43 protein-coding genes (1 of these 43 running past the window's edge) are annotated in these 57,671 nt (G+C 45.6%); 20 read left to right on the top strand and 23 right to left on the bottom strand.

The window, feature by feature from the left end; genetic code table 11:
• Positions 1-1,070: the final stretch of a glycosyl hydrolase 2 galactose-binding domain-containing protein gene (locus NG821_RS05400; protein ID WP_252760636.1), read on the top strand. The gene continues 2,503 nt to the left of window position 1, outside the view; the window shows 1,070 of its 3,573 coding nt (coding positions 2,504-3,573); the start codon falls outside the window, past its left edge; the stop codon is at positions 1,068-1,070.
• A 404-nt stretch (positions 1,071-1,474) separates the two neighbouring features.
• On the opposite strand, the gene NG821_RS05395 is transcribed toward NG821_RS05400, so the two are convergent.
• The 3 genes from NG821_RS05395 to dapF form a co-directional block, all read right to left on the bottom strand.
• Positions 1,475-3,661 (bottom strand): glutamine synthetase III family protein, encoded by a 2,187-nt coding sequence (locus tag NG821_RS05395; protein ID WP_252760635.1) that lies wholly within the window; start codon positions 3,659-3,661, stop codon positions 1,475-1,477.
• A 428-nt stretch (positions 3,662-4,089) separates the two neighbouring features.
• Entirely contained in the window at positions 4,090-5,340 is a 1,251-nt protein-coding gene (locus tag NG821_RS05390; RefSeq protein WP_252760634.1) for an LL-diaminopimelate aminotransferase, read from the bottom strand.
• A gap of 57 nt (positions 5,341-5,397) precedes the next feature.
• The gene (gene dapF, locus NG821_RS05385; RefSeq protein WP_252760633.1) at positions 5,398-6,243 is read right to left on the bottom strand and encodes a diaminopimelate epimerase; all 846 of its coding nucleotides are present in this window, start codon (positions 6,241-6,243) and stop codon (positions 5,398-5,400) included.
• A gap of 355 nt (positions 6,244-6,598) precedes the next feature.
• Here dapF and NG821_RS05380 point away from each other — a divergent pair, with 355 nt between their 5' ends.
• The 3 genes from NG821_RS05380 (at position 6,599) to asnB (ending at position 10,251) form a co-directional block, all read left to right on the top strand.
• Positions 6,599-6,955, top strand: a complete 357-nt coding sequence (locus tag NG821_RS05380) for a P-II family nitrogen regulator (RefSeq protein ID WP_252760632.1) — start codon at positions 6,599-6,601, stop codon at positions 6,953-6,955.
• Between the two features lie 71 nt (positions 6,956-7,026).
• Complete coding sequence (locus NG821_RS05375) at positions 7,027-8,310, top strand: ammonium transporter (protein WP_252760643.1); 1,284 nt, start codon at positions 7,027-7,029, stop codon at positions 8,308-8,310.
• 246 nt (positions 8,311-8,556) lie between these two features.
• Positions 8,557-10,251, top strand: a complete 1,695-nt coding sequence (gene asnB, locus NG821_RS05370; protein ID WP_252760631.1) for an asparagine synthase B — start codon at positions 8,557-8,559, stop codon at positions 10,249-10,251.
• A gap of 168 nt (positions 10,252-10,419) precedes the next feature.
• Here asnB and NG821_RS05365 read toward each other — a convergent pair whose 3' ends face one another.
• The 10 genes from NG821_RS05365 to tsaB all read right to left on the bottom strand — a co-directional run bounded on the left by NG821_RS05365 (position 10,420) and on the right by tsaB (position 26,464).
• On the bottom strand, positions 10,420-10,926 hold the full coding sequence (locus NG821_RS05365) for an HD domain-containing protein (protein WP_252760630.1): 507 nt from the start codon (positions 10,924-10,926) through the stop codon (positions 10,420-10,422).
• Between the two features lie 208 nt (positions 10,927-11,134).
• Complete coding sequence (locus NG821_RS05360) at positions 11,135-13,363, bottom strand: inorganic phosphate transporter (RefSeq protein WP_317233077.1); 2,229 nt, start codon at positions 13,361-13,363, stop codon at positions 11,135-11,137.
• 542 nt (positions 13,364-13,905) lie between these two features.
• Positions 13,906-15,252: a glutamate synthase subunit beta gene (locus tag NG821_RS05355; RefSeq protein ID WP_252760629.1), complete on the bottom strand. Its 1,347-nt coding sequence runs from the start codon at positions 15,250-15,252 to the stop codon at positions 13,906-13,908.
• A 66-nt stretch (positions 15,253-15,318) separates the two neighbouring features.
• Positions 15,319-19,806 (bottom strand): glutamate synthase large subunit, encoded by a 4,488-nt coding sequence (gltB, locus tag NG821_RS05350; protein ID WP_252760628.1) that lies wholly within the window; start codon positions 19,804-19,806, stop codon positions 15,319-15,321.
• A 472-nt stretch (positions 19,807-20,278) separates the two neighbouring features.
• Complete coding sequence (gene rseP, locus NG821_RS05345; protein ID WP_252760627.1) at positions 20,279-21,658, bottom strand: RIP metalloprotease RseP; 1,380 nt, start codon at positions 21,656-21,658, stop codon at positions 20,279-20,281.
• Between the two features lie 213 nt (positions 21,659-21,871).
• Complete coding sequence (locus NG821_RS05340) at positions 21,872-23,038, bottom strand: 1-deoxy-D-xylulose-5-phosphate reductoisomerase (RefSeq protein WP_252760626.1); 1,167 nt, start codon at positions 23,036-23,038, stop codon at positions 21,872-21,874.
• Between the two features lie 98 nt (positions 23,039-23,136).
• On the bottom strand, positions 23,137-23,658 hold the full coding sequence (rimM, locus tag NG821_RS05335) for a ribosome maturation factor RimM (RefSeq protein WP_252760641.1): 522 nt from the start codon (positions 23,656-23,658) through the stop codon (positions 23,137-23,139).
• 36 nt (positions 23,659-23,694) lie between these two features.
• Complete coding sequence (gene murA / locus NG821_RS05330) at positions 23,695-25,005, bottom strand: UDP-N-acetylglucosamine 1-carboxyvinyltransferase (RefSeq protein WP_252760625.1); 1,311 nt, start codon at positions 25,003-25,005, stop codon at positions 23,695-23,697.
• Positions 25,006-25,009: 4 nt separating this feature from the next.
• Positions 25,010-25,633: a DUF4290 domain-containing protein gene (locus NG821_RS05325; protein WP_252760624.1), complete on the bottom strand. Its 624-nt coding sequence runs from the start codon at positions 25,631-25,633 to the stop codon at positions 25,010-25,012.
• Between the two features lie 138 nt (positions 25,634-25,771).
• Positions 25,772-26,464, bottom strand: a complete 693-nt coding sequence (gene tsaB / locus NG821_RS05320) for a tRNA (adenosine(37)-N6)-threonylcarbamoyltransferase complex dimerization subunit type 1 TsaB (protein ID WP_252760623.1) — start codon at positions 26,462-26,464, stop codon at positions 25,772-25,774.
• Positions 26,465-26,552: 88 nt separating this feature from the next.
• Here tsaB and NG821_RS05315 point away from each other — a divergent pair, with 88 nt between their 5' ends.
• The 12 genes from NG821_RS05315 to NG821_RS05260 all read left to right on the top strand — a co-directional run bounded on the left by NG821_RS05315 (position 26,553) and on the right by NG821_RS05260 (position 39,847).
• Positions 26,553-27,428 carry a YicC/YloC family endoribonuclease gene (locus NG821_RS05315; protein ID WP_252760622.1) on the top strand — a complete coding sequence of 292 codons (876 nt, stop codon included), beginning with the start codon at positions 26,553-26,555 and terminating at the stop codon, positions 27,426-27,428.
• 183 nt (positions 27,429-27,611) lie between these two features.
• On the top strand, positions 27,612-28,196 hold the full coding sequence (gene gmk / locus NG821_RS05310; protein ID WP_252760621.1) for a guanylate kinase: 585 nt from the start codon (positions 27,612-27,614) through the stop codon (positions 28,194-28,196).
• A gap of 171 nt (positions 28,197-28,367) precedes the next feature.
• Positions 28,368-28,955: a nicotinate (nicotinamide) nucleotide adenylyltransferase gene (gene nadD / locus NG821_RS05305; RefSeq protein ID WP_252760620.1), complete on the top strand. Its 588-nt coding sequence runs from the start codon at positions 28,368-28,370 to the stop codon at positions 28,953-28,955.
• 205 nt (positions 28,956-29,160) lie between these two features.
• Complete coding sequence (locus NG821_RS05300; RefSeq protein ID WP_252760619.1) at positions 29,161-31,053, top strand: sulfatase-like hydrolase/transferase; 1,893 nt, start codon at positions 29,161-29,163, stop codon at positions 31,051-31,053.
• Positions 31,054-31,187: 134 nt separating this feature from the next.
• Positions 31,188-32,255, top strand: a complete 1,068-nt coding sequence (locus tag NG821_RS05295) for an acyltransferase family protein (RefSeq protein ID WP_252760640.1) — start codon at positions 31,188-31,190, stop codon at positions 32,253-32,255.
• A gap of 129 nt (positions 32,256-32,384) precedes the next feature.
• The gene (locus NG821_RS05290; protein ID WP_252760618.1) at positions 32,385-33,395 is read left to right on the top strand and encodes an acyltransferase family protein; all 1,011 of its coding nucleotides are present in this window, start codon (positions 32,385-32,387) and stop codon (positions 33,393-33,395) included.
• Positions 33,392-34,273, top strand: a complete 882-nt coding sequence (locus NG821_RS05285; protein WP_252760617.1) for a decaprenyl-phosphate phosphoribosyltransferase — start codon at positions 33,392-33,394, stop codon at positions 34,271-34,273. Before NG821_RS05290 ends, NG821_RS05285 begins: the two co-directional genes overlap by 4 nt.
• A gap of 35 nt (positions 34,274-34,308) precedes the next feature.
• Positions 34,309-34,905: an HAD family hydrolase gene (locus NG821_RS05280; RefSeq protein WP_252760616.1), complete on the top strand. Its 597-nt coding sequence runs from the start codon at positions 34,309-34,311 to the stop codon at positions 34,903-34,905.
• An 8-nt stretch (positions 34,906-34,913) separates the two neighbouring features.
• Positions 34,914-35,342: a GtrA family protein gene (locus NG821_RS05275; protein ID WP_252760615.1), complete on the top strand. Its 429-nt coding sequence runs from the start codon at positions 34,914-34,916 to the stop codon at positions 35,340-35,342.
• Between the two features lie 106 nt (positions 35,343-35,448).
• Positions 35,449-36,894 (top strand): DUF6080 domain-containing protein, encoded by a 1,446-nt coding sequence (locus tag NG821_RS05270; RefSeq protein WP_252760614.1) that lies wholly within the window; start codon positions 35,449-35,451, stop codon positions 36,892-36,894.
• A gap of 63 nt (positions 36,895-36,957) precedes the next feature.
• Entirely contained in the window at positions 36,958-38,400 is a 1,443-nt protein-coding gene (locus NG821_RS05265) for a DUF6080 domain-containing protein (protein ID WP_252760613.1), read from the top strand.
• A gap of 94 nt (positions 38,401-38,494) precedes the next feature.
• The gene (locus NG821_RS05260) at positions 38,495-39,847 is read left to right on the top strand and encodes a DUF6080 domain-containing protein (protein WP_252760639.1); all 1,353 of its coding nucleotides are present in this window, start codon (positions 38,495-38,497) and stop codon (positions 39,845-39,847) included.
• A gap of 384 nt (positions 39,848-40,231) precedes the next feature.
• Here NG821_RS05260 and NG821_RS05255 read toward each other — a convergent pair whose 3' ends face one another.
• Positions 40,232-41,674, bottom strand: a complete 1,443-nt coding sequence (locus tag NG821_RS05255; protein ID WP_262921862.1) for a lipopolysaccharide biosynthesis protein — start codon at positions 41,672-41,674, stop codon at positions 40,232-40,234.
• Between the two features lie 146 nt (positions 41,675-41,820).
• Here NG821_RS05255 and NG821_RS05250 point away from each other — a divergent pair, with 146 nt between their 5' ends.
• The 4 genes from NG821_RS05250 (at position 41,821) to NG821_RS05235 (ending at position 45,711) form a co-directional block, all read left to right on the top strand.
• Positions 41,821-42,882 (top strand): glycosyltransferase family 4 protein, encoded by a 1,062-nt coding sequence (locus NG821_RS05250; RefSeq protein ID WP_252760611.1) that lies wholly within the window; start codon positions 41,821-41,823, stop codon positions 42,880-42,882.
• A gap of 175 nt (positions 42,883-43,057) precedes the next feature.
• The gene (locus tag NG821_RS05245; RefSeq protein WP_252760610.1) at positions 43,058-43,891 is read left to right on the top strand and encodes a LicD family protein; all 834 of its coding nucleotides are present in this window, start codon (positions 43,058-43,060) and stop codon (positions 43,889-43,891) included.
• A gap of 17 nt (positions 43,892-43,908) precedes the next feature.
• Positions 43,909-44,631, top strand: a complete 723-nt coding sequence (locus NG821_RS05240; protein WP_252760609.1) for an IspD/TarI family cytidylyltransferase — start codon at positions 43,909-43,911, stop codon at positions 44,629-44,631.
• A gap of 33 nt (positions 44,632-44,664) precedes the next feature.
• Positions 44,665-45,711, top strand: coding sequence for an NAD-dependent epimerase/dehydratase family protein (locus tag NG821_RS05235; protein ID WP_252760608.1), 1,047 nt, complete (start codon positions 44,665-44,667; stop codon positions 45,709-45,711).
• Positions 45,712-45,741: 30 nt separating this feature from the next.
• On the opposite strand, the gene NG821_RS05230 is transcribed toward NG821_RS05235, so the two are convergent.
• From NG821_RS05230 to nifH, 9 genes are all read right to left on the bottom strand, one after another.
• Entirely contained in the window at positions 45,742-46,374 is a 633-nt protein-coding gene (locus tag NG821_RS05230) for a hypothetical protein (protein ID WP_252760607.1), read from the bottom strand.
• Positions 46,371-47,936: a sigma-54 interaction domain-containing protein gene (locus NG821_RS05225; protein WP_252760606.1), complete on the bottom strand. Its 1,566-nt coding sequence runs from the start codon at positions 47,934-47,936 to the stop codon at positions 46,371-46,373. Before NG821_RS05225 ends, NG821_RS05230 begins: the two co-directional genes overlap by 4 nt.
• 106 nt (positions 47,937-48,042) lie before the next feature.
• A complete protein-coding gene (locus NG821_RS05220) occupies positions 48,043-49,176 on the bottom strand; it encodes a homocitrate synthase/isopropylmalate synthase family protein (protein WP_252760605.1) in 1,134 nt (377 codons plus the stop codon).
• Between the two features lie 63 nt (positions 49,177-49,239).
• The gene (locus NG821_RS05215) at positions 49,240-50,505 is read right to left on the bottom strand and encodes a radical SAM protein (protein ID WP_252760604.1); all 1,266 of its coding nucleotides are present in this window, start codon (positions 50,503-50,505) and stop codon (positions 49,240-49,242) included.
• 20 nt (positions 50,506-50,525) lie between these two features.
• Positions 50,526-51,959 (bottom strand): nitrogenase component 1, encoded by a 1,434-nt coding sequence (locus tag NG821_RS05210; protein ID WP_252760603.1) that lies wholly within the window; start codon positions 51,957-51,959, stop codon positions 50,526-50,528.
• Positions 51,960-51,986: 27 nt separating this feature from the next.
• Positions 51,987-53,324, bottom strand: a complete 1,338-nt coding sequence (gene nifE, locus NG821_RS05205) for a nitrogenase iron-molybdenum cofactor biosynthesis protein NifE (protein ID WP_252760602.1) — start codon at positions 53,322-53,324, stop codon at positions 51,987-51,989.
• A 55-nt stretch (positions 53,325-53,379) separates the two neighbouring features.
• The gene (locus tag NG821_RS05200) at positions 53,380-54,762 is read right to left on the bottom strand and encodes a nitrogenase component 1 (RefSeq protein ID WP_252760601.1); all 1,383 of its coding nucleotides are present in this window, start codon (positions 54,760-54,762) and stop codon (positions 53,380-53,382) included.
• 80 nt (positions 54,763-54,842) lie between these two features.
• Complete coding sequence (locus NG821_RS05195) at positions 54,843-56,495, bottom strand: nitrogenase component I subunit alpha (protein ID WP_252760600.1); 1,653 nt, start codon at positions 56,493-56,495, stop codon at positions 54,843-54,845.
• Positions 56,496-56,558: 63 nt separating this feature from the next.
• A complete protein-coding gene (gene nifH, locus NG821_RS05190; RefSeq protein ID WP_252760599.1) occupies positions 56,559-57,383 on the bottom strand; it encodes a nitrogenase iron protein in 825 nt (274 codons plus the stop codon).
• Positions 57,384-57,671 lie beyond the last annotated feature (288 nt).

Here is a 57,671-nt window from a genome sequence, read left to right as displayed (position 1 = left end):
CTCAATTGGGCTATATCCCCAGTTCTGCAGATTATGGCGTTGGCGGTCATGGCCCTTATGGGGTAAAGCCAACTTCTTTCTATTTCTCTAATTTGAATAATAAACTCCATTCTGAAAAGGGGATGCCGAATGTGATGTCTTACGAGAGTTTGTGCCGGACTTTGGAGCCTGAGTCCCTTTGGCCTCAGAATGTAGCTTGGGGTGAACATGATTATACTATCCATGGTGCACAGAACGGCCAGTCGTTCAACGATATACTTGCACAGCATTTCGGAGCTGCCAAAGATGCAAAGCAGTTTACTGAGCAGGCTCAGTGGCTGAATTATGACGGTTATCGGGCTATGTATGAGAGTGCAGAAGTGAATCGATTGGGACTCCTGATCTGGATGAGTCATCCTTGTTGGCCGACGATGGTCTGGCAGACTTATGATTATTTCTTTGAACCGACAGCAGCCTATTTTGGTGTCAAGAAGGCTTGCGAACCATTGCACGTCCAGTTCAATCCGGCTAAAAAGTCCGTTGAGGTGGTCAATGTGTCCAAAGGTCCTCAGAGAAATCTGACGGTGAAGGCTCAGATTCTGGACATGTATGGAAAGAAAATCAGCGAGAAAGTCGTCCCTGTAACTATCGGGGAGGATGAAACAAAAGAGGCGTTGTCACTCGATCTTCCTGACAAAGACGTCTATTATATCCGATTGACACTCTTGAAAAAGAAACAACTGATTTCTGAGAATTTTTATGTTGAAGGAAGGGATGAGAATAATTGGAGGGCTCTGAATACACTGCCGAAAGTGAATGTGAAATACAAAGAGGTGTTTCGGAAAGAGGGAGACGAATGTAGGGGCATTGTGACAATTTGGAATCCGAATACAACTCCCGCCTTGATGTTGAGACTGAACCTCTTGAGATCCGGAGGACAGCAGATCCTTCCGGTCATTTATAGCGATAACTATTTTCATTTGATGCCGGGTGAGCGTCGGACCATAAATATCAGTTATAAATTGGCTGATGGCATGGGGGATGAGCCTCATGTGGATGTCACCGGTTTTAATCTTTCCGGCGAGCAATGAAATAAAGGAGCTTTAAGTCTTTTATGACTATTTCCCGGTTGATGGTGTGAAATCCACAGTCTGCCGGGATTTTTGTTTTGCATGTGCTCGATGAAATAAACCGGTTTAAGAATACAAATATTGTTTCTGTGGATTAAGGAATAAGTCAATTGCAACCTGCGCTTTACTTTGAAATCCTCTCTATGTTTTGGGTAGACGGTCAGGCAGATTGGTACTTGTTGTCGTAGTAAATGTGAATCAGTTGTCAAGTAGCTCTATATAAAACGGAACCTCATTCCGCACAATATCAAAACAGGCAGATAAAAATCACTTTTACAGCATATAAAAACGGGGCTACGTCTCCCGACACAGCCCCGCCGCAAACTTTAACAACCCATAGAAATAGATGGGCCATTATCTGAGTATTATCTAATAAAGAGTAACTCTCTGTATTTAGGCAAAGTCCAAAGTTCATCACTTACGAGAAGTTCCAGATGATCAATCTGATATCTGATTTCTTCCATCTTAGGAGCGACTGTATCGTGATAAGCAACGGCCTTTGTACGAGGATCTTCGATCTTATTGGCTACCTTACGGGCATTGATCAGTTCTTCAACACCTGTCTCAATCTTCTGATTCCGTTCTGCAATCTCCTTGATGAGTTTGACGTTCCTGGAAGTCAGTTCCTTGCCTTCTTCACGACCGAAGATTTCAATCATACTTTGTACATTTCTGGCTAACTGGCTCTGGTAATGAGTCGTAACGGGGAGAATATGATTCATCGCAAGATCACCCATGACACGGGCTTCAATCTGGATCTTCTTCGTATAAGTCTCCCACTTAACTTCATTGCGGGCAGTCAGTTCGTTCTGGCTCAACACTTTCTGACCTTCGAACATATGGATACTGTCAGCATCCAAATAGCGGTCAAAGCATACCGGGCAAGATGACTCAGAGTCCAAACCGCGCTTTTTAGCCTCGGCGATCCATTCGTCACTATAACCGTTACCTTCAAAGTGAATTGGCGTAGATGTCTTGATGTCCTCACGGATGACGTCGATGAGGGCAGATGTCTTTTCTTCACCTTTGCTGATGAGTGCGTCTACACGACTCTTGAAATTCGTCAATGCTTCAGCAACGGCTGTATTGAGCACGATCATAGCTGAGGCACAGTTAGCTTCTGAACCCACAGCTCTGAATTCAAAGCGGTTACCGGTAAAGGCGAAAGGAGATGTACGGTTACGGTCAGTGTTATCCTTTAAGATCTCAGGGATCTCAGGGATATCCAATATGACGCCCTCTTTGCCTTCTAACTTGAATAGATCTTTCTTGTCAGATTTCTCAATGTGATTCAGAAGATCACTCAACTGTTTGCCGACGAATGCGGAAATAATTGCTGGAGGTGCTTCGTTGGCGCCCAGACGATGCGCGTTGGTGGCACTCATGATAGAGGCCTTCAGCAGACCATTGTGCTTGTAAACACCCATCAAGGTTTCTACGATGAAGACAACGAAACGGAGATTCTCCATAGGTGTCTTTCCCGGTTTATAAAGTAAGATGCCAGTGTCTGTACTCAGACTCCAGTTGTTGTGCTTACCGCTTCCGTTGATGCCGTCAAAAGGTTTTTCATGAAGGAGAACCTGAAAACCGTGTTTGCGGGCAACCTTCTTCATGAGTGACATCAGCAGCATATTGTGGTCTACAGCCAGATTGCACTCTTCGAAGATAGGTGCCAATTCAAACTGGTTTGGAGCTACTTCATTATGGCGGGTCTTACAAGGGATGCCAAGTTCCAGGGCTTGTATCTCCAGATCTTTCATGAAAGACTGCACTCTCTCGGGGATACTTCCGAAATAGTGGTCATCCATCTGTTGGTTCTTGGCCGAGTTATGCCCCATGAGCGTTCTGCCTGTCATAATCAGGTCAGGACGAGCAGCAAAAAGGTCAGAGTCGACCAGAAAATATTCTTGTTCCCATCCCAAATTGGCATGGCATTGTTTGACGTCAGAACCGAAATACTGGCAGACATTCGTTGCTGCTACATTGACGGCATGCAACGCACGGAGCAAAGGAGCTTTATAGTCCAATGCCTCACCGGTATAGGAAATGAAGATGGTCGGGATGCAGAGTGTGTCATCCATGATGAATACAGGAGACGTCGGATCCCATGCGGAATAACCACGGGCTTCGAATGTGTTGCGGATTCCGCCAGAAGGGAAACTGGATGCGTCGGGTTCTTGCTGGACCAGGAGTTTGCCAGAAAACTCTTCGATCATGCCACCCTTGCCATCGTGTTCGATAAAGGCATCATGCTTCTCGGCTGTACCTTCAGTCAAAGGCTGAAACCAGTGCGTGTAGTGAGTCACACCATTTTCGATAGCCCATTGTTTCATTCCAGTGGCAACAGCATCTGCAATAGAACGGTCGAGATGAGTCCCATTGTCGATGACATCAGTAAGTTTTGTGAATACGTCGGCTGGAAGATACTTATACATCTTAGCACGATTGAAGACATACTTGCCGAAATATTCTGAAGGTCTTTCGGCTGGAGCTTTCACTTCCAGAGGCTTTTTGCGTGATGCCTCTGCGACTGCGTCAAATCTTAAGTTCATCTTTCTAAGCATTTTGTGGTCCTTCCGTCCTTTTTACAGGTGGATGGGGTGTCCTGTTATTAATTGTTCTCTCTTATATAGAGTCTTTGTAATCTTTATGAATGTATTGTATATTTGCCGGATTTATGCCGATTGTATCAATACTTTAAGACTGAAAGGTAAAACCTGATATGATGTTATCCTTCTCATTTTCTTGTATAGTCTTGGCTCTCGCCGTGACCCGTAATGAAAAGTCAGGGAAAGGAGATGCATTTTGCTGTTCTCCGACAGATAACAGTTTCTGTAAAGTCGTCTTGTTCTGAATGATAACAGATTGGGAGTAGGCCTATCACTAGGCTTTTTACGTTCGCCTGTGGCGAAATTGCCTGTCTCCAACTGAGGGTCATCGAACTATTGTTAATCTCTCCAGTCCCTTTTTATAGTCATTGTTATTTATTGCATTTCCCAAGTTTCATGCAGTCTGATATTCTCTGCATGGCTTCTTCTACATCTTCGCGTTCTCCGAAGGACGTCAGACGAATGTATCCTTCCCCGCTAGGACCAAAACCTACACCCGGTGTACATACGACAGAGGCACCGAAAAGGAGTTGGTCAAAGAATTTCCATCCCGGGGTGTTGTCTGGTGTCTTGACCCAGAGGTAAGGAGCATTAACTCCACCATAGACAGTAAATCCCAATTGGGTCAGAGCTTCGCGCATGATGCGTGCATTCTCCAGATAATAGTCGATCGTCTCACGGGTCTGCCTTTTCCCTTCCTTTGTATAGATAGCTTCGGCAGCACGCTGACTGATATAACTTGTTCCGTTGAATTTCGTACTTTGGCGGCGCATCCATATCTGGTTGAGAGCCACGCGTTGCTTGCCGTCTTCTGTAGTCGTTGTGACCTCTTTAGGAACGACTGTATAGCCACAGCGGACACCGGTAAAACCGGCGGTCTTGGAATAACTGTGGAATTCTACGGCACATTTCTTTGCCCCACGTATTTCGTAAATGGAGTGGGGAACATCCTCTTCCCTGATAAATGCTTCATAAGCTGCATCATAGAGAATCAGAGAGTCATTCTTCAGGGCGTAGTCCACCCACATCTTCAGTTCTTCTTTCTTCAGGACCGTGCCTGTAGGGTTATTCGGATAACACAAATACACCATGTCGACGCGGTGATCCGGAATCTGAGGGATAAAATTGTTCTCTTGTGTACAAGGCATGTAAGTGATGTCACTCCAACTGCCGTTTCTCAGTTCTCCGGCTCTGCCTGCCATGACATTTGAATCAATGTAGACAGGATAGATAGGGTCTGTAACCCCGATCGTATTGTCCCGTTGCAGGATATCCTGAAAGTTTCCAGTATCGCTTTTCGCACCGTCGTTAATGAATATCTCACTTGGATCTATATGAATACCACGGAGCGCAAAGTCATTCTTTGCTACTGCCTCTCGGAGAAAGTCATAACCTCTTTCCGGTCCGTAACCTCTAAAAGTCTCTTTATGAGCCATTTCTTCAACGGCTTTATGCATGGCTTCAATCACAGCTGGGCAGAGCGGACGGGTTACGTCTCCGATTCCCAAACTGATGACCCGCTGTTTCGGGTGTGATACCTTGTAGGCGTTGACTTTCTTTGCTATGTCCGCGAATAAATAATTTCCTGGTAATTTTAAAAAGTTTTCGTTTACTAATGCCATAATCGATTCCTCTTGTTGTTATAGTTTGCTGTATATTTCTATTTCTTTTCTTTGAAGTTATAAGGGGATATCTCCCTCAAAGACAAATTCTGCAGGTCCGGTCAGATAGATATGGTTGCTCTTCTTGTCCCATTCTATCTCCAAAGTCCCTCCATCCATGACAATCTTTTTCTTTTCAGTATTGCCGGAAGTAGAGATGGCTGCTACGGCTGTGGCACAAGCCCCTGTTCCGCAAGCTTGGGTGACGCCGCTGCCTCTTTCCCATACCCGTGTACGGTATTGATTCAGTCCCGTTTTCTGTGCAAATTCTATATTGCATCTTTGTGGGAATGCCTCATTCCTTTCAAGTTGGCTGCCGTATTTGACAATATCTAGTTTGGAAAGATCATCGACGAACAACACATAATGCGGATTGCCCATTGAGACAAATACACCTTTCACACCCTTCAACGCACCTTCCAACTCAGGGTGATGACCTGTGAATTGTTCAGGTACCTCTGTTTGGGGCTCACCCATATCTACGGTAACATATTCAACCTTCTCCGGTTTTTCCTTTGAGAGATGGAGTTGCAGGATTTTGATACCCGATTTTGTCAAGAGTCGGATGGAAGTCTTTGTCGTCATCCCCTTTTCAAAAAGGTATTTCCCGACACATCGGCTTCCGTTTCCGCACATCATCGCTTCAGAACCGTCTGCATTGAAGATCCTCATGGAAAAGTCAGCGCCTGTCTCTGCCTCAGGTTTACCGATCAGGATCAAGCCATCGCTGCCTATCCCTGTGTGGTAAGAACTCCACTTGATTGCCTCTGCAACGGGGTCTGGAATCTTATATAATAAGGTATTAATATAGATGTAATCATTGCCCGCACCTTGCATCTTGGTGAAATGAATGGTTTGTGACATTATGTTATCTTTTTTCTTGTTTTTGGTAAAAATCGTTTATATCTCACTGCAAATATATAACGTTTAGTTCGAATATGAAACATAATAAGCACAAAAATGATTAAAATTTTTACGATATTTCCATTTGGTAGATATTCTAGCATATTTGTTACAATCTGTAGTATAATATCCCGTATTATGTAACAGTATGAAATAGTATACAAAATAAAATATCAAAAAGAATACTTTATGCTCTACTTTATGACAAAAAGATATAACTTTGCAGAAATAATAATCGTTATGTTTCGAAATGGCTGTTTATTTGACCATGAATAAATAAGGTAATTGCAATAAAATTTGAAAAGAGAGGTACGATATGAAGAAGATTGAGGCAATCATCCGGAAGACAAGATTTGAGGATGTGAGAGAAGCTTTACTTGCTGCAGACATTGAGTGGTTTTCCTACTATGATGTCCGCGGTGAAGGGAAAATGAGACAGGCTCGTATTTTCCGGGGAGTTTGTTACAAGACAAGTTGTATTGAACGCACGTTGGTGAATGTAGTGGTTCGTGATAAGAATGTTGAAAAGACGATTGATGCCATTGAGAAAGCTGCTTATACTGGTGAGATCGGCGATGGTCGGATCTTTGTCATTCCTGTGGAAGACGCCATCAGGATCAGAACCCATGAGCGGGGGAATATTGCCCTTTATAATGCAGAACAAGAAAAGTAGTTGGTAATAGATTAAAAAGGATAAACAATATGAAACAGTTTAAAAAGAAAATAGAAGCTTTGACTGTATTGATGTTTACTATGCCAATGACGATTTTTGCTCAAGGTGCAACACCTGCGATTAATAGTGGCAATACGGCATGGCTGACAATGGCGACAGTATTGGTGATGTTTATGACCATTCCGGGACTGGCTTTGTTTTATGGTGGATTAGTTCGTCAGAAAAATGTCCTGAGTATCCTCATGCAATGCCTGATGTGTACGGCAGTCGTCAGTCTTTTATGGGTATTTTTCGGTTATAGTTTTGTCTTTGGCAAAAGTTTGAGCGGTACTCTGCCAGGATTCTTCATAGGAGGATTTGACAAATTGTTCTTACATGGTGTCACGACTTCTTCAGTCGTCACTCCGGCTAATGTCCCGGAGATAAGTTTTGTCCTGTTCCAGTGTATGTTCGCTGTTATCACGCCCGCCTTGATCATCGGCGCCTTTGCTGAGCGGATAAGGTTTTCCGGATTTTTGCTCTTTACGATCTTATGGTCGATCTTCGCCTATTACCCAATGGCACATTTTGTCTGGGGCGGTGGCTGGATGCAGCAACTGGGTGTCATCGATTTCGCAGGTGGCACAGTCGTTCATATCAATGCAGGTATTTCTGCCCTTATGATGGCTTTGTTATTAGGCAAACGCAGGGATTATCGCCCCGGCAAACCTATTCCGGGACATAGTGTCCCCTTCGTATTCATCGGCGCTGCCTGTCTTTGGCTGGGTTGGTTCGGATTCAATGCTGGCAGTGGTTTGACTGCTGACGGGTTGGATGCCAATGCTTTCCTGGTGACACATGTCGCCACTTGTGTTGCAGCACTGACATGGATGACCATTGACTGGATATTCAATCGCAAGCCGACGACAGTAGGTGTATGTACAGGTGCGGTCGCAGGACTTGTAGCCATTACTCCGGCTTCAGGATCAGTAGGACTACTGGGAGCTTGTGCCATCGGCCTCGCCACAGGCATCGTCTGCTTCTTTATGGTGGCAGTGGTCAAGACGAAATTTAAATACGATGATTCACTGGATGCTTTCGGCGTTCATGGTATCGGAGGTATTGTAGGATCTATACTTACCGGTGTCTTTGCTACCAAGGCAGTGACAGGAGGCGTTGACGGTGCACTCTATGGGAACTGGCATCAGTTAGGGGTGCAGTTGGCCGCCACATTGTTCTCAATCGTTTATAGTGCCGTGATTACATTTATCTTATTCAAGATCGTGGATAAACTTGTCGGAATCAGAGTTGCCCCACGTGAGGAAGAGGAGGGTGTCGATATTTATGAACATGGAGAATCTGCTTATAATTATTGATCTCCGGATGCCTTTGAGGAAAATAACTTATATGTTTTTGATGCCAAATTGATAGGCCGTTCCGTCGAGGATGGTGAGTCCTCGATGGAAGGCCCTTGTTACTCATTCCGATCGTAAGAAAATATATCGGTCCATTGAAAATTGAAAGACGTCAAGCATTTCTCTTGGAATCCGGAAATGATCCGGAGACCCTTTTTAATTTGAAAAAGTCAGCAAACTTTAATAACATAAATAGATTTATAATATATGTGTGGAATAGTATCCATCTTCAATATTAAGGAACAAACTCCAGAACTCCGTCAGAAAGCTCTGACTATGAGTCGTAAGATTCGTCATCGCGGACCGGACTGGAGTGGCATTTATTGTGGGAAGTCTGCTATTCTGACTCATGAACGACTCAGTATTGTCGATCCTGAATCAGGAAAGCAACCTTTGTTCTCACCTGATAAGAAGCAGATCCTTTCCGTCAATGGAGAGATCTACAACCATCAGGCTATCCGCAAAGAGTTCGCAGGCGTATATCAGTTTCAGACCGGCAGTGATTGTGAGGTTATCCTCGCTCTCTACCGTGAACTGAAAAAGTCGGGAATTACGGAGAAAGGCATAGAAAAACTGCTGGAGAAACTCAGTGGAATTTTTGCCTTTGCTTTATATGATGCCGAGGATGACAGTTTTCTGATCGCCCGTGATCCTATTGGCGTCATTCCACTTTACATCGGATATGACAAAGACGGGAAAGTGTATACTGCCAGTGAATTGAAAGCTTTGGAAGGGGAGTGTGACCATTATGAACCCTTTCTTCCTGGGCATTATTATTGGAGCAAGAACCCGGGCATGAAGCGCTATTATGTCAGAGACTGGTTCAGTTATGATGCCGTAAAGGACAATGACTCCAGTGTAAAGGCCATTCACGATTCTTTGGAGGGAGCCGTCAAGCATCAGTTGATGAGCGATGTCCCTTATGGGGTATTGCTCAGCGGCGGACTGGACTCCTCGATCATAGCAGCAGTAGCAGAGAAGTTTGTCGGTCATCGTGTAGAGGACAACGGCAATTCCGTAGCATGGTGGCCCCGTCTGCACTCTTTTGCCATTGGGCTGAAAGGTGCACCAGATCTGGCTAAGGCAAAACTTGTCGCCGACTATATCGGTACTGTGCACCATGAGATCAACTATACCATTCAGGAAGGGTTGGATGCCATCAGGGACGTCATCTACTTTATCGAAAGTTATGATGTGACGACCGTCCGTGCCTCTACCCCGATGTATCTGTTGGCACGCGTGATTAAGTCGATGGGCATCAAGATGGTTCTCTCCGGTGAGGGAGCTGACGAGATTTTCGGAGGCTACCTCTATTTCCATAAGGCACCGAGTCCACAGGCTTTTCATGAAGAAACAGTCCGCAAACTCGCCAAACTTTATCAGTATGACTGTTTGAGAGCCAACAAGAGTTTGGCAGCTTGGGGTGTAGAAGGCAGAGTACCTTTCCTGGATAAAGAGTTTTTGGATGTCGCCATGCGAACGAACCCCAAAGCCAAGATGTGTCCGGGGAAGACAATAGAAAAGAAAATCGTCCGTGAGGCTTTTGCGGACATGTTGCCCGAGGAAGTTGCGTGGAGACAGAAGGAACAGTTTTCTGACGGTGTAGGATATTCTTGGATAGATACTTTGAAGCAAGTTACGGCCTCTGCGGTCAGCGATGACCAGATGAAGCATGCTGCAGAGCGTTTCCCCATCAATCCGCCACGCAATAAAGAAGAATACTATTACAGAAGTATTTTTGCAGAGCATTTCCCATCAGACAGTGCCGCACGTTCTGTGCCTTCCGTTCCGAGTGTCGCTTGCTCTACAGCTGAAGCCTTAGCCTGGGATGCCCGTTTCAAGAAGGTCAATGAACCCAGTGGACGAGCTATTGCCGATATTCATGAAGATCAGCAAAAATGATGTGTATCGTTTCCTAGTTATAGATAAATATTCGACAATAACCTTTTGTAATAACATATATATCCCCGTATGGTTGAAGGCTTTGCGGGACCTAAGAAGATAATCAATCTATCTTTCAATATTCTAATAAGTAGCGCTCGCGCCGTCGGTAGACGTCGCGGCGTTTTTTTATTTCCTTTTTGCCTCGAATTGCTTTTCCAGAAACCGTATGCCAGTTTTTGTCTTGAATATCTTTTCCTTTATGCTTTCAGCGGCAGAGATACCGAGTTGGTCCTCCAGAATGTTCACTAGAAAATCCGCTTCCACGAGGATCTGGTAGTCGATGCCCGTGATATGATTATAGGTGTGGTGATGTCCGATCAGGAACATGACCCGGTTGATTTGTTCAGGCGTATAGCCTCCGATTTCGTTCAGGAGTTTTTGAGCTTCTGCAGGACCTTCTTTCTCTTGGAACTTGCCATTGCTGCTGCCGTATTTCTTCTCTGCCATGTGGATGCCGATGTCATGGACGATAGCGGCAGTCTCGAGGACAAACTGGGTCTCTGCATCGATTCCCTCTAGTGTCCCGATAGCTGCAGCAAAGTTGTGGACTTTCATGAAATGTTGGATGCGAACAGGATCTCCTTGATCGTAGTCGATCATTGCCGCAATGAGTTGAGCATGTTGTAAATTCATTGGTGATAGGGTTAAATTTTTCAATTGGTAACGCCTTCTGAAGGCTTATAGACTCATTGCAAAATTATAAAATCTTTTCTTTATACCCTAGGGTTACTGATAATTTATCTTTCTTTTTCGTTAATTAATAAAACATTGACAGATAGAGTTCGTCTCAATCATTTGTCGGATGTTCCCTCTTGTCTTGACCGGTATGGGACAGAACGGGTCAGTTTTCCATGAATCTCTTGGCAGCCCTGAGTTGGTGTCGCATCACACTCAGGAATTCCTGACTCTCCTGCAGGATGTTGAGATAGAGCAGATTGATCTGCATCTGACTGGTATCACCCTCCTGTATCCGTTTGAGGTGTTTCTTGCGGAGGATGGCAAGTTCATCCTTACATTCGTCAGCTTCAGCCAGTATCTCCCGGTAATTATGATAATGCCCTTCAGAAATCTCGGCCTCCGTATTTTTCATCAAGTCATTGATATGCTGCAGCATCGGCAGAAATTCCTGGACATAATTGGCCGGTAGCGGACTGAAACTGTTGTCCACATGCTCCTTGATCGGATCGAGCATCCGTCTCAGGCTATAGAGGAATTGCTGGTTAGCGTTGGCTCCCAAGTGGAGCCAGGTGTTCCGCTCAATGGCAATATCCTGCGGGCTCCTCTTCAGTCCAAGCATCTCCTGGCGTCTGTATTTCTTCAAATTGTTCTGTTCGCTCTTCAACTCTTTATCCGCATGCTGAAGACCTTTCATATCTTCATTTGCCAGTCCGTTCATGATCTGATTATACTCTTTCAGCGCAAAGCGGTTCTCGTGACTTTGGGTCCGGCTGACATGTTTCTTTAAGATATCCCAGACCAGCTCCGGATCCCTGACACGCATCATCAGTCTGAAAGAATCCTCATCCTGGTTCTGCGTTTTCTCCTTGCTGACAGGTTTGCGGTTGGAACGGATGATTTGGAAAACGATAAGAACCACGAAAAGGAGTTGTACAGGAAAGCCCCCGAAATACATCAGCAGACATACCAGACCCGTTATGATGAAGGCGGCGCCTGCGGTAATGAACCAGCCCCCGATGACACTCAGGACACCCGTCACACGGAAAACTGCCGTATCACGACTCCACGCCCGGTCTGCGAGAGAAGTGCCCATAGCAACCATAAAAGCAATATAGGTGGTCGAAAGCGGCAATTTGCAGTTGGTCCCGATCGTGATCAATACGGCGCTCAAGACCAGATTGACCGATGCCCTGACGAGATCAAAGGCAGCCTTGTCATCTGATAGGATGATATTGTCTTTGTCAAAGCGGGAACTGATCCAATTCTTCAGTGGGGTAGGAACAAACCGGTTGAGAGTATTCCCCGTGTTCTGCGTGAAGCGGACCAGGGCCCGGGCAGTTTTGGAACTGCCGAACATCTCATCCCCTTCATCCTGCCTGGATAAATCGACGGAAGTCTGGATGACCTTCTGTACTCTCTGCGACCTGCCCATAGCAATGAGCATGATGATGCCGGCGATGAGCAGATAGAGTGGCGGTGTCTTGACATTGGGCGTCAGGGTGTTCATCATAAAATCCGATGGAGTTATGTTGTGGGCATTGTTCATGAAGTCCTGATAGGAACTTAATCCTGCAAGGGGAACGCCGATAAAGTTGACGAGATCATTCCTCGTGAAAGCCAGTGCCAGCGCAAAAGTCCCAAAGAGCACGATCAACTTGAAAATATTGACGTGCAGCAGATGGAGAAGTTCTATGACGATTGTAGATACGACGAAGGTAACGGGAAGCAACCACAGCGTATGGGCTTCTATAAAATTACCAGATGATTCAGAACAATAGGGACTTGTTCTCAGACCTTTGAAGAAGATGAAATAGGCGAGGACGGTAAACGCGAGACCGCCGAAAACGGCGATGATATATTTGAGATGTTTCTTATAACTGAAAGTAAATAAAATTCGTGCCACCCACATGACGATTAGACCGAGAACGAAGGCAATCACCACAGAGACGAACAGCGCGATGATGATATTCAATGCTTTGCCGGAATTGAGCAGGGTATTATAAGACAGAGAACTGTCGGAGATTACCTTAATGGTCGACAGAGCAAAAGTCCCTCCGAGCAAGTCAAACACGATGGAAACTGTCGTAGAGGTAGGCAATCCCAATGAGTTGAAGGCATCCAAAGCTATGACATCTGTTACCATGACGGCAAGAAAGATGATCATCACATCCTTAAAAGAGAATTGAGCCGGCATCATGATCCCGTTCCTGGCGATATCTATCATTCCCGATGACAACATAGCCCCTACTATTACGCCACATGAGGCAACGATCATCATCGTCCTAAACTTCACTGCCCTGGCCCCGATAGACGGCTGCAGAAAGTTGACCGCATCATTGCTTACACCGACTGAAAGATCGAATAGAGCAAGGCATAATAGAAATATGATCATGCACAAATAAATGATACTCATCATTCCGTTATTTTAAGTGCAAAGATAAGTCACGGATGTTACGGGATGTTTAAATGTAAGTTACAATCTGATTACGGAAGATTTTTTAATGATTTTGTTGAAGCCTTTCTAAAGATGTAAAGGCGCGACATCGTGGGGATAGAGCAAACGGTTATTAGTGAAAGTTGTCCTTTTCCCAATACTTCTGACACCTCAGCGAAAAGGCGCCGAAAGCCTTTCTCGAAAAACGATTTTATCTTTCGAGAAAGAGAGCGCTGACTTTCTCGAAACAAGGGCCTGCCTTTCTCGAATGGTAGAACCTCCCTTTCTCGAAGGGTAGATTAGACCTTTCCGAACCCCCTGAATCGGTTGTAGATTTATACTTGAAGAAAAATTGGTGAGGGCGTTTCCTGAAAATAAAAAAGCCATTGGCACACCCTCATGGGGTTGTCAATGGCCTTTTCTCTATCTGATTGATGCAGCCTTTTTTGACAGCAACAATCCGTCTCTATTTGAGTTTTTATGCAAAAGTCATATTCTGCTTACTTCTTCTGCAGAAATGCGTCTACTTTCTCCGCTGCTTCACGGCCACTGGCCATAGCCCGTACGACCAATGACGCACCGCTGGCAGCATCACCTGCAACAAACACATTCTTTGCAAAATCAGGTTGCTGTGGCCGGAGGAATCCCATTGCCAGCAGGACCATTTGCGCCTTGATGATCTCAGGTTCGCCTGCAGGTTTCATTAGTGGGCGTCCTCCCTCAGGATTAGGCACCCATGTGATGGGTTGGACCTTAACACCCGTCAGTTTGCCGTTCTTGCCGAGGAATTCCAAAGTGTTGATGTTCCATCGCCGTGTACAGCCTTCTTCATGACTTGAAGTGACCTTCAATGTTCTCGGCCAATTCGGCCAAGGATTCTTGGGATCTTCAGGACCTACAGGCGGTTTGGGCATGATCTCTATTTGCGTCACGCTCTTGGCACCTTGCCTGTGAACGGTTCCGATACAATCCGATCCGGTATCGCCGCCGCCGATGACAAGCACGTCTTTTCCTTTTCCTGTAATGCGTTCTTCTTTGCTGAATTCCTGTCCGGCAAGGACACGGTTCTGCTGGGACAGCAATTGCAGTGCCAAATAGATGCCGTCCAGGTCTCTGCCCGGTACTTTCATGTCACGTGCGACCGGTGTTCCCGTTGCGATGACGTACGCATCATAATTCCCGGGGAGTTTAGTCGTGTCTATTTTCTGATTGTATTTGAATACGATCCCTTCCTTCTCAAGAATCTTGATCCTGCGGTCAATGATCTCCTTGTTCAGTTTGAAATTCGGAATGCCGAAGCGCAGCAGCCCGCCATTGTTTTCACGAGCTTCGAGTACGGTCACCTGATAACCGGCCTGATTCAATCGCGTTGCAGCGGATAAACCTGCAGGTCCTGCGCCTATGACACACACCTTCATCCCATTGCGTTCAGGGATATTGGGCTGGACGAAATTCTCTTCGAAAGCATGCTCTACGATGGCACACTCGTTTTCCCTGTTCGTGGTCGGCTCATGAAGCATGAGGTTCAATACACACGCCTTTTCGCATAGGCCCGGACAAATGCGTCCTGTAAACTCAGGAAAGTCATTGGTGGAGGTCAGGATCTTATAAGCCAACTGCCAGTCACCTTTATAGACAGCGTCATTCCATTCCGGAATCTTATTGTCCAAAGGGCAGGACCAATTGCAAAAAGGGACACCACAGTCCATGCATCGGGATGCCTGTAACTGGCGGTCATTGCTGTTCAAAGTCTGTTCCACTTCCCCGAAATCATGTATTCGGTCGTGAACTGGTCTGTAACCGGCTTCTTTTCTCGGTATAGTTAAAAATACTTTTGGATTTCCCATTTTCTTTTCCTTTCATTCCCTGCCTGCCAGTTTGCCTTGAAGGTTCCTGACAGGCGTGGGGCGAATTTAATAATCACGTTGCATATCTGCAATCTTCTGTTGCAGTTTTCTGACTTGTTCTTCCTGCAGTACCCTCTTGTATTCGATAGGTACTACCTGGATGAATTCTTCCACATAGTGGTTCCAGTCATCCACCATCATACGGGCAAGTTTGGAACCCGTATAGAGATAATGCTGTCGGATGAGTTCATGCAGTTCTTTTCTGTAACTGGTCTCCTCTACGAGATTGATTTCGACCATATCCATATTGCAGAAGTAGTCGAAATTGTGCTTCTTGTCCCATACGTATGCGACACCGCCACTCATACCTGCTGCAAAGTTGCGGCCGGTGGTCCCCAGTACGACGACTCTTCCTCCTGTCATATACTCGCAGCAGTGGTCACCTGCGCCTTCTATGACAGCAATGGCACCGGAATTGCGTACGGCGAAGCGTTCGCCCACCTGACCATTGATATAGAGTTCTCCGCTTGTGGCTCCGTAGAGTCCTGTGTTACCTGCGATGACATTGTCCTCAGCATTGTAGTTGGAGCGGATAGGAGGAGCGATGGATATTCTTCCGCCACTCAAGCCTTTGCCGAAGTAATCGTTGGTCTCACCTTCCAGTTTGAAGTCAACGCCTTTGACCAGAAAGGCGCCGAAACTCTGTCCTGCAGACCCTTTGAATTTGACATTGATGGTATCTTCAGGGAGTCCTTCTGCTCCGTATTTCTTCGTGATGACGCCACTGAGCATGGTGCCAACGGCACGGTCTGTATTGCGGATCGTGAAGTCCAGATTGACTTCTTCCTGATGATCGATAGCCTTTTGAGAGCCGTTGATCAACTGGTGATCGAGGATATTGCTCAAGTCGTTATCCTGTTTCTTCGTGCAGTATAGACTGGAGTCTCCCTTTTCCTTAAAGAGCATTCTACTGAAGTCGAGTGTCTCATATTTAGGATTAGTCACCTTCTTTTGTGACAAGAACTCGGTATGTCCGACAATTTCATTTAATGTCTTGTATCCCATTTCAGCCAGATACTCCCGCACCTGTTGGGCCAGGAACGTGAAATAGTTGATGACGTAATGGTAGTCGCCGCGGAAATGCGCACGCAGTTTGGGATCCTGGGTAGCGACACCCATCGGGCATGTGTTCTTGTTGCATTTCCTCATCATGACACAGCCCAGAGTGATCAGGGGTGCCGTTCCGAAACTGAATTCCTCTGCACCCAGCAAAGCCATGACGATGATGTCCCGTCCGGTCTTCAACTGACCGTCGACTTGCAGGCGCACCAAAGAGCGGAGACCGTTCTTGACCAATGTCTGTTGGGTCTCAGACAGTCCTATCTCGGGAGAGATGCCTGCCCAGCGTCTGCTGGACGCAGGTGTGGCACCCGTACCACCTTCGGCACCGGAGATCGCCACAAGGTCAGCCTTGGCCTTTACAACTCCTGCGGCGATTGTGCCTACACCGCTTTCTGCTGCGAGTTTGACACTGATGATAGCATTTGGATTGACATTCTTCAGGTCGAAGATCAACTGTTTCAGGTCTTCAATCGAATAGATGTCGTGGTGTGGGGGAGGAGAGATCAGGGAAATGCCGGGAATGGAGTGGCGCGTCCGGGCGATCACTTCATCCACCTTAAAACCGGGCAATTGTCCGCCTTCTCCAGGTTTTGCACCCTGTGCTATCTTGATTTGGATTTCTTCTGCATTGATCAGATATTCTGTTGTCACACCGAAACGACCACTGGCAACCTGCTTGGTCTTGTTCGACAAACTGATACCGTCTATCGTATTGTGGAAGCGGTAACTGTCTTCTCCGCCTTCACCCGTATTGCTCCGCGTTCCCAAGGAGTTCATTGCCAATGTCAGCGATTCGTGGGCTTCCTTGGAAAGTGCTCCGAAACTCATAGCTGCGGTGACGAAATGCTTGACGATCTGCTCTACAGGCTCTACTTCATCGATTGGAATAGGTTTGCGGTTGCTCTTGACTTCCAGAAAGTCGCGCAGGAATATTGGCTTAGGTTTCTGATCGACTAGATTCTCGAATTTCTTGAACAACTGATAGTCTCCTGTACGCGTCGCAAGTTGTAACGTTGCAATCGTTTCCGGATTCCAGGCATGCAGGATACCGTCTTTGCGATAATGCTGCTCTCCGAGATTCGGAAGGAAATCGTATTTCTCTTTCTTGTCGAAAGCTTTGTCGTGCATGGCGATGGCGTCTTTGGCGATTTGCTTGAGGCCGATGCCGCCGATCGTACTGATGTCTGTCCCGAAATAGGCCTTGAGCAGGTTCTCGGACAGCCCGATGGCTTCGAAGATCTGTGCACCGCGGTAACTCCTGATAGTGGAGATGCCCATTTTTGCCATGATCTTCAACAGGCCCTTCTTGACAGCCTCGATATAGTTGCTTTCAGCTGTAGCATAGTTTTCCTGGATCTTCCCCCGTTTGACGAGGTCGTAGAGGATAGCATAAGTCAAGTAAGGACATAGAGCCGATGCTCCATAACCCAGTAGTAAGGCGGCATGAGTAACCTCTCGGATCTCAGCACTCTCCACAATCAAAGCCGTCTGCACACGTTTGCCCACCTCTATCAGATAGTGGTGTACAGCACTGGTGGCGAGCAGCGATGGGATGGCAACATGTTCCTCATCGACATTGCGGTCGCTGAGGATGATATAATTGTATCCGTCGTCAACGCTCTTTTCTGCTTTCTGACACAAGTCTTCCAAGGCTTCATGGAGACCTTCTTCACCCTTGGAGCGCTCGAAGAGAATCGGGAGTTTGATGGTCTTGAATCCTTTGTATCTGATATTGCACAGAAGGTCGAGTTGTCCGTTCGTCAAAATAGGATAAGGCAATCTGACCATCTTGCAGTTGGAAGCGTCCGGATTCAATATGCCCCTTCCGACCCTGCCGATATATTCCGTCAGACTCATGACGAGTTTTTCGCGGATAGGATCGATTGCCGGGTTGGTCACTTGGGCGAATTGCTGCCTGAAATAGTTGAAGAAAGTCTGAGGTTTGTCAGACAAGACTGCCAGAGGGGTATCATTTCCCATTGAACTGGTAGGTTCCTTGGCTTGTGTAGCCATCGGGATGATGGTATCGTTGACATCCTCGGCACCAAAGCCGAATTCAACTTCTTTTCTGATCAGGTTGTCGATATTGTTAGGAACCTTACGCCCGCTGTGTATGTTTTCTAATTGTATCCGGTTCTCTTTCAGCCATTCCCGATAGGGGTGTTCAGCGGCTAATTGTTCCTTGATTTCATCATCATAGTAGATCTTGCCCTCTTTCGTATCTACCAAAAGTATCTTACCCGGTTTCAGGCGGCCTTTCTTGACGACCTCACTCGCCTCGAAATCCATGACACCCACTTCAGAGGCGACAACCATCGTGTCATTCTTAGTGATGACATAGCGTGCAGGTCTGAGGCCGTTACGGTCCAGCATGCCTCCTGCATAACGGCCGTCACTGAACATCAGTGCTGCCGGGCCGTCCCACGGCTCCATCAGGATGGAGTAGTACTCATAGAAAGCCTTGAGTTCGTCAGAGATAGGGTTCTTGTCATTAAAACTCTCAGGTATGAGCACTGCCATTGCATGGGGCAATGACAATCCGCTCATGACGAAGAATTCCAATGCATTGTCCAAACTGGCGGAATCACTCATTCCGGGTTGCAGGATAGGGGATATGTTCTTGATATTTCCGAGTGCCTTGGAAGAAAGGACAGATTCACGGGCTTTCATCCAACTCCTGTTGCCTCGGATGGTGTTGATCTCACCATTGTGACAGAGAAAGCGGAAAGGTTGTGCCAGACTCCATGTCGGGAAGGTATTCGTGCTGAACCGACTGTGTACAAGTGCTAGACCACTGGTAAAGTAGTTGTTGGTCAGGTCAGGATAGTACTGGCGCAATTGGAGGCTGGAGAGCATCCCCTTGTAAACAATGGTCTTGCTCGATAAGGAACAGATATAAAAGTCTTTATCAGGTACGCGTTGCTCGATCTTTTTCCTGACCGTGTAGAGCATGCGTTCGAAAGAATCGAGTTTGTCATCTGTCACGCCTGTGATGAAAACCTGTTTGATGTCAGGTTCACTGGCAGATGCAGCCTCGCCAAGACAGTCTGAGTTGGTGGGGACATTTCTCAGATGCATCAGCGAGAGACCTTCACGTTCGATTTCCTCGATCATAATGGCGAGGATCTCTTGTTGGCGTTTTTCATCTTTGGGCAAAAAAACTAATCCTGTGCCATATTTGCCTTTTTCTGGAACAGGAATACCTTGAAGCAGAATGAACTCATGAGGGATCTGGAGCAGTATGCCGGCACCATCTCCGGTCTTTCCATCTGCTCCTTCAGCACCACGATGGCGAAGATTTTCCAAAACCTTCAGGGCATTGTCGACGAGTTCATGACTTTTGTTTCCATGGATATTTACTACCATGCCGACACCACAAGCATCATGCTCATTGGCGGCATCATACAATCCATCTCTCTTTACTTGTTGCATATAATTCGGGTTTTGCTGATTTCTCTATCAAATGGGATACAAAAGTACAAATAAACTTTCAGATTGCAATATGAAATTGATAAAATATGCGGGATTTCTTTGAATATTTCTCATTCTGCATCAGAAATTAATAAATATAAGCATTTTTGTCATAAAAATCCTTTAGGATTGCTTTAGAATCTCTTCTCTATTCTGAACTGTTTTTCGATGATGAAAATAGAGATGGAGTTGAATGGAATAAGGTCGACCTTCTGATGGGTGATATTGGATCTTATGTCAGAAATGAACGAGGATGGAGTTGAATGGAAGAAGGTCGACCTTTCTGATGGTGTCTCGGCTATCTGATACTCTTTAGGGTTTGAATATAAAAAGAGAAAGGATCCCCCGTGATAGAGGATCCTTTCTCTTTGTCAATTATGGTATTCCGTGAAGTATTTCCCGATGCTTGTCTCCGTGTTTGACAGATGTGCCGCTACATGACGCCCAGCCATCGCAGGACATCATTCAGATTCGCGACTACCAGTAGCAACAGTAGAATACCTATTCCGACCGCTTCTGCCCTGACGAGGAATTTCTCACTCGGTTTTCGATGTGTGATGATCTCATAGAGCAGGAATAAGACGTGCCCGCCATCCAATGCGGGGATAGGCAGAATGTTCATGAATGCCAGGATGATACTGAGGAAAGCGGTCATTTTCCAGAACATATACCAGTCCCAGGTAGGTGGAAACAGACTGCCGATGGCACCGAAACCGCCTAAACTCTTTACGCCGTCACTGGAGAATATGTATTTCATGTCTCCGACATAACCTTTCAGCACATCCCAACCGTACTTGACTCCTGCAGGGAAACTGGCGAGGAAGCCATAACTGGTGTGGGTCTTCTTATATTGGTTGATGGTGGGCGTAGCGAAGACGACGCCCAGTTTTGCATCTCCCGTAAGTGTCACCTTCGTCGTATCTACTTTCGCACTGCCGGCATGGCGGAACACGATGGGGATCGTCAGGATGTTGACACTGTCCTGATGGGTCATGCCCTTATTGACATCCTGTGACTTTGCTTTCAGTATGTCAGTGACGTCAAAAGTAGTTTCTACCTTCTTACCGTTGACAGCCAGGATGATGTCCCCTTTCCTCATACCGATCTTTGCTGCCGGGACACCCTTCGCTACGCTGTCGATCTTGGCAGGATAGTAGGGACGGACGAACTGTGGGGATGTCTTGAGCATTTCCAACATGTTCATGCCGCCGGGAAGTTTGATCGTCACCTTACGGCCTTTGCGCAGGACATCACAGGTCTTCGCCTTGCTGAGGTTTCTGTACAGGTCGGCATTGAAGTCCTTGAAGGTTCCCCGGTCTGTACCTAGAAGAATGTCGTGGTCCTGGAAACCGTAAGATTTGGCTTCCTGATTAAACTGGAAACCGTATGTCATGTCCTTTGCTGCGATATAGGTATCTCCCCAATGGAACATGATCATTGAGTAGATGAATAGTGCCAATATGAAATTGACGAATACGCCTGCCACCATGATGATGAGGCGCTGCCAGGCCGGTTTGCTCCGAAATTCCCAAGGTTGGGCAGGTTTATGTAACTGCTCCGTATCGAAACTCTCATCGACCATACCGGCTATTTCGGTGTATCCTCCCAGAGGAAGCCAGCCTATTCCATAAGTCGTCTCGCTGTTCTTCGGCTTAAACTCGAAAAGATGAAACCAAGGATCAAAGAAAAGATAGAATTTCAGTACTCTTACCCCAAAAATCTTGGCAGCTGTGAAGTGACCGAGTTCGTGAAGCAGTACCAGGAGAGAGATTGACAATATGAACTGGAGCAATCTGATCAAAAATACTTCCATTGTTGTTTAAGAATTTACTTGTTATTGTTCCTTTTAAAAGGATATCAGTTGATGTCCTCCCAAAATTTTCGTAATACTATTATATTGCTGAGAACGTCCCTCTTGGCTGTTGTAGACTGTGGAGACGGATTCTTCTTTTCTTCTGTCTTATAGGTGAAAGTGGTATGAATGACAGTCATTTGACTGTATGATATCCTTGATTCCCTTTTCTGATTAGGAAAGACCCGCCATGATTTCTGTCGCGATCTGACGTGATTCCGCATCGGTACTCATATAGATGTCGTAGTCAGGATGACTGTCGAAGGTCGCTTTCTGCATGGTCTTCTCAATGATGTCTGCCATTCCCATAAAAGAGCATTTTCCTTGACGGAAACCGGCATTCGCAATCTCGTTGGCAGCGTTGAGGATGCAGGGCATGTTTCCTCCCTTTCGGATAGCATCGAAAGCCAGTGCCAGGCATTTGAACTTCTTCACGTCCGGGGCGAAGAATTCGAGTTTGCCGACTTGTATCAGGTCAAGCCGCTTTCCGTTGAGGGGCAATCGGTCAGGATAAGAGAAGGCATATTGGATAGGCAGTCTCATGTCAGGGACGCCCAGTTGGGCTTTGACCGCACCGTCTACAAATTGCACGGCGCTATGTACGATACTTTGCGGGTGGACGAGAACCTGTATTTTGGTGGCAGGTACCCCGAACAGCCATTTCGCCTCCATCACTTCAAACCCTTTGTTGATAAGCGAAGCGGAGTCTATCGTGATCTTCGGTCCCATATTCCATGTCGGGTGGTTCAGTGCCTGCGCTGCCGTAACGTGCTGGAGTTGCTCATAAGAGAACAATCTGAATGGTCCTCCTGAACAGGTTAAGAGGATTTTCTCAATCTGATTGTCACCTTCACCTACGATACTTTGGAAAATGGCGGAATGCTCGCTGTCTACCGGCAGGATAGGAGCGTGGTACTCTTTTGCCAGATTACAGATGAGTTCTCCTGCAACGACAAGGGTCTCTTTATTTGCCAGACATATCTTCTTGTGCGCTTTAATGGCATGGATAGTAGGGGTGAGGCCAGCAAAACCGGTCATGGCTGCTAATACCATATCTATCGGACCTGCTTCCACAATTTCATCCAGAGCCTTCTTCCCAGCATATACTTTGATATCCGGATGATCTGCAAGCATTTGCTTGAGTTGGGCATAATAACTTTCATCGGCTATCACGACAGCAGCGGGGTTGAACAAGCGGGCCTGTTGGGCCAGTTTCTCAACGGAGCGGTTGGCAGTAAGGCAATACACTTCATACCGGTCATCGTGTTGCCGGATGACGTCTAGTGCCTGGGTGCCGATACTGCCTGTGGAACCGAGAATGCATATTTGTTGTTTCTTCATTTCTGTAGGATATTATGAATAAGCGGACTAAGTCTTTCGAACGGATGGGGTGTATTCTCTTTGGGCTAAGAGTGCCGTTTCTCGCGGCGATCCAAGACCTAAAGGTCCAATAGTCCGTCGGGCAGGTTCATCTCAATGATATGCCCCTCTGTATTTATATTGTTGATCAAATTTTCAGATGCAGGGATAAGTATAGAGTTGCCTTCTGCTGTCTCTACCTGGAAAAGCAGATTTGCCGTGGAGTCATCGATGCCTTTGATGGTTCCAATGACTTTCCCGCTTTGGGCGTCAGTCAGTTGATAATTCACCAACTCTGCTCCTAAACGCGGACCATCCGTTTCTTCCGCTAGAGACTTAGGGAAAAAGACCTCACAACCTGTCAGTTCGCAGGCTTGGTCTACGGTATCGATGTCCTCGAATTTAACGTAAGCGGTGCCTTCATTCTGAAACCGGTAACTCTCCAAGTAAAACGGAACAAGAATGCCTTCCATCTTGAGGATCAGATAGTCTGCTTGGACTTGGTCGAACACATCATCCTCGTAAAAGAAGTTGATCTCTCCCTTTACGCCATGATGCTTCCCTAACCGTCCGATATAAAATACTTCGTCTTCCTTCATGATGGATATTGTTCTGTCCTTTTGACTCTGTCCGGCAAACTATTCAGTGACTCGTGTAATCTTTGCGCCGATGTGGTTGAGGCGTTGCTCGATGTTCTGATACCCGCGGTCGATCTGTTCTATGTTGTCAATGCGACTGGTCCCCTTGGCATTCATCGCTGCAATCAACAGAGCAATACCGGCACGAATATCAGGACTGGTCATGCGTCCTGCCCTCAGTTGCCTCTTTCTGTCATGCCCGACGACAACGGCCCTATGGGGGTCACAAAGAATGATTTGGGCTCCCATGTCAATCAGTTTATCTACGAAGAACAACCGACTTTCGAACATCTTCTGATGGATGAGTACCGTTCCACGCGCTTGGGTTGCTACGACCAGGAGTACTGAGAGCAGGTCAGGCGTCAGTCCCGGCCATGGTGCGTCGCTTAGGGTGAGAATGGTCCCATCCAGGAAAGTGTCTACAGCATAATGTTTCTGTTGGGGGATCACCAGATCATTGCCGTCGACATTGATCTTGACCCCGATGCGTCTGAACGTATCCGGGATGATCCCTAGGTTTTGCAAGGATACATTCTTGATCCGTACACCTTCTCCGACCATAGCTGCCATGCCGATGAACGAGCCGATCTCAATCATGTCCGGCAATATCTCATGCTTGGCACCGTGGAGTACTTTCACCCCCACGACTGTGATCAGATTGCTGGCAATTCCACTGATATTGGCGCCCATTGCATTAAGAAGGTGGCAGAGTTGCTGGATATAAGGTTCACAAGCGGCATTATATATGGTTGTGGTCCCTTCTGCCAAAACAGCAGACATAATGATATTTGCAGTTCCGGTCACAGAAGCTTCACCGAGAAGCATGTAAGTTCCCTTAAGTTTTTTTGCTTGTATCTCGAAAGTACTGCGGTTCTCATCGTAGACAAATCTTGCTCCCAGTGCCTTGAATCCCTGGAAATGAGTGTCCAGTCTGCGGCGACCTATCTTATCTCCTCCCGGTTTGGCTATAGTCGCCTTGCCGAAACGACTCAATAGAGGACCGATCAGCAGAACACTTCCGCGGAGTTTTGAACATTTGTTGACAAACTCCTGGCTTCCCAGATAGTCCAGGTTGAGATGGTCAGCTTGGAAGGTATAATCGTGTCTTGTATTTCGTGTTACTTTCATGCCGATATCGACCAACAATTGAATAAGGTTGTTGACATCAAGGATATCGGGAATATTTTGAATCCTTACCGGTTCTGAAGTGAGTATAGATGCACAGATCACTTCAAGCGCCTCGTTCTTTGCACCTTGAGGAGTAATCGTACCTTTTAAGGGATGACCACCTTCGATGATGAACGATTCCATAGGCTTATTTTCTCTTTCTCTTGTTGTTACTATTGTTCTCCAGAGGGACCTGTGACGGTTGTTGCATCGGGTTACGGTCAAATTCAAATTTGTCGATGTCCAATTGAATCTTTCCGTCTGTAAATTTTGCCAGATCGGCTGCTATCTTTTCGTCATCATTCAGCCCGTGACTCCATTGCACGAGATCGCGCTTCATTTGATTGGCGACGATCCTGGTCAACTCGTCACGCTCTTCTCCCGGCTCCATGTCCTTCAGTTTGTCGAAAGTTTCGAACATTAAACTTCCATAGTGTTTCACTGGTATCTTTTGCATAGGGTAAGGCAACGGCTTCGGCTTGGATGTCGTCATACTCTTGACTTCCCGGATATCATAGGGATAATCTACGTCTAACTTGAATCCACTCATCAAAGCCAAGTGATCCCAGAGTTTGTGCAGATGATCTTCTGTATCCTGTCCTTCAGGGTACATTCGGTCCATGATCGCAATGATGGCCTCTGCGCATTTCTGCCGCTTTTCACGGTCCTCTATCGTCATAGCATAGTCGACCATCTTCTGAACAGTCCTCCCATACTCCGGCAGAACAAGTTTGCTACGCTGTGTATTGTAATCTAATCCTTCTAAATTCATTTTTTACGATTTAATTATAATCATCATCGCTTCCGGACCGTTAATTCTTCCTCTTGAGGATCTGTTCTGTCACCAGTTGTCTTGTCACTACCACCAGTTGTGTTGTCCCTATCACCACTATTCCGGTATGAGACAGTTTTAGAGCAATTTGCGGGGCTTTGTGGCAACAAAATCTTTCAAGTAGAACGGAACGAAATAAGCGACATCTTCGAATTTCCCTTCTGCTATTCTCTTTTCTGCCAGAGGCATCATATTCTTGGCCAGCGGTTCGATACCCTTTATCAAATGTGCGTTGGGGTGATTGATGATGTCCATGCATTTGGCAGCTCCGTCACCGAAGAAATAGACAGGCCCCTTGTCCAAATAGATCTTATAGGTATCGGCCGTGACAACATTTGCTTCGATCTTCCTCACTTCTTTCAAAGAACGGTCGAAGACTTGAGAATAAACTTCCATTCTTCGAGCATCAAGCATTGGGACTAATAATGCATTTTCTTCCTTGATCATTTCCTGCAGCAGTACAGGGACACATAACACTTCCAATGTCGGGATACCGAGCAGTTTGACACTGCGTCCATAGCAGAGACCTTTGGCCATACTTGTTCCGATACGCAGTCCGGTGTATGAGCCGGGACCGCTGCTGACAGATACAGCATCCAAAGGTATGGCATGGTTATCAGTAAAAGATAATGCTTCGTCTACAAAGGCTCCGAGTTTTACATTATGATTGGCGCCACTATGATCTTCATCGTTAAATATAACTTTGCCGTCATTGCTGACAGCTACAGAGCAGGATTTAGTGCTCGTCTCAATGTTTAATATACACGACATAGATAAAATAATTTCTTAATTAGGACGCAAAGTTAATCAAATTTCCCGATTTTTTTGTAGTTTTGCAGAAAATTAACGCTAAGTAAGTATGATACAGTCAATGACCGGTTACGGCAAAGCGGTTGCAACCTACAAAGAAAAGAAAATCAATGTTGAGATCAAATCCTTGAACTCCAAGAGCCTTGATCTTTCCACTCGTATTGCTCCGGTTTATCGTGAAAAAGAAATGGAAATCCGTCAAACAATCGGGAAAGCATTGCAACGCGGTAAAATAGATTTTTCCATTTGGATAGAGCAGGACACTGTTGTGGAGGCTTCTCCAATCAATGCCGATCTGATAGATAACTATTACAAGCAAATCAAGGAAATATCCAATCGTACAGGGATTCCGGAACCACATGACTGGTATTCTATATTGATTAATATGCCGGATGTGACGACCAAACCTGATACAACTGACCTGGACGATGAGGAATGGGCCGTCGCACAAGGCGTTATCCGAGAAGCCCTCACACATCTGATCGATTTCCGCAAGCAGGAAGGTGCTGCCCTCCAGAAAAAGTTTACTGAGAAAGTCGATAATATCGAGAAGTTGCTGGCCGGTATAGAACCTTATGAGAAGGCTCGCGTTCCAATGATAAAAGAAGATATCATCAAGCATCTGAAAGAGATACCTGAAATCGAATATAACAATAATCGCCTGGAAGAGGAGTTGGTTTACTATATAGAAAAACTGGATATCAGCGAAGAGAAACAGCGGTTGACCAACCATCTGAAATACTTCAGAGAGACGATGAATGAAGACCGTCCTGTGGGAAAGAAACTCGGTTTTATCGCTCAGGAAATGGGACGTGAAATCAATACGACCGGTTCTAAGAGTAATCAGGCTGAGATGCAGAACATCGTGGTCAAGATGAAAGACGAACTGGAACAGATCAAGGAGCAGGTGCTAAATGCCTTGTAAAAAAGACGTTTAAAACTGCCGGTTGTCATATACTACTGAAAAAATCAATATCTAAATAGAAATACAATAGCTGGGCTCAGCAGACAAAACATCTGTTGAGCCTTTCGTGTCAAAATTTAATTATTGGTCTGATGGGTTTGCGACAGACCACAAACCGTATCTTCAGACCGTGATAATAGGACGATGAGACAAGGCAAATTAATTATCTTCAGTGCTCCGAGCGGAAGCGGGAAAAGTACTATTGTAAATTTCCTTATGGAGAAGCATCCTGAATTGCGGTTGGCTTTCTCGATAAGTTGTACGAGCCGTGCACCACGTGGTACTGAGAGAAATGGAGTAGAATATTTCTTTCTGACGGCAGATGAATTCCGTAATAAAATCCGGAATGGAGAGTTTCTCGAATATGAGGAAGTCTATCCCGGTCGCTTTTACGGGACATTGAAGTCTCAAGTTGAGCATCAGATGGCTGAAGGCCAGAACGTGGTTTTCGATGTAGACGTCAAAGGAGGGTGCAATATTAAGAAGAAGTATGGTAACAAAGCATTGAGTTTGTTCGTTCAGCCACCGTCTATCGATGAACTCCGTCGTCGTCTGATAGCTCGCCATACGGATCAACCAGAAGTGATAGAGCAACGTTTGTCAAAAGCCGGATACGAGTTGTCCTTTGCATCGAAATTCGATCATGTCATCGTCAATTCCGTCCTTCCTGATGCAGAGAAAGAAGCTTTTGAACTTGTCAGGCGTTTCGTGGAAGAAGAAAATCATTGATGATGGCCATAGGTTTTAGTGGTAAAAGATATGCTTTTTGTACCCAGTTCTATGCTATGTAGAAGTCACCTGCTTGAAAACCATTCCATTCAGAATACATTGAATTTTGAAAGGTAACACTGTTCTAGAATGAAGTGCTTTTCTGCTAGAACCCAATAGGACAACTCTATTATGAAGAAAATAAAAACCGGCATTTACGGAGGTTCTTTTAATCCTATCCACAACGGACACATAGAATTGGCTCGCCAGTTCCTGGAAAAGGGAGGATTGGATGAGGTGTGGTTGATGGTTACTCCTCAAAATCCCTGGAAGAAGCACGAGGCTCTTCTAGATGATGACAAACGGTTTCATCTGATGCAACTTGCGCTGAAAGGAGAAACGGGTTTGGTGGCAAAAGATTATGAGTTTCATCTCCCCCGGCCATCCTATACATGGAATACCTTGAAGGAACTCAGTAAGGATTTTCCGGACAGGGAATTTGTCCTGCTCGTGGGAGGAGACAATTGGGCCTATTTTGATGACTGGTACCATTATCAGGATATTCTGGACAACTATTCTGTATGTGTTTATCCTAGAGAAGGTATCACAATTGATGAGCGGACGCTTCCAGAACACGTGAGCGTCTTGCACGCCCCCCTCATACATATCAGCAGTACAGATATCCGCCGCCGGATTCAGAACCATCAGCCCATTGACGATTTGGTGCCGAAAGTCGTCGCTGAAGAAATGGAAAGAGACGGAGATTATCAGGGCGAGTAAAATCAAGATACTTGTTCAGCCAAGAAAGGTTAGAATCTGAAGGGTTTTGTTAAGAAGATGCGGTAAAATTAGTGAATATGCCGGATTGGATTGAAGTTCAGTAAGAAAGCGGTTTCCTTCATTTCTACGGTGTGTGAAAAAATGAGAAATAATTTTGTTCTCTGCCTGATTTCAATTATCTTTGCATCTAAATAGCGGATTTTCAATGAGATATTTAAATAAGATTGCTCATTTGATGGGGAAATTCCTGTATCCCCTCAAAGCAAACTCAGGTTTCTTCGTGTTTATGTTTATTCTTGCCGTGGTAAGTGCCTTGTGTGTACTGCCCGATCACAGAGGAAACAATTCACCAGAGTTCATGTATGCAGAACTGTTCTTTGATCTATATCTCTTATGCTGCATTCTGGCTCTGATCCCATTAAAAGCACGCCGCGTTGTCAGAGGTATACTGTATTTTGTCTTTTATTTCACGTCACTGGCAGATATCTATTGCTACGTGAATTTCAGTTCTACACTGAATCCGTCCATCTTGATGCTGGTAGGTGAGACCAATGGGAGAGAAGCCGGCGAAGCTATATCTTCGTTGTTCTCCTTCAGCGTGATTTTCAGTAAAGTCGGATGGGTACTCTTACTGATCCTGATTCATGTCTTGTATGCCTGTCGGCGTTTTATTCTGAAATTGCTGCCGGTAAACATGAAGGTCTTCTCGACACGTTGGAGACGGGACCTGAATATGGGAAAACCTGTTATTTATCCTGTTGTGGGGACTGTGGTCCTCCTGCTCTTCATCTGGTGCGGACAGATAAGTTCAACGAATCAAAAGGAAATCTTACACCTTTTCTCAGGAAATTCAATAGGACAGGTCGAACATACGTTGACAGAATCCAATCATGCCCAACTCTATACACCTTTCTCTCGTCTCGTGTTCAGCCTTTATGCCAACCACTTGGCAGGGAAACAACTGGGACAATTGCTTGAAGCTTCCAAAAACGTCAAGATAGACAGTTGCTCGTATGATTCTCCGAATATTGTACTGATCATAGGAGAAAGTTATGGCAAAGTACATTCGCAGTTGGATGGCTATTTCATGCCGACGACTCCACGTCAGGTCGCTTTACGCAAGTCAGGTCTGCTGGTCAACTACGATGATGTCGTGTCCTGCTGGAATCTGACGAGTTATGTCTTCAAGAATGTCTTTTCCATGCATGTCATCGGCGAGAAGGGAGAGTGGTGTGATTATCCCCTCTTCCCGCAGATATTCCGGAAGTCAGGATACCATGTGACCTTCCTGACCAACCAGTTCTTGCCCAAAGCGCATGAAGAGGTCTATGACTTCAGCGGCGGGTTCTTCCTCAACCATCCGGATCTGAGTCATCAGGAATTTGATACCCGTAACACCGAATTGCATCAGTATGATTCCGGTCTTCTTGAGGATTATGACAATAACCTGAAAGAGCGGAAATTCAATTTTGATCCGAAGAACCCCAAGCAGTTATCACATAATCTCATTATCTTCCATCTCATCGGACAGCATGTCAGTTATAAAGACCGTTATCCTCAGAATCAGACACATTTCTTTGCCTCCCAATATGATGATGTACGCTCTGACCTGACCCCGAAACAGCGGAAGATGCTAAGCTATTATGACAATGCCTGTCTGTACAATGACTCCATCGTCAATCAGATCGTCCGGCGCTTTGCCCATCAGAATGCGATAGTGATCTATATGCCCGATCACGGTGAAGAGTGCTATGAAGGGAGTCGGGGATTTATCTGCCGCAACCACTCAGCAGTGATTGACTGGCCTCTGGCCCATTATGAATTTGAGATACCTTTCTGGATATATTGCTCGAAAGAGTATATCCGTCATAATCCGGAGATGTTCCAGGCTGTCATCGAAGCCCGTCATCGTAAATTCATGACAGATGCTTTGCCCCATATGTTGCTTTATCTTGCGGGTATCCACACAAAATACTATCATGCAAAATATAATCTTCTGAGTCCGGAATACGATGAGAACAGACCGCGAATCCTGAAAAATACAACGGACTATGACAAACTCAGGCGTAACCGACCCATGAATGACCGGAAAGAATGAAAGGGAAGGACAGTTTTTCGATTTTAAAGTATTGATCATCAACTATTACAATTAATATCGTGGGATTATTAAATCAAGATAGGAACAGCTCTTCTCTTCAGGTAAAAGAAGAATCTAAGGAATTGCTTTCTCAGATGGAATGTCATGCTTTAAGAGGTCTCGCCATTCTCGGTATCTTCCTGCATAACTATTGCCACTGGCTGCCGGGGATAGTCAGAGAGAATGAATACCAGTTTTTCCAGGGCAATGTGGATGCTTTCAATCATGCCCTCTTGAGTCCTGATGAGAAACTGCCGATGCATTTTCTGTCTTTCTTCGGACACTATGGCGTACCCGTCTTTCTCTTCTTGAGCGCTTACGGACTGGTGATGAAATATGAGCGGAAAACACCGAATAGGCCTTCGCCCCACATTCCCCGTGTCTCCTTCATCCGTTATCATTTCCTGAAACTCTTCAGGATGATGATCGCAGGTTTTGCTGCTTTTATCATTGTCGACCAGATCACGCCAGCCCCCTTCCACTATCAAGTGGTAGATATCATCGGACAGTTAGGCCTGTTCAATAACCTCTTCCCCCATCCTGACAAAGTGATCTGGCCAGGTCCCTATTGGTTCTTCGGAATGCTCTTCCAACTCTATGTGCTTTACCGTTTGCTGATCTATAAGAGGAGTAACAGTTGGACGGCTATCTTGATGGTCATCTGCATTTTGGGACAATTTCTGTTCGATCCTGAGAGAGGAGCGTTAAACTGGTATAGGTATAATTTTATGGGGAGTATGCTGCCATTCTGCGGTGGAATTCTCTTTGCACGGAATCAGGAAGCGATAATGAACTGGAGGAAGCGGATCGGACCCTGTCAATTTGATTGGTCTGCACTGATCCTTTCCTTTGTCTTCATCTATGTCTTCAGTCTGAATTTCTTTACGTGGGCATTTGTACCCGTCTTCATCTGTACTTTCTGTATTGCCTTAGTGAAAACCTTACGATATTGCCATCTGAATTCAATTAACCGGATATTGGTAGGGCTGGGTCAAATCAGCGCAGCCCTCTTCGTCTGTCATCCTATAACACGAAAGATCTTTATACCGATCAGTCGCGACGGAGCATTGTATACTGGGCTGCTCTTGTACATTATTGCCAGTATCTGTCTGGCGTGGATCTGGAGACAGATGATGAAGAAAGTCCCTAAACCTGTCATGTGATCAATCGACATTTCAAATTAATACGAGTAGTGGTCTTATTGGAATTTAGCAGTTCTTTGTCAGGTGGAAAGAAAGATACGGGAGTGAAATTCTCCCGGGGAGATGCAAGTATGATCTAATGATGTTAGAATGAGTTATAAAATAAAGGACATAGAATTAGAGAATATCAGTCGTTTTCGGGGCGAACTGATGGGAGTGGCCATGCTTTTCGTAATCCTCTTCCATGTAGGTCTCCCACGCTATGATCTGTTTTTCGGGCTTCGAAGAATGGGAAATATAGGTGTGGATATGTTCTTGTTCCTCAGTGGTATCGGACTGTGGTTCTCCTGGTCTAAAAACGCTTCTGTCAAACACTTCTATTTCCGACGCTTTCTCCGTGTCTATCCTTGTTGGTTGATCATTGCCTGTCTGTTCTATATCCCTCAGTTTCATGGTGGAGACATTCATCAATGGTTGTGGCTGATAGGAGAGATTACCATCAACAGTGGATTTTGGATTCATGACGAACTGACTTTCTGGTATATCCCTGCAATCATGGCACTTTATGTCCTGGCACCGCCGTACATGAAGTTGATCAAGCGTCATCCAGTGTATCGCTGGTTGCCCGTCATAATGATCTTATGGTGCATCCTGGTGCAATATATCCCGCCTATTCATCATTTCGTGGGACACTTGGAAATCTTCTGGAGTCGGATGCCGATCTTCTTCATAGGGGTTGACATGGGAGAAATGACAAGGCAGAAATATAAGTTGGACGGAGAGTCAATATGGATGATCGTACTGATGTTCCTGATGACATTGCTGTCCAGTATCTTCCTGGAACAGAACTTGCACGGCCAGTTTCCCCTCTATGTGGAGCGTATGCTCTACATCCCTTTGACTGTCACGACGATCCTTCTACTTAACCGGGTCTTTCGCAGGACCCCTAAATGGTTCAACCGCATCTTCAGTTGGATCGGCTCCCTGAGTTTGGAGGCATACCTGATACATTTGCATTTTGTATTAGTCTATATATCCGATTCGTTGAGTTATTGGGAGACGTTTCTGCTATGTGTCGTCATTACACTCCCGATAGCATGGCTTCTGCATCTTGTCACCAGTTATATAACACGGACCATAGAAACTCGTATACGAATATGAAAGATATCTTGAAATTGATCAGGCCGCAGCAGTGGCTGAAAAATCTTTTTGTACTCATCCCAGTGTTTTTCGGAGGAGCACTCTTTGATATACGGTATTTATGGGCTTCTGCGATAGCGGCAGTCTCTTTCAGTTTTGCAGCCTCCTCGGTCTATTGCTTCAATGATATCCGGGATGTAGGAGATGACCGTTGGCATCCGGAAAAGTGCCATCGTCCGATAGCTTCAGGTAAAGTGAGCATCCCCCAGGCCTATGGTCTGATGGCATTGATGTTCATCTTTTCGCTTTTGGTCCTGTTCTTGTTGCCTGATCACCAATTGCAGACCGGAGCAGTCATCCTGTTTTACTGGTTGATGAACTTACTGTATTGTGCAAAACTCAAACAGTTTGCCATCATTGATGTCTGTATCGTGGCCTTCGGTTTTGTCCTCAGACTCTTTGCAGGCGGTAATGCAGCCGATATAGAATTGAGCAAGTGGATCGTGCTGATGACATTCCTGATCGCCCTTTTCATGAGTCTCGCCAAGCGGCGTGACGATGTCCTGAAAATGAATGAGACCGGTGAAGCCCCTAGGAAAAATACAGGCAGGTATAACCTGACTTTCATCAATCAGGCGATTACCATTACAGCTTCCGTTACCTTGGTGTGTTATACGATGTATACGGTCAGTCCTGAGGTGATGATGCATTTCCATACGGATCATCTCTATCTGACCAGCGTCTTTGTGCTCTTGGGACTGCTGAGGTATATTCAGATTACGGTGGTCGACCATAAGAGCGGCAATCCTACCGAGGTCTTGATGAAAGACCATTTCATACAACTAGACATTGTTGCTTGGCTGATCGTGTTCTTGCTGATCATTTATGTTATCGGATGATGCGAAAGGATAGAAGAAAATTCTCGTGACAGAATATGAAGAAGGAAAAGATTTATTGCTTTGATTTTGACGGGACCTTGACGTATAAGGATACTTTGATCGAATTTATCCGGTACAGCAAGGGCACTCTATCCCTCTTTGCCGGTTTCCTCTTTTATAGTCCTTTGCTGATCCTGATGAAGTTGCACCTTTATCCGAACTGGAAAGTCAAACAGAAGATTTTCACCTTATATTATAAAGGGATGAGAGTTGGGTATTTCGATCAACTCTGCCATGCTTTCGCCAATGACCGTTCGAACTTGTTACGCTGGCAGGCCTTTCTCAAAATAGCGGAAGTTCTGCGCCAAGGCGCTCAAGTGATGATCGTCAGCGCAAGCCCTGATTCATGGGTCAGACCGTTTGTGGGAGAAGGACCCGTCGTCATCGGCACTCAGTTGGAAGTGGTTGACGGGCGGTTGACAGGTCGGTTTAAGACCAAGAACTGTTATGGTCAGGAGAAGGTGAACCGTATCAAGGAGGTTTTGAAGGATCCAAGGGAGCATTATGAGATCTTCGCTTATGGAGACAGTAGAGGAGACAAGGAAATGCTGGATTTTGCAGATAAAGGTTTCTATAAACCGTTCAGAGATTAGTTAGAGTGATGCAAGAAGAGCAAACAGATCATCAGAATGACCATTCGCGCAGGAATCTCAAACAGATCGTGCGGTTTGGCATTGTCGGTTTTTGTGCCACACTCATTCAGTATGGCATCTATTGGCTATTGATCCATCTGATCCGTTTCCCCGGACATACCCATCTCTGGTTGACAGCAGCTATGACCATCGCCTACCTTATCAGTTTTGTCTTTAATTTTATTGCCAGTACACACTTCACTTTTCAGGTCAAGGCTAATGCCAAGCGAGGGGCAGGGTTTCTCTTCAGTCATATCGTCAATTATTTTCTGCAGATGGCGACATTGAATCTTTTCCTCTTGATGGGCATGGGACATTCCTGGGCTCCGATTCCGATGTTCTGTATCTGTGTGCCGGTTAATTTCCTGTTGGTACGCTTCTTCCTGACTCGCGTATAGGGTAGTCCGAAGATCAGATGTTCTCTTGCTGTATATTCCTGTATACTGGTAAAATCTGCCTTATTCGCCTCTTTTCGGCTAAAAAGTATTAATTTTGCAATCACGAATGAAGACCATACTGAATATATTCAGAATTAGGAGGGAAGAAAGAGGGCTGGCTGTCATCGCTTTCATCTTTTTCTTATTATTGAATGCGCTGACGATCTATCGGTATTACGGTGTGTTCACACCGATTCGTCCTGATTACTGGCATCTGTTTATCGGTAGGTTTCATGTTTCCGGATTTGATCCCATAGCCTATGATGTCGTATCCCATTGGGAAGCCCGCTTTAATGTGTACAGACACCCCTTTCTGGCGTTTCTCATGTATGTTCCCTATCTGGTCAATCGTGGGTTGATCGCTCTGACCGGAATCAATTGTGCACAGTTTGTCGTTGCGGCAATGGTCATCTTCTGTGCCTTTTATTCCGTTGTCTTTATTTACAGGATCTTCCGGGAAGTGATCGATTTGGAGAGGCCAGAGTCTGTCTTGTTGACGGGTCTGCTGTTCTCGTTTGCCTATGTGATGCTGTCGTGTATGGTTCCGGATCACTTTGTCTTTTCCCTATTCGCCCTATTGCTTACACTTTATGTCTCAGGGCGCTTGATCAAGTCCGGAAAGCCGATGAAGATGTGGCATACCATCTTACTGTTCCTATTGACCGGTGGAGTCTCACTCAACAATGGTTTGAAAGTGTTCCTTTCCGGTCTCTTTGTAAATGGGAAGAAGTTCTTTCGCTGGAATTATTTTTGCTTTGCCGTTATCGTACCCGCCCTTTTGATCTGGGTGTTCTGCCGGTTTGAATACCGCTATTTTGTCTGGCCAACAGAGACAGCCCGCCATGCTGCCATGGCAAAGAAGAAAGCGGAGAAAGTAAGAAAGGATTCCATCGCTCGTCTCGCCATGGCGAATGAGCAGAAAGTTCAGGCCAGACCTATCGTGAAACGTACTGATTCTGCACCTGCACTCCGGAAAATGCACAAAGTTCCCCAAAAGAAGATACATCGACAGATACAGGGAGCTCCTATTTCACACGGGGAATTTATGCGTTGGACAGACGTGACGACGAATCGCTGGCAGAGTATCGTCGAAAACTTGTTCGGCGAGTCCATCCAATTGCATCATTCTCATTTGCTGGAGGACGAATTCATCAAGCGTCCTATCATCGTGCACTATCAGTGGAAATACCATTATGCCGTAGAATCCCTGTTAGTCTTGTTGTTTCTGGGGGGTATATGGTGTGGGCGCCATTCCTTGTTCTTGTGGCTGTCAATGAGTTGGTTCGGATTGGATTTGATGCTGCACGTCGGACTGGGCTTTGGCATCAGCGAAGTTTATTTGATGTCAGCCCATTGGATCTTTGTCATTCCTATAGCCATTGGCTTTTTGATGAAAGCGGCCAAGTCCCGGCCTCCGAAAATCCGCTGGTCTTTATTTGGTTTGGTCAGTGCGTTGACAGTTTATTTGTTTATTTACAACGGGACCCTCATTGCCCAATATATGTTGAGCTAGACGTCATCATTTAGATGGTCGAAGAATTTGGTCAATGATGAGGCTCCAATACGGAAAACAAAAATGAAATTGAGTTTTAAGCGTTTCAAGATATTTGAGATACGAAAGGAAGAACGCTGGCCCGCACTGGTGCTAGTCATCCTTTTGCTGTTCCTGAATTTTCTCTGCATCAATCATTATTTTGATGATTTTTCTTTGTTGTACAGAGATTATCGCTGGATCTTTATCCGGGATTTCCATGTATCCGGTTTTGACCCGTTGACCTATGCTGCCCTTTCATCATGGGGATTGCTCTATGACGTTTACCGCCATCCTTTACTCGCATTCTTCATGTATATTCCTTATGCGGTAAACCAACTGCTGATTTTGATCACGGGAATCAATTGTGCACAGTTTGTCATCGCAGCCATTCTGCTGGTTTGCGGCCTCTATTCATTTATCTTTCTGTATCGCATATTCAGGGAAATCATCAGGTTGACAAGAGTTGATTCCCTCATCCTTTCTGCACTGCATTATTCGTTTGCCTATGTCATGGTCTCTCTCATGGTGCCCGATCACTTTGGAATTTCAATGTCCCTGCTGATCTTCGTTGTCTATATCGTGGGACGGCAGATAAAATATGGAAAAGTTTTAAAGATTTGGCAGACCCTGGTCTTGTTTCTGTTGACGGCAGGCGTATCCTTGAATAATGGTGTCAAGGTATTTCTCGCGGCTCTGTTCTCCAATAAGAAAAAGTTCTTTTCTGCCAAGTATTTTCTTTCGGCAGTTTTTATACCATCCTTCTGTATCTTCTTCTTTGCCTTCTTGGAGTACCACTGTATCGTGATTCCACGGGAGCAAAGGCATAAAGCGAAGATGGAGCAGATTCGGGAGAATAAGGATCTCAGAATCGCCCAGCACTTCCGTGATACAACGAGTTTGAAAGATCCGGAAGTCATTCAGTCGAGGGTTCAGGGAATCCTCTCTAACTTGAAAAAACAGCGTGAACTGAAGGCTGAGCACTCAGTCAGTACACTGCATACAGGGAAACCGATCAAACACAAGATGTTCTTGGATTGGACGGACATCTCTACATCCAGATCACAGACCATTGTGGAGAATCTGTTCGGGGAATCCCTTCAATTGCACAAGCACCATCTGCTGGAAGATGTCTTGGATTCAAGGCCGGTCATTGTCCATTATAGTCATGTGTGGAACTATATCGTAGAAGGACTGATTGTCGCCTTGTTCGGGCTGGGGATATGGTGTGGACGAAAGCATCGGGTGATGTGGATGTGCCTGAGTTTTTTCGCTTTTGACATGTTTATTCATTTGGGATTGGGGTTCGGTATTAATGAGATATACATTATGAGCCCACATTGGCTTTTCATCATTCCTCTTGTCATAGGTTATCTCCTCAAGATATTGGAGGGGAGAAAGCGGGTAGGGATGAGAATGCTGATCCTTTGCATCACTACCTTCCTGTTCATGCATAATATCGTATTGATAACTTCGTATTTGCTATAATTGAGAAAAAGTGAACGTTATAAAGAGAAACAGTAAATCAAATCTTGGAGATCGATCGGCTCTTGCCTGCTCCCATTCGTGGAAATCTGACAACCTGATTAAAATATTCAAGATTCGAAGGGATGAATGCTGGTTGGCGGTAGTAAGTTTGTTGATATTTACTTTCTTCAATGCTCTGGTCATAGCAAGTCATTTCAAACTTTATACTTTAGGAGCAAAGGGCGGGTTTTACACCATTTTCTATAAGCATTTCCAGATGTCGGGATATGACTGTTGGTCGTGGATTGCTGCTTCCGGGTGGCGTATCCATTTTGAGACCATCCGCCACCCTCTGCTGATGACGATACTGTACCCGTTTTATTTACTCGATCATACGTTAATTCATTTGACGGGAGTGAACCTCACCGTCTTCATGATTGCCGTTGTACTGGTTTTCTGTGCTGTTTATTCTTTCCTGTTCATGTTCCGGGTGTTCCATGAAGTCGTAGGATTAAACAGATCGGATTCCAGTCTTCTGACATTTTTGTTTTTTTCATTTGCCCATGTGTTGATCCCAACAATGGTGCCTGACCATTTCGTGATTTCGATGCTGTTGCTGACATTGACGATGTATGTTGCCGGTATGAAGATGAAAACCGGAAAACTGTTTCCTGCAATCTGGTCCTTTGTCTTGGTGTTCCTCTCTGCCGGAATTTCTGCGACCAATGGCGCAAAGATCATCCTGGCAGGTGTCTTTGCAAACGGCCGTCGCTTCTTTACGTGGAAAAATGTCTTGTTGGGCGTGGTTCTTCCCCTTGCTCTACTTTTGGGAATACAACGCTGCCAATACCATGCAGTGGAGGTCCCGCAGCAGGAAGCCATCCATAAGATCGAAGAGGCAAAATGGAGAAAGGACTCTGTACACGTCATGGCGCATCAAGCCAGTCGTAATCAATGGCTGCGTTCGCACGGAGTGGTATCATCGGGAAAGGGTCTGTTGACGAGTATGATGAATTTTGAAACTCCTCGTGGTAAAACACTGATAGAGAATTTCTTCGGGGAATCATTCCAGTTGCATCAGCAGCATTTGATGGAAGATCTGTCGTGGAACAGACCAGTCTTCGTGGCATATAACTGGGTATTGAATTATATCGTAGAAGGACTGATAGTGGGTTTGTTCGTTTGTGGAATCTGGCGGGGTATACATTCCAGATTCCTACAGATGCTGCTCACTTGGTTCGCCTGTGACGTGACCTTGCATTTGATCTTGGGTTTCGGTATTGGAGAGGTCTATATCATGACGTCAGGATGGGCGTTCATTATCCCAGTCTCAATAGCCTATTTGATAAAAGGCATGCAAGAAGGTCCGAGAAAGTATTTGAGAATCTTCCTGATCATTTTGACAGTTTATCTTTGGCTTTATAATGGAATCCAATTAACCGATTATTTATTGCGGGGGATGCAATAAATGGAAGTTTCCACTGAAAATCAAGCCGATTGATAGGCACAGCAAGCAACATTCTTTTTCTGCATAGACAGAAGATCGAGGGTAGAGTAGACGTGCCTTTGCAACTTCAAAATGCCTCCTCTTTTATCGAATCAAAGAGGACTTGGATGTCTCGAGAAATAGCACTTCATACTTTCGAGAAAGTCGGCGCTCTGTTTCTCGAAAGAAGCGGTCAAGTTTCGAGAAACTACCATTTGGTCATTTTCTAGTGCCAGTACGTTCCCTTCAATCCTTGATAGCCGGCATTATTTTGTGAAAAAGTTATCAATAAACGAGTTTGTGAAACTCATGTTCTGAAAGGTCATTTCCCGTTCAAGAAGTCAGGCAAGAGGATCGGTTCTGTCGTCAATGTCCTCCTTTACGATGGAACACATAGTTCAGGCAGTCCCTTTGGATTTTGGCATGTCCGAACCTCATGATCAGGTAATAGACCGCTACAGCGATGATGATTTTCAGAATCAGTTTGATGATGAGGCTATCGATGGTCAGTGTTGCCGCATAAGCCAAGCCTACCGCGATGAGCGCAGAGAGCATGAAAGGGATACTGTCCTGAAGGAGGTTGAAGAAAGTATAACCGATGATCTTCTTAAGAGGGATTTGCCATGCTACAGTCCAAACCATGTAAAAGAGAGAATAGACAGTGATCATGGTAAGTATTCCATAGCGTGAGAATGCCAGGATAATCGCACATTGCAGAATGATCTGGATAATGTTGACCCACATGAACAGATCAGACCTGCCGTGACTGATCAGTAGGTTCTGAAGTGGAAGGTAGAGCGGTGACATGGCGCCGCTGATGCAGAGGAGTTGGAGAATGGGGATACTGTCTGCCCACTTGTCCGAAATCAGGAGAATGATGAATTCGGGGGCAACGATCGCTAATCCGAACATGGCGGGGAAAACAAGATAAGAAGTAAAACGCATCATTTTCCTCAGAATGTTCAATTGCCGGTCTTTCTGATCCTGGATGGAAGCAAATACAGGTTGTGCTACTTGCGCGATCATTCCCGATACTGTCGAGGAAGCCATCCCATTCCATTTGCTGGCCTGTGTGAAATTACCTACCGTCTTGACCGATAGAATCCTGCCGAAAATGACGGTCAGAATATTGCCGCTGATTTGTCCGATGACATTGGTAATCAGAATCTTACTGCTGAAACCGAACATCTCTTTCACAGGTTGGAAGTCGATGTGCAGTGAAGGTCTCCAAGGGATGAAGAAAAATTTACCCAGACTTTGCAGACCGACATAAATGAGTTGTTGTGTCACGATGCTCCAATACCCCATTCCGCAAAAGGCCATGATGATTCCGCCTACACCGGACAATGCCAAAACAGACACTCTCAAGATGGAAGTCTGTTTGATCATCAGATACTTATACAAGTAGGCCTGTGGCACGATGCCGAGAGCAGAAAGGAGAATGCACAGGAAGTCGACTCTTGACAAGAGGATCAGTTTAGGTTGGTGAAAGAAATCCGCAATCAGCGGAGCACAGAAAAACAAGATGATATACAAGATGATCCCCATGATATTACAAAACCAGAAAACGGAGTTGTAATCATTGTCCGTGGGATGTTTCTTATTCGTAAGAGCGGAAGTAAAACCACTCTCCTGCAAGGTCGTCGCAATCGCGCTGAATATGGTCAGCATCCCGATGAGCCCATAATCTGCTGGTAAAAGTAATCTGGCCAGGAAAATGCCGATGACAGCATTCAAGATTTGCATGCAACCGTTATTCATTGCCGCCCATAATAGGCCTGAGGCAGTTTTTTCTTTAAGGGAACTCATGGCGTGTTTGCTAAATGAATAGTGCAAAAGTAGTGTTTAATCATTGAATTTCAAAGAAAAAAATGTATTTTTGCAAAAAGAGTTGCCCTCGTTGATGGTCTAAGGGGCTGTAAGGCCTTATTCCTCAATATCTTTAGAAAGAAGTAATGACAATATATTATTATCATAATATTCCGGCTTTCACAGTTTATAAGAAATGGACTGAAGGATTATTGCCCGGACATCTGCTTTATGGCGCTACTCATCTTCATGAATACCATGTGCGCGTGATCTATCACCAACCGGTGATGACCCCCTATCGGTGGAAATTGTCTTTGCATACTGCCTGGCGCATCTGGAGGCGTCGGAAAGAGATTGATGCCGTGTATGCCACTACCTTCAGGGGCCTCGAACTGATCATCTTCCTGCGGGCGCTCGGTCTGTTTCCTCATCCAGTCGTCTGTTGGCATCATCAGCCTGCCGTTACTGCCCGAAATCCCATTCGGGAGATTCTCGCAAGACTGTTTTATAAGGGACTTGATGAAACGATTTTCTTTTCTGAGAAACTGGTAAAGGATTCCCTGAAAACCGGGAAAATCCATGCCGAGCACGCTCATGTCGTCCGTTGGGGAGCTGACTTGGACTTCTATGACCGGCTGATGGCTTCTATGCCCGGCATACAGCATCACGGGTTCGTTTCTACCGGTAAGGAACGTCGGGACATGCCTACATTGGTCAAGGCTTTTAATTTGACGGAAGCACCTTTGGATATCTATATCTGCAGGATAGACAGGGGATTCAACTATGAGCAACTCTTCGAATCTCTGTCTCTGCATCCGAATGTAAAAGTGCATTATATTTCGGGTAACGTCATCGTTGACCTTGCCAGAAAAGTGTATCAATCCGCCTGTGCAGTCATCTGTTGCCGGGAATCCAACTATACCGTCGGGTTGACGACGATAGTCGAGGCTTTGGCTTTAGGGGTCCCCATCATTTGCAGTAAAAATGTCCAGTTGCCTATGGACATCGAGAAAGAAGGATGTGGACTGACAGTAGGTTATGGGGATGTAGACGGCTGGGTCAAGGCTATCCGGTACATCTCCTCTCATCCTGAAGAGGCCCTGAAAATGGGTCAACGGGGGCGTGCTTTAGCTGAGAAATATTATAATGACCGGGAATGTGCCAGGGAAGTTGCAGATATCCTACACCGACTGAATTTGAAAAAATGATCGGCAGGACTCTTACATTCCAATCTTTTTGTCTTTCAGAGAAGATGATTGCCTTTGGCAGACCCGTTCTTCAGATATGCAGCTATCGATACGGCTTTTTTGAGATAACTGAAGGAAAGTCTAGGAACTTAAAGGATTTGATGCTATCTTTGTAGAAAATAATATATGAACCACAATGTCGAAAGTTTATAATACAGGCGAGACAGAGGAAGAGCTCCGGAGAAAATACAATCCCGACGGCTCGACACTCAGGAAGGCACAATTGAGGATGGTCGATATGGCCGTCTATCTGCAGGAGACTGCTAAAAAGTTAGGCATCCCTTGTCGTCTGGATGGCGGAAACGTGCTGGGGGCACTCCGTCATGGTGGATTTATCCCTTGGGATGATGATATGGATTTTGTGGTGGCGCATCAGGATTTCAAGCGACTTTGCCGTTATCTGAAAGACCATCCGCACCCCCAATATGTCTTGCAGGACAATGAAACAGATAAAGGCTACTATAAAGAGTGGGCGATGCTGAGAGACTTGAAAAGCCACACCGTCAGTCATGAGTCGCATGACAGCCAAGATCGCAGATGCTTTGAAGCACAAAAATACAATGGTTTGCACATCGATATCTTCCCTTATGAAGATCATATGATCCCATGGTTGCAACGGCTGGCCGGGAAATTGTCAGTGAATGTCAATCTGAAATTTGCAGGCGTACATCCGCATATGGCCCAGTTTTCCTATGAGGTATTACATCATTTGCTCTTCCCTGTATTTCGTCTTTTCGGTCATCTGTTCGGGGATAAACAGTCTTGTATGCATTCCTATGGCGCATGGTTCTACGAGCGGCATCCGAAACGATATTTAGTCCCTCACGGGAATTTGGTGTTTGAAGGACATCATTTTGAAGGCCCTGCACAACCAGAAGCATTCTGTCGTATAGCTTATGGGAATTACATGGAACTTCCCCCCTTGGATCAGCGTGACCGCCACAAGGTGGATATCGTCATTGATGAATAAAATAAAAAGAGATTCTTATGAATATAGCCGTTATTTTTGCCGGAGGTTCAGGTGCCCGGATGCATACGAAATCGAAACCTAAACAGTTTTTGGATCTAAATGGAAAACCGATTATCATCTATACGCTGGAACTGTTTGATGATCATCCTTTGATTGATGGCATTGTGGTGGCTTGCATTGAAGGTTGGATACCTTTCTTGAAAAAGCAACTGCGTAAATTTGAGATCACGAAAGTGATGAAGATTGTCCCGGGTGGGACTACGGGCCAGGACTCCATCTACAATGGTCTAGAGGCTGCTTGTGAATTCTCAAAATCCAAAGACGATATCGTCCTGATCCATGACGGCGTGAGACCGCTGATTACGGATCAGACGATTACGGATAATATAAATAAGGTGAAAGAGTGCGGCTCTTGTATTACGTGCGTTCCGGCAACAGAAACTTTCATCGTGAAGAAAAAAGATGATTACCTGGAGATTCCGAAGCGCTCAGATTCCCTGATTGCCAGAGCACCGCAGAGTTTTTACTTGCAAGATATTTGGAAAGCTCACCGGCAGGCGAGGGAAGAAGGGCATCATGACTTTATAGATTCCTGTACGATGATGAGTTCTTATGGTTATAAATTGGGTACGATATTGGGACCTATGGAGAATATCAAGATTACGACACCTACGGATTATTTTATCTTAAGGGCAATGATCAAGGTTCATGAAGACCAACAGATATTTGGTATTTTATAATTTCCGAATAACACTAAAGATAATTCGTGAAGCATGACGGTTAATAGAATATTAGAAGAGGATATCAATCTTTTTGTTTCCCACTTTTCTCTTTATGAGGAATTACGAGGAAAGTCACTGACCATAACAGGCGCAACGGGTCTGTTGGGATCTTGCATGGTGAGGTGCTTGCTGGCTTTGAATACGAAATATCATCTCGATATCAGGATCGTGGCAGTCGTAAGAAATGTAGAAAAAGCTCAACTGATGTTTGGAAAGGAGGATGGGATCCTTTCCTATTATGTATGTGATTTCTCATCGGTCACTTCATTCGTACCCCCTCATACAGACTATCTGATACATTTTGCCAGTCCTACGGCTTCCAAATATTTTGTCGAACATCCTGTAGAAACGTTGCAGACAGGGGTGAACGGTATTGAAAGAGTGCTGGACTTCGCCCGTAAGAATCCTTTGGATTCTGTGGTCTTTATTTCTTCTATGGAAGTTTACGGTTCGGTGTATGACGACAGTAAATCTTTGCAGGAGAGTGAGCAAGGATTTTTGGACCCGATGTTGACGCGGAGCAGTTATCCGATGGCAAAGCGGGCTGCAGAATGTTTTTGCCGATGCTTTTATGAAGAGTATCAGGTACCAGTAAAGGTCGCCCGGTTGGCTCAAACTTTCGGAGCGGGTGTCTCTAAGGATGATCACCGGGTCTTTGCCCAGTTCTCTAGAGCTGTACTTGAAGGGAAAAATATTCAACTTTACACGAAAGGTGAGGTTAAACATTGCTATTGCTATACAATGGATGCTGTGAGCGGGATTTTGTATATCCTATTGCACGGAAAGGATGGCGAGGCTTATAATGTGGCGAATGAACAGACTTATATATCTATCATAGATATGGCAAGATTCCTTTGTCGTGAATTCAATCCCCAACTCCAACCTGTCATCGAACTGAAAGAAAATATGGGTTATCCGCCTACTACAAAATTACGCTTGTCCACTCAAAAGATCCGTGCCTTGGGCTGGGCACCTGAATATGATCTGAAAAGGATGTTCGAGAGACTCCTTTTGTCAATGAAAGAAGACAATAGATGATCCTGATAAATTGGCGAATGAGGATCACCGTTATTGTTTTTGAGGTGCAGTAAGAGAAGGCGTTTTGTGGGCGTTATTGGATTTTCCAAAAGCTAATCGCAAGACAACTTCCATACACATCTCAGGCGCCAATATCCCAAAGTGGTCTGTCATGGCCAGTAGTTTGGTCATAGACCAGATATCCGTAACGGTCTCCAGTCCCTTTTGGTAAATGTCATCGACAACGTGCTGGCGTGTTTCCCGGGTGCACGTCCGATCGAATATGATCAGGCAGTTTTTGGTCGGAGCCTCAACAAAAGCAATGCGGATAGCAGGCCATGTACTATAGATAATATAATTCTTCAGTTTTTCCTTATCCTTTTCCGGTGTCAGGAGGAGGACATTTACTGTCGCGCCGATCCAGTCGATATGCGACTGTTTGTGCTCATCCAAGTGGAAATAATCAGACAAGGTCTTTTCATCTACTTCTTTCATTCTGGCAATCGTATTTCTTTCCAGAGTGTCAGGATCGACAGGTGAAAGGATATCCGTCCCATTGTCACTGATAGAGAGCATATAACCTTTTGTGATGTCTTTGGCAAACAGATAGCGGCCTTTCGATTTCCCGACTCCAAATCCGTTGCCGATAAAGAGTTTTGAGATTTTGATAATAGATGGTTTCATGATGTTTCCTGTTTGTATGAATTTTTATATTTTTGGATTTCCAAATTGTATTTGGCGATCCGCAGTCCTAATACCCGTTCTGTGATACCGAGTTGTATGGCAGCTTTGGAAATATTTCCTTTCGTTAGAATGAGGGTATCAATAATCATCTGTTTCTCCACTTTGTCCAAGATGATATGCAGAGTCCCTTTATGCATGGTGTTGGAAGATACGCCGGTCTGCAGTGTCGGGGGCAGGTCATAGGAGTGGATGACACCGTCTGCACTGAGAATCATGGCCCTTTCGATGACATTTTCCAGTTCTCTGATATTCCCGGGCCACGAATAGGTCATCAGCATGTCCAGTGCAGAACCGGTGATACGTTTGACCTTCGTTCCGTTTTTCTTGTTGATCTTGACTATGAAATAGTCGGTGAGCATCGGAATGTCAGCAGTGCGTTCACGTAGGGCGGGGACATAGATGGGGAAGACATTAAGACGGTAATACAAGTCTTCGCGAAATAGGTTGTCCTTGATGAGTTGTTCCAGATTCCGGTTGGTTGCCGTAATGATCCTCACATCAATGTCTATCGGTTTCGTACCGCCGATCCGTTCGATTTGCCGCTGTTGGATCACCCTCAATAATTTGACCTGGATGGCAGGGGAGAGTTCTCCGATTTCATCCAGGAAAAGCGTACCTTTGTTCGCCATTTCGAATTTTCCGATGTGCTGATTTGTCGCGCCTGTAAAAGACCCTTTTTCATGTCCGAAAAGTTCACTTTCAATGAGGTTCTCAGGAAAGGCAGAGCAGTTGATCTTGATAAAAGGTTTATCCGCACGGCGACTGGCATTGTGGATGGCTTCAGCAATCAGTTCCTTGCCTACACCGCTTTCCCCCCTGATCATGACGGTTGTATTCTTTGGGGCAACTTTTTCTATCAGGTCGTACAAGTTGCGCATGATAGCCGTATTGCCTATGATATTCTCCGGACGGTTGCTCGTCCCATTCTTTAAGTGTCTGTTTTCTGCTCTAAGTTGGTTGAGTTCTTCGATTTGCCGGCTTCGTGCAGATACATTCTGACCGATCAGCATCCCGATGATGCTCAGAAACTTGATTTCGGCGTTGAAGTCAATATTTCCGGTATGTATTTTGTGGATAGACAGTGTGCCTCTGACTTCGTTTTTCATAATGACGGGCACACAGAGAAAGGCCACAATTTCTCCTTCCTTAATAATTACTCCCGTTTTATTGAGGAAATGGTCATTAGTCGTAATATCCCTGATGATGACAGGATGCCCCGTCTCTACTACTTTCCCGGTAATCCCTTCACCGATTTTATAGACTCCCCTTCGCTTTTCTTCTTCTGTAAGTCCATAGGCAGCGTTGATCATAATCGTCTCGTTATCCTGGTCAATGATTGTGATAGCTCCCCGCTTTGCACCTAAAAACTCACATAACTTTTTCATTACAACTTCCAGATCCCTGTCCAAGTCTGTCCCGTGACTGATCGTGTGACTGATATCTACTAGGAATGTTAGATCAGAATCGGCATAGCAATTTCTTTTGTATTTGTCACAATACATAGGTTATCCTTCCTGTTAAAAAGTGAGACTTCTGATGCAAAGATAACATCTTTTATTCGATAAATGAAAGTTTAATCGGATAAAATCGAGCAGAGTGACTTCTTTTTTATGATCTGACTATCCGCTTGCAAATACGGGCTACTTCATCCGGAGATACACTTCTCTTTGTCATCTGGGCAGTCTTGTGGATTTCGTTCATGATCTGCATCAACTGGGTATCATTGACATTCTCGTCTTGGCCCTTCAGAAACCGTCTCAGCAGATTCCTGCCGGAATGTTTCCCGAATAGCAAAGACGTACTTTGCCGTCCGATGAGCCGCCCGTCAAATGCTTGGAAAGCTGTCACGTCAAATAGAGTTCCTTGAGTGTGTATACCGGATTCATGACTAACTGCCATTTTTCCACAGATCGGTTTCCCTTCAGGAATAGGCCTTCCCGATATGCTGGACACGAAACGGCAGAGATCATATAGTTTTTCGGTATGATATTTCCGTTTCCGGGTTATTAGGGTAATGGCCGTGATAACTTCTTCCAGTGCGGCATTACCCGCTCTTTCTCCTATTCCGTTGACTGTAACACTCAAATGTTCTGCTCCTGATTGCCATGCTGTCACAGTATTGGCTGTGGCCATGCCGAGATCATTATGACCATGGAAGTCAATGAGTATGTTTCCACAGTACGACTTGACATGTTGGATGAGACTTTGGGTAGAGAGGGGACTCAGAATACCTGTTGTATCGGCAAGTCGGATGCGGTAGACATGAAATTTGGCAGCTAGTTGTATAAACTGTCTTAACCTTTCCGGATTGCTTCGACTGGCATCCTGAGCCCCGAGACTGACATACTGAAACTTTTCCCGCGCGTAAGCCAGTACTTTGGGGAGTGTTGCTGAGATCCACTGACCGTCTTTATGCATCGCCTGTAATTGAATTTCGGAAACGGGAAAAGCAATATGTATGGCAACTGCTCCCGTGGTTGCAGCTGCATCAATATCTTCCTTTAGTGCCCGGCTCCAGACACAAATCCTGGCATGAAGTCGTAACTCGCACATCTGGCGTATGGTCTGGCGAACTTCTTCGCCCATTGCCGGTGTCCCTGCTTCTATTTCGTCAATCCCCGTTTCGTCGAGCATTTGAGCCAGTTTTAGTTTTTCTTCTCTTGTAAAAGCTATTCCTGGTGCCTGTTCTCCATCCCGGAGAGTTGAATCAATAAGATAGGGACTCGTTAAATCTATTTGCATGTTATCCTCCTTCTGTGTCCTTTACCTTTTTCTATCCCTTACAATCTTTCTTCTTTTGTGTGCTCATCCGCAACCGTTTCCTGTTCCTCGACAGGATTCCCCGCATCGGGTATAATCTCCTTTGCATAGGGTGCGGATAGGCAGATTCAGATAGATGGCGTCAAGTCCTGCATCAATTAGTCCGGTCATTTGAATCACCTTTACCCCGTTGCCTTGCAGGACCTTCATCGGGGTTGACCCGATACCTGCTACGAGGATGGCCTGGCAGTCTACTAATGTCTTTCGTGCCAGTTCTTTCCATCGTTCCATCCCCCTTCCTTCGGGTGGCGTATTACGGGTTTCTACAAAATGGTATCCGTTAGGGGTCTGCTCGAAGATGTATACTTTATCGGCTTCACCCAAGTGCATGTTAACTAACAAACCTTCGTAGCTTGCGACGGCTACGCGTGTGCGTCCTTCACCTTTGTTGACGACCATGGTTGAAAATTGTCCGATCATATTCATAGCTTCCAGATTGTCGTGCCCTAAAAGTCCGGCGGCATCAGCCCTGCATCTTGCGCAGTGGGTCATGGGTCGGATATAATGGCATATTTTTGACTTGATTTCTTTCATCTCTAACTTGGAGGGTTCGCCAAGTCTTTCGAAGTCGGTGTTCTCTGTCGGGTACATAGGAATACAGTTCATCGTGTCGGCGCCGAGTTTTCCCACTGTTTTGGCCAGTTCTTCTATCTCCCCGTCGTTGATTCCCGGACAGACGACCGTATTGATTTTGACAATGATATTTTTCTTCTTGAGCAACGGGATACATTTGAGTTGTTGTTCCAAGAGAATCTTTCCCCCTTCGGCCCCTCTGTAAACTCGGCGCTTGTATCGTACCCAACGGTAAATTTTGCCCAAGGTCTCGGGGTGCAGGGAATTGATGGTTAAAGTCACGTGGGACACGCCGATCTCTGCGAGTTGATCGATATAGGGTTCCAGGTCTAGTCCGTTAGTTGACAGGCAGAACAGCAGATCCGGGAATTCCTTATGGGCCAGTTTCATCGTCATCAATGTCTCTTCAGGGTTGGCAAAAGGATCTCCCGGTCCGGCGATACCGATCACACTGATATTCGGCATCTTCTTACGGAGAGCTTTCATGTAATGCACGGCCTGAAGAGGAGACAGGACACTGCTGGTCACTCCCGGCCGACTCTCATTGGTACAGTCGTATTTGCGGTTGCAGTAGTTGCACTGGATATTGCATTTGGGGGCTACGGGCAGGTGTACTCGGGCGAATTTCGCTCTTGCTTCAAGATTGAAACATGGATGTCTTGTGATATCTTTTTGCATATTCATGTCCTTTAGTGGGTTTACATATATTTATAACCTATGGGAGATTTCCTCTGGATATTCTCAAGTAGGGTGTTGACGATGTTTTCGAATAGGATGGCAGTACCTTCGTAGCCTAATATCCGATTGTGTTGTGCACCGATCCTGTCGTGGATGGGAAAACCTGTCCTGACGATAGGGATGTCCAACTTGCGGGCAATGTAATACCCTTTGCTGTTCCCGATGAGCAGGTCCAGATTCATCTCTTGGGCAATCCTTTCGGCTCTCCCGAAACTCATCCCTTGTCCGATTACTGCTCCTTCAGGATAGAGGTCTCCTAAAGTCTTTCGTAAAGTCTGTTCAAGTTTTCCGCTTTCTCCTCCGGTAAAGCAGAATACAGGTTGGATACCAACTTCTGCAGCGAATGCGGCCAAGGCTACGACCAGATCCTCTTCTCCGTAAATCATCGCCCTCTTGCCGGAGACATATTTGTGTCCGTCTACATAGAGGTCGATGAGTCGGCCCCGTTGCATCTGATATTTCTCAGGAATGTCCTTGTGGGTAATGAGAGAAAGCAACTTGAAAAATTTATCACTTTCATTGATACCTATTGGCAGTCCCGTCTTTTGGCAGTGGACGCCAAAGGCCTTCTCAAGATATTCCCCTGCAGACTGCGACTTCACATTCTCTTTGAGTTTTCCGTTCCGCCCACCTGAATTGAGGATATATCCCAGTTCTATGGAAACGATAGCATCCGCGCTCCGCCTAAGGTCAGCCAGCGAGGTTCCGCCTTTTGGTATCCGGTAGTAATGGTCCCACGAGGTGCTGTCGAGGGTATCTGAATAATCCGGGAATACCATGGCATCGATGCCAAAGTCGGACGTAATTTCCTTCAAGTGCCGAATATCCTCGGGTGAGATAAAATTGGAGAAGACGTTAATGTGTCCGTCAGTCTTTCCTGAAGTTTTGGCCAAAGCCTTTACCGCAGCGCATACTGCTTCGAGGAAACCATCGTAGTGAGTTCCCTGGTAACTGGGAGTAGAGGCAAAGACCATCTCCGGCAAATCCGGTTGACCGTGGTGAATAGACTTGTATTCGTGGATGAGCCTCGGAACGTCCTCACCTATGGTTTCGCTCAGACAAGTACTGGCTATGGCGATGACTTTGGGGTGATACTGGGAGATGATGTTGTCAATGCCGGTATTGAAGTTTCTGTTTCCTCCGAAGATTGTCGTCTCTTCACTGAAATTTGACGAGGCAATATCCATAGGCTCCCTGAAATGGCTGATCAGATACCGCCGGATATATGTAGCGCAGCCTTGTGAACCGTGCAGCATGGGCAGGGATCCTTCGATGCCCCTGAAGGCAATACAGGCTCCCAGGGGAGCGCATTGCTTGCAGGCATTGCAGGAATAGGCAAATTCTCCGATTTCTTCGGTAGAGCCGTTAAGTGTCTTGAATACGTTTTCTCTCATAAAATGAATATTATGGACCGTAAGTTATTATTTCACGTCTCTCACAAATCTCCATACCGGACTCATGACTGTGGCATACACTTCCTTCGCAAAATTCAGCATGCCGTTATAGCCGGACAGGGCATGCTTCCTTTCGTGGTTGTGGTCCACAAAACCGATTCCGAGTTTGTGAGCGATGGGGCGTTCCTTGACTCCGCCAATAAACAGATCAGCTCCGGTCCGTTTGACAAATTCAGACAATTCCACAGGATTGGAGTCATCTACCAGAATACACCCGTCGTCACAGATGGCCTTCAGCAATTTATAGTCTTCTGTATTACCGGTCTGAGTTCCGGCTATGACCGTTTTTACGCCAATCAGGCGGAGGGCTTTCACGAGGGAAATGGCCTTGAAAGCCCCTCCTACATAAATGGCTGCTTTCTTGCCTTCCAAAGCTTTCTTGTAAGGGGCCAATGCAGGGACCAGCCGCGAGAGTTCTGACGTGACGAGTCGCCTTGCCTTTTCCATGATCTCATCGTTCTTGAAGAACTTGGCCACATCGTATAAAGCGTCCGACATGTCTTCTATTCCGAAATAGGAAACTTTCATATAGGGGATACCGTATTTCTCTTTCATGAGTTTGGCAAGGTAAATCATGGAACCGGAGCATTGGACGACATTCAATTTTGCCCGATGGGCATTCCTGATGTCTTTGACTCTTCCGTCTCCTGTCAGAGTTGTCATGATTTGCACGCCTATCCGGCTATAATAGTCTTGGAGCGTCCATAGTTCTCCAGCCAGGTTGAAGTCTCCCAGTATGTTGATACTATAGGGGGAAGCTTCCTTGCTGTCATCTGTTCCGATCAGGCGTGCCAAAGCTTCGCAGGCAATCTTATAGCCATCTTTCTTGGAGCCTTGGAAGCCTTCAGCCATCACGGGAATCACGGGAATATTCTTCTCGGCCTGGACTTTTTTACAAACCGACTCCACATCGTCTCCGATGACCCCCACAATGCATGTGGAATAGACGAATGCTGCTTTCGGATGAAGTTCGGTAATCAGGTCGCTCAGAGCTTTGTACAACCGTTTCTCACCTCCGAAGATGACATGCTGTTCCCGCAGATCAGTAGAATAGCTGCTTCTGTACAATTGGGGACCGGAGGAAAGAGAGCCTCTGATATCCCAGGTGTAGGAGGCGCATCCGATAGGACCGTGTATAAGATGCAGGGCATCGGCAATGGGGTAGAGGACGACCCTGGACCCGCAGAACACGCAAGCTCTCTGACTGACGGAACCTGCCAGGCTGGGTCTTCCTCCTATCAAATCCCCGGAGTCCTTACCCTTGGTGATGATCTGACCTTCTCTGTCTTGTAAGAATTTTACCATACTATAACTATAAACACATTTGATTTTCTAATGGGTACATGGTCTTTGCAGACAACTACATCTGGAATTCCATTTTCTCCTCACGACAAGTTCTGTCTTGGAAGTCGAGGAGTTCTCTCAAGATGTTGATGGCTAAGTTTTCCGATCCGATGTATCCTGTCTTCGGGAAAAAGTTATGTCCGGCCCGGTCTACGATGGGGAATCCCAATCTGACGAAAGGAACGTTCTCGTCGCGCGCAATGTATTTGCCATAGGTGTTACCCATCAATAGGTCTACGGGTTTTTGCTTGATCCACTGGTGCAACTGGAACATATCTGCTTGTTCACCACTCTTGAATTTGGCTTCGGGAACCTTGTCCTTTAACAACTCAACCATCTTCTCGTCAAAATGCTTTCCCGGTGTACCTGTAACCAAGTAGACTGGTTTCATGTCGAGTGTCAGCAGAAATTCCACGGTTGGGATGAGTATGTCGGGATCCCCGAATAAAGCGACCCGTTTTCCCCAGAAATATTTGGCATTATCTGCAATGAAATCCACCAGCCGTCCACGCTCTTCCGTCAGACTGTCGGGAATTGAAACTCCGGCCAGTTTGCTCAAGGTCATGAGAAACCGGTCAGTAGCTTTTAATCCGATGGGAATTTCTACAGTCTCAAAATCTACACCGCACTTCTCTTTCAATTTGGTACAGGCGTCTAGGGTGCTGTAAGGACCGATGCCTAGAGAACATTTGCTGTCTCCTGTGGCCTTCATCTCCGGAATTGTCGTTCCGCCTTTGGGGAACATGTTGAAAGTCCCTGTCAGAGGAGTGTCCAGAACATTGGTCAGATCGGGGAACACGATGGTCTTGATATTCATCACCTTGGCAATCCTTTTGATTTCATTTATGTCAGAAGGCTCCATCCATCCCGCAACCAGATTGATGGTATTGTCCTTTTTCCCAGTCGTCTGTGAAAAGAACTTGACGAACGCGGCTGTCTGATTGGAATAACCTGTGATGTGCGTACCCTTGTAACTGGGAGTATTGCAATAGATAACTTCCTTACCTTCCGGCACCTTTCCTTCTTCTTTTGCTTTTTCCACGATTTCGTGAAGGTCATCACCGATGGTTTCGGAGAGGCAGGTGGTGTGGACTGCAATGACATCGGGATTATAGACCGTGAATATCGTTTCAATGGCTGAAAGCAGGTTGGCGGAACCTCCAAATACGGAAGAACCTTCTGAGAAGGAACTCGTTGAGGCCAGTACAGGTTCTTTGAAATGTCTGGTCAGGGTACTTCTGTGGTAGGAGCAGCACCCTTGGGACCCATGGCTGTGAGGTAAGCAACCGTGAAGTCCTAAAGCTGCATACATTGCCCCTATGGGCTGACAGATCTTAGCCGGATTGATGGTCAAGGCATGTCTGTCAATCTCCTTAGCTGTTGTGTGACGTAATAGCATAATTTTCCGTTTTAATAATCGTTTTGAACTGGAGAAAGATCAGAGGATCTCCCTATTAACTCATTCTATGGAGAAGGATGTTATTGTGCCTGGGCATAAGTCTTCTTTTCCCATGGGGCTTTAATTTCTTTCCATATACTTGCACCGACCATGGCTTCAATGTCTCTATAGAAGTTGATGGCTCCCTTGAATCCGGCATACGGACCTCCTGAGTCATAATTATGGAGTTGCTTCAGAGGAATACCCAATTTCTGTACGCAGAATTTCTCCTTGATGCCAGCACAGAATACATTGGGATGATATCTTTCAATGAGTTTGTCCATTTCGTACAAACTGATGTCATCGATGACGAGGGTGCCCTTTGACATATCGTGCATCATTCCCTTGTAATCGTTCAGGTCTACTCCCTCTTTGCTGAGTTGATCTATTTCTTCCTGGGTCTTTCTCGGGTGGAATTTCTTTTCGTCTTTTGTTACCGTAATCTCTTCGATATTACGGCTGTCGGCATCAATCTTGATGGTCGGAATGACCCTCCGGCCTTCATAGTCATCCCGATGGGCAAACTCGTATCCTGCCGAGATCGTTTTCATGCCCAGTTCATCAAATAGGGCTTGGTAATGGTGAGCCCGTGAACCTCCTACGAAGAGCATGGCCAACTTGCCTCGAGTCTTGGGATAGATCTCCTCCCGTACTTTTTCTACCTTGTCCATTTCTTCGGCAATCACTTTCTCTACCCGGTCAGTCAGTTCTTTGTCATCAAAATACTTGCAGATCTTCCGAAGCATCTTGACAGTAGAAGTAGCTCCCAGTGGATCGACCTTGATCCAAGGAATCCCATAGGCTGTTTCCATCATTTCTGCTACATAATTGATCGATCTGTGACATACCACTAAATTGAGGTCAGCAGTGTTGGCCTTGTGGTATTTTTCCACTGTCCCATTTCCGCTCAGGGTGGCTACGAGGTTGATTCCGCATTCTTTGAAAATACGTTCCATCTCGAATTCATCACCACCTATATTATATTCTCCCATAAGGTTAATGCGGTATTTCTTCTCATCTTTCTTGACCTCATAGTCGCCCTTTTCGATGATATTTCGGAATAGACCGTTGTTGGCGATGTGGTGCCCGGCTGACTGGGATACGCCCCGGTAACCTTCGCAGGAGAAACCGAAGATGTTGACTTTGTTGTCCAGTTCCTTCATCATCTGTTTTGCAGCTCGGTGGACGTCATCACCTATCAATCCCACCGGGCAAGTCGTGTAAATGGCAATGGTCTTAGGATGAAAGAGTTCGTAAGCTTCCCGGATGGCCTGTTTCAGTTTTTTCTCTCCTCCAAATACGATGTTCTTCTCCTGCATATCCGTCGAAAAACAGTAATTGATGAAGTTGGGGTCGCTGTCACTTGTCGGAAGCGTTTCGTTTCTCCGGGTCAGCCAAGCATAGAAACTACACCCGATAGGACCGTGGACAATATGCACAATATCTCTTGTTGGTCCCATGACTACACCCTTGCATCCTGCGTAAGTGCATCCTCTTTGAGTGATGATGCCTGGTACGGTTCTTACGTTAGCCTGTATTTCAGGAGGGTTGTTCGGATCCTCATTGATCACCATCGACTTCGCCCGTTTCTTCGCTACTTTAGGGGGATACTTCGTGATGATCTCATCACGGAAAGACTTCATGTCTTCCAGAATTGTATCTACATCCCGCTCTGTATTCTTGAGTTCTGCCATAATTATTCTTTTTGTTTTGTGTAAATATCCTGTACTACGGTCTATCAGCGGAGAGGCGCTTTTCTAACTCATGATGCCGAAATCGCCTAGCATGCTCTCCAACTCGTTCATCTCGAGTGGTGTAGGGATGACTTTCATGGTGTTTCCGTCTATTTTCTCAGCCAGTTCCCTATATTGGTCGGCTTGTGGATGCTTGGGATCGTGTTCGATGACGGTTTCCTTTTTTATTTCAGCATGCTGCACTTCATTGTCTCTCGGAATGAAATGGATCATCTGTGTGCCCAGTCTATGTGCGAATTCTTCAATCATTTTTGATTCGTTGTCTACCTTTCTGGAATTGCAGATGAGGCCACCTAGTCTTACGGTACCAACTTTTCCGAATTTAGCGATAGACTTGCAAATGTTGTTTGCAGCATACATAGCCATCATTTCTCCGGAACAGACAATGTACACTTCCTGGGCTTTGCCGTCTCGAATAGGCATGGCAAAACCACCGCAAACCACATCTCCCAAGACATCATAGAAAACATAGTCCAGTTTTTTGTCTTCATCATATGCTCCGAGTTGTTCCAGAAGGTTGATAGAGGTGATGATACCTCTTCCGGCACAACCCACTCCCGGCTCCGGACCTCCGGATTCGACGCAGTTCGTGTTTCCGAACCCTTGTTTCATTACTGCATTCAGATCAATGTCTTCGCCTTCCTCACGCAAAGTGTCCAATACGGTTTTCTGAGCCATACCGTGTAGTAACAAACGTGTAGAGTCTGCTTTCGGATCGCATCCTACAACCATTACCTTTTTACCCATTTCGGCCAGTCCGGCTACTGTGTTCTGTGTTGTTGTGGATTTTCCAATTCCACCCTTACCATAAATAGCAATCTTTCTCATAGTTGTGATATTTAAAACTAATACTCTGATACCTTCCTGAAAGTATAGTTCCAAAAAGCGTACCATGATTCAATATGATTGGAGGAAAATAGAAAAGAAGTATACAACTTACTGATTATAAGATAATTGTTAATTGACTTACGTTATCTATATCTAGAGATTGTGGTAGCCTAATATTGGTTGACCACTTTTCTCCTTAAGCCTGAATTAAGTTGTTCATTATTTTCCTTAATCCTACATATGGTTGACATTTTATCTTCTAATCCTGATAAAGGTTGACTTCTATGC

The organism is Segatella cerevisiae (genome assembly GCF_024054555.1).
Taxonomy (GTDB): domain Bacteria; phylum Bacteroidota; class Bacteroidia; order Bacteroidales; family Bacteroidaceae; genus Prevotella; species Prevotella cerevisiae.
The sequence above is the reverse complement of the archived record's forward strand: the minus strand, read 5'-3'. Positions and strand labels throughout refer to the sequence as shown.

Bases quoted from the DNA above. Each gene is read 5' to 3' on its own strand.
- NG821_RS05395 (WP_252760635.1), bottom strand. From the start codon at position 3,661: ATGAACTTAAGATTTGACGCAGTCGCAGAGGCATCACGCAAAAAGCCT.
- NG821_RS05390 (WP_252760634.1), bottom strand. From the start codon at position 5,340: ATGGCATTAGTAAACGAAAACTTTTTAAAATTACCAGGAAATTATTTA.
- dapF (WP_252760633.1), bottom strand. From the start codon at position 6,243: ATGTCACAAACCATTCATTTCACCAAGATGCAAGGTGCGGGCAATGAT.
- NG821_RS05380 (WP_252760632.1), top strand. From the start codon at position 6,599: ATGAAGAAGATTGAGGCAATCATCCGGAAGACAAGATTTGAGGATGTG.
- NG821_RS05375 (WP_252760643.1), top strand. From the start codon at position 7,027: ATGTTTACTATGCCAATGACGATTTTTGCTCAAGGTGCAACACCTGCG.
- asnB (WP_252760631.1), top strand. From the start codon at position 8,557: ATGTGTGGAATAGTATCCATCTTCAATATTAAGGAACAAACTCCAGAA.
- NG821_RS05365 (WP_252760630.1), bottom strand. From the start codon at position 10,926: ATGAATTTACAACATGCTCAACTCATTGCGGCAATGATCGACTACGAT.
- NG821_RS05360 (WP_317233077.1), bottom strand. From the start codon at position 13,363: ATGATCATATTTCTATTATGCCTTGCTCTATTCGATCTTTCAGTCGGT.
- NG821_RS05355 (WP_252760629.1), bottom strand. From the start codon at position 15,252: ATGGGAAATCCAAAAGTATTTTTAACTATACCGAGAAAAGAAGCCGGT.
- gltB (WP_252760628.1), bottom strand. From the start codon at position 19,806: ATGCAACAAGTAAAGAGAGATGGATTGTATGATGCCGCCAATGAGCAT.
- rseP (WP_252760627.1), bottom strand. From the start codon at position 21,658: ATGGAAGTATTTTTGATCAGATTGCTCCAGTTCATATTGTCAATCTCT.
- NG821_RS05340 (WP_252760626.1), bottom strand. From the start codon at position 23,038: ATGAAGAAACAACAAATATGCATTCTCGGTTCCACAGGCAGTATCGGC.
- murA (WP_252760625.1), bottom strand. From the start codon at position 25,005: ATGGAATCGTTCATCATCGAAGGTGGTCATCCCTTAAAAGGTACGATT.
- NG821_RS05325 (WP_252760624.1), bottom strand. From the start codon at position 25,633: ATGAATTTAGAAGGATTAGATTACAATACACAGCGTAGCAAACTTGTT.
- tsaB (WP_252760623.1), bottom strand. From the start codon at position 26,464: ATGTCGTGTATATTAAACATTGAGACGAGCACTAAATCCTGCTCTGTA.
- NG821_RS05315 (WP_252760622.1), top strand. From the start codon at position 26,553: ATGATACAGTCAATGACCGGTTACGGCAAAGCGGTTGCAACCTACAAA.
- gmk (WP_252760621.1), top strand. From the start codon at position 27,612: ATGAGACAAGGCAAATTAATTATCTTCAGTGCTCCGAGCGGAAGCGGG.
- nadD (WP_252760620.1), top strand. From the start codon at position 28,368: ATGAAGAAAATAAAAACCGGCATTTACGGAGGTTCTTTTAATCCTATC.
- NG821_RS05300 (WP_252760619.1), top strand. From the start codon at position 29,161: ATGAGATATTTAAATAAGATTGCTCATTTGATGGGGAAATTCCTGTAT.
- NG821_RS05295 (WP_252760640.1), top strand. From the start codon at position 31,188: ATGGAATGTCATGCTTTAAGAGGTCTCGCCATTCTCGGTATCTTCCTG.
- NG821_RS05290 (WP_252760618.1), top strand. From the start codon at position 32,385: ATGAGTTATAAAATAAAGGACATAGAATTAGAGAATATCAGTCGTTTT.
- NG821_RS05285 (WP_252760617.1), top strand. From the start codon at position 33,392: ATGAAAGATATCTTGAAATTGATCAGGCCGCAGCAGTGGCTGAAAAAT.
- NG821_RS05280 (WP_252760616.1), top strand. From the start codon at position 34,309: ATGAAGAAGGAAAAGATTTATTGCTTTGATTTTGACGGGACCTTGACG.
- NG821_RS05275 (WP_252760615.1), top strand. From the start codon at position 34,914: ATGCAAGAAGAGCAAACAGATCATCAGAATGACCATTCGCGCAGGAAT.
- NG821_RS05270 (WP_252760614.1), top strand. From the start codon at position 35,449: ATGAAGACCATACTGAATATATTCAGAATTAGGAGGGAAGAAAGAGGG.
- NG821_RS05265 (WP_252760613.1), top strand. From the start codon at position 36,958: ATGAAATTGAGTTTTAAGCGTTTCAAGATATTTGAGATACGAAAGGAA.
- NG821_RS05255 (WP_262921862.1), bottom strand. From the start codon at position 41,674: ATGAGTTCCCTTAAAGAAAAAACTGCCTCAGGCCTATTATGGGCGGCA.
- NG821_RS05250 (WP_252760611.1), top strand. From the start codon at position 41,821: ATGACAATATATTATTATCATAATATTCCGGCTTTCACAGTTTATAAG.
- NG821_RS05245 (WP_252760610.1), top strand. From the start codon at position 43,058: ATGTCGAAAGTTTATAATACAGGCGAGACAGAGGAAGAGCTCCGGAGA.
- NG821_RS05240 (WP_252760609.1), top strand. From the start codon at position 43,909: ATGAATATAGCCGTTATTTTTGCCGGAGGTTCAGGTGCCCGGATGCAT.
- NG821_RS05235 (WP_252760608.1), top strand. From the start codon at position 44,665: ATGACGGTTAATAGAATATTAGAAGAGGATATCAATCTTTTTGTTTCC.
- NG821_RS05230 (WP_252760607.1), bottom strand. From the start codon at position 46,374: ATGAAACCATCTATTATCAAAATCTCAAAACTCTTTATCGGCAACGGA.
- NG821_RS05225 (WP_252760606.1), bottom strand. From the start codon at position 47,936: ATGTATTGTGACAAATACAAAAGAAATTGCTATGCCGATTCTGATCTA.
- NG821_RS05220 (WP_252760605.1), bottom strand. From the start codon at position 49,176: ATGCAAATAGATTTAACGAGTCCCTATCTTATTGATTCAACTCTCCGG.
- NG821_RS05215 (WP_252760604.1), bottom strand. From the start codon at position 50,505: ATGCAAAAAGATATCACAAGACATCCATGTTTCAATCTTGAAGCAAGA.
- NG821_RS05210 (WP_252760603.1), bottom strand. From the start codon at position 51,959: ATGAGAGAAAACGTATTCAAGACACTTAACGGCTCTACCGAAGAAATC.
- nifE (WP_252760602.1), bottom strand. From the start codon at position 53,324: ATGGTAAAATTCTTACAAGACAGAGAAGGTCAGATCATCACCAAGGGT.
- NG821_RS05200 (WP_252760601.1), bottom strand. From the start codon at position 54,762: ATGCTATTACGTCACACAACAGCTAAGGAGATTGACAGACATGCCTTG.
- NG821_RS05195 (WP_252760600.1), bottom strand. From the start codon at position 56,495: ATGGCAGAACTCAAGAATACAGAGCGGGATGTAGATACAATTCTGGAA.
- nifH (WP_252760599.1), bottom strand. From the start codon at position 57,383: ATGAGAAAGATTGCTATTTATGGTAAGGGTGGAATTGGAAAATCCACA.